The organism is Thermomonospora cellulosilytica (genome assembly GCF_014138835.1).
In the GTDB taxonomy this organism is placed as follows: domain Bacteria; phylum Actinomycetota; class Actinomycetes; order Streptosporangiales; family Streptosporangiaceae; genus Thermomonospora; species Thermomonospora amylolytica.
This window is the reverse complement of record NZ_JACJII010000001.1, coordinates 2,147,715-2,204,538: the sequence shown is the minus strand read 5'-3', so window position 1 is coordinate 2,204,538 and position 56,824 is coordinate 2,147,715. Positions and strand designations below refer to the sequence as shown.

Annotated in this window: 52 protein-coding genes (2 of these 52 only partly in view); 18 read left to right on the top strand and 34 right to left on the bottom strand. The window is 71.6% G+C overall.

The annotated features are described in order from the left end of the window. A protein-coding gene (locus HNR21_RS10555; protein WP_119727000.1) for a cytochrome d ubiquinol oxidase subunit II crosses the window boundary here: on the top strand, positions 1 to 885 show its 3' portion. The gene continues 9 nt to the left of window position 1, outside the view; 885 of the gene's 894 nt are visible here — the last part of the coding sequence; the start codon falls outside the window, past its left edge; its stop codon occupies positions 883 to 885. Positions 886 to 953: 68 nt separating this feature from the next. On the opposite strand, the gene HNR21_RS10550 is transcribed toward HNR21_RS10555, so the two are convergent. Then, positions 954 to 1,811, bottom strand: coding sequence for a class I SAM-dependent methyltransferase (locus HNR21_RS10550; protein WP_182705051.1), 858 nt, complete (start codon positions 1,809 to 1,811; stop codon positions 954 to 956). A 414-nt stretch (positions 1,812 to 2,225) separates the two neighbouring features. Between HNR21_RS10550 and HNR21_RS10545 the strand changes: the two genes are divergently transcribed. The 3 genes from HNR21_RS10545 to HNR21_RS10535 all read left to right on the top strand — a co-directional run bounded on the left by HNR21_RS10545 (position 2,226) and on the right by HNR21_RS10535 (position 4,212). Further along, positions 2,226 to 2,525 (top strand): hypothetical protein, encoded by a 300-nt coding sequence (locus HNR21_RS10545; RefSeq protein ID WP_182705050.1) that lies wholly within the window; start codon positions 2,226 to 2,228, stop codon positions 2,523 to 2,525. A gap of 407 nt (positions 2,526 to 2,932) precedes the next feature. Continuing rightward, on the top strand, positions 2,933 to 3,730 hold the full coding sequence (locus HNR21_RS10540; protein WP_182705049.1) for an ArsR/SmtB family transcription factor: 798 nt from the start codon (positions 2,933 to 2,935) through the stop codon (positions 3,728 to 3,730). Positions 3,731 to 3,783: 53 nt separating this feature from the next. After that, positions 3,784 to 4,212, top strand: coding sequence for a VOC family protein (locus tag HNR21_RS10535; protein ID WP_233358916.1), 429 nt, complete (start codon positions 3,784 to 3,786; stop codon positions 4,210 to 4,212). 52 nt (positions 4,213 to 4,264) lie between these two features. On the opposite strand, the gene HNR21_RS34660 is transcribed toward HNR21_RS10535, so the two are convergent. Next, a complete protein-coding gene (locus HNR21_RS34660) occupies positions 4,265 to 6,637 on the bottom strand; it encodes an MMPL family transporter (RefSeq protein ID WP_220500117.1) in 2,373 nt (790 codons plus the stop codon). Positions 6,638 to 6,710: 73 nt separating this feature from the next. On the opposite strand from HNR21_RS34660, the gene HNR21_RS10525 reads away from it, so the two are divergent. Both HNR21_RS10525 and HNR21_RS10520 read left to right on the top strand, forming a co-directional pair. Continuing rightward, positions 6,711 to 7,340, top strand: a complete 630-nt coding sequence (locus HNR21_RS10525; protein ID WP_182705048.1) for a TetR/AcrR family transcriptional regulator — start codon at positions 6,711 to 6,713, stop codon at positions 7,338 to 7,340. 87 nt (positions 7,341 to 7,427) lie between these two features. Then, entirely contained in the window at positions 7,428 to 8,180 is a 753-nt protein-coding gene (locus HNR21_RS10520) for an SGNH/GDSL hydrolase family protein (protein ID WP_233358915.1), read from the top strand. Here the strand turns inward: HNR21_RS10520 and HNR21_RS10515 are convergent. The 4 genes from HNR21_RS10515 to HNR21_RS10500 form a co-directional block, all read right to left on the bottom strand. Then, entirely contained in the window at positions 8,165 to 8,494 is a 330-nt protein-coding gene (locus HNR21_RS10515; RefSeq protein WP_119726993.1) for a DUF2516 family protein, read from the bottom strand. The two genes, HNR21_RS10520 and HNR21_RS10515, sit on opposite strands and share 16 nt — an antisense overlap. 150 nt (positions 8,495 to 8,644) lie before the next feature. Next, complete coding sequence (locus HNR21_RS10510; protein ID WP_182705047.1) at positions 8,645 to 9,100, bottom strand: hypothetical protein; 456 nt, start codon at positions 9,098 to 9,100, stop codon at positions 8,645 to 8,647. Next, positions 9,075 to 9,536, bottom strand: a complete 462-nt coding sequence (locus HNR21_RS10505; protein ID WP_233358914.1) for a helix-turn-helix domain-containing protein — start codon at positions 9,534 to 9,536, stop codon at positions 9,075 to 9,077. The genes HNR21_RS10510 and HNR21_RS10505 overlap by 26 nt, the downstream gene beginning before the upstream one ends. A gap of 219 nt (positions 9,537 to 9,755) precedes the next feature. Beyond that, complete coding sequence (locus HNR21_RS10500; RefSeq protein WP_246442075.1) at positions 9,756 to 10,709, bottom strand: neutral zinc metallopeptidase; 954 nt, start codon at positions 10,707 to 10,709, stop codon at positions 9,756 to 9,758. Positions 10,710 to 10,834: 125 nt separating this feature from the next. Between HNR21_RS10500 and HNR21_RS10495 the strand changes: the two genes are divergently transcribed. Continuing rightward, a complete protein-coding gene (locus HNR21_RS10495) occupies positions 10,835 to 12,553 on the top strand; it encodes a DUF2207 domain-containing protein (protein WP_182705045.1) in 1,719 nt (572 codons plus the stop codon). 58 nt (positions 12,554 to 12,611) lie between these two features. Next, a complete protein-coding gene (locus tag HNR21_RS10490; protein ID WP_119726989.1) occupies positions 12,612 to 12,875 on the top strand; it encodes a hypothetical protein in 264 nt (87 codons plus the stop codon). A 3-nt stretch (positions 12,876 to 12,878) separates the two neighbouring features. Here the strand turns inward: HNR21_RS10490 and HNR21_RS10485 are convergent, their stop codons facing one another. Next, entirely contained in the window at positions 12,879 to 13,844 is a 966-nt protein-coding gene (locus HNR21_RS10485; protein WP_119726988.1) for an asparaginase, read from the bottom strand. A 57-nt stretch (positions 13,845 to 13,901) separates the two neighbouring features. After that, positions 13,902 to 14,732, bottom strand: a complete 831-nt coding sequence (locus HNR21_RS10480) for a beta-keto acid cleavage family enzyme (RefSeq protein ID WP_182705044.1) — start codon at positions 14,730 to 14,732, stop codon at positions 13,902 to 13,904. 64 nt (positions 14,733 to 14,796) lie between these two features. On the opposite strand from HNR21_RS10480, the gene dtd reads away from it, so the two are divergent. After that, positions 14,797 to 15,222 (top strand): D-aminoacyl-tRNA deacylase, encoded by a 426-nt coding sequence (gene dtd, locus HNR21_RS10475; protein ID WP_119726986.1) that lies wholly within the window; start codon positions 14,797 to 14,799, stop codon positions 15,220 to 15,222. An 8-nt stretch (positions 15,223 to 15,230) separates the two neighbouring features. Here dtd and HNR21_RS10470 read toward each other — a convergent pair whose 3' ends face one another. The 3 genes from HNR21_RS10470 to HNR21_RS10460 all read right to left on the bottom strand — a co-directional run bounded on the left by HNR21_RS10470 (position 15,231) and on the right by HNR21_RS10460 (position 17,528). Continuing rightward, a complete protein-coding gene (locus HNR21_RS10470) occupies positions 15,231 to 15,680 on the bottom strand; it encodes a hypothetical protein (RefSeq protein WP_246442071.1) in 450 nt (149 codons plus the stop codon). 199 nt (positions 15,681 to 15,879) lie between these two features. Next, positions 15,880 to 16,866, bottom strand: coding sequence for a CAF17-like 4Fe-4S cluster assembly/insertion protein YgfZ (gene ygfZ, locus HNR21_RS10465; RefSeq protein ID WP_119726984.1), 987 nt, complete (start codon positions 16,864 to 16,866; stop codon positions 15,880 to 15,882). A 251-nt stretch (positions 16,867 to 17,117) separates the two neighbouring features. Then, entirely contained in the window at positions 17,118 to 17,528 is a 411-nt protein-coding gene (locus tag HNR21_RS10460; protein ID WP_119726983.1) for a Fur family transcriptional regulator, read from the bottom strand. A 410-nt stretch (positions 17,529 to 17,938) separates the two neighbouring features. Here HNR21_RS10460 and HNR21_RS10455 point away from each other — a divergent pair, with 410 nt between their 5' ends. Next, positions 17,939 to 18,586 carry a DedA family protein gene (locus tag HNR21_RS10455; protein ID WP_182705042.1) on the top strand — a complete coding sequence of 216 codons (648 nt, stop codon included), beginning with the start codon at positions 17,939 to 17,941 and terminating at the stop codon, positions 18,584 to 18,586. A 3-nt stretch (positions 18,587 to 18,589) separates the two neighbouring features. On the opposite strand, the gene HNR21_RS10450 is transcribed toward HNR21_RS10455, so the two are convergent. Further along, positions 18,590 to 19,075: a heme-binding beta-barrel domain-containing protein gene (locus HNR21_RS10450; protein WP_182705041.1), complete on the bottom strand. Its 486-nt coding sequence runs from the start codon at positions 19,073 to 19,075 to the stop codon at positions 18,590 to 18,592. Between the two features lie 214 nt (positions 19,076 to 19,289). On the opposite strand from HNR21_RS10450, the gene HNR21_RS10445 reads away from it, so the two are divergent. After that, positions 19,290 to 19,652, top strand: a complete 363-nt coding sequence (locus HNR21_RS10445) for a DsrE family protein (RefSeq protein WP_119726980.1) — start codon at positions 19,290 to 19,292, stop codon at positions 19,650 to 19,652. Positions 19,653 to 19,806: 154 nt separating this feature from the next. Then, a complete protein-coding gene (locus HNR21_RS10440) occupies positions 19,807 to 20,841 on the top strand; it encodes a TerC family protein (protein WP_182705040.1) in 1,035 nt (344 codons plus the stop codon). Between the two features lie 65 nt (positions 20,842 to 20,906). Here HNR21_RS10440 and HNR21_RS10435 read toward each other — a convergent pair whose 3' ends face one another. The 4 genes from HNR21_RS10435 to HNR21_RS10420 all read right to left on the bottom strand — a co-directional run bounded on the left by HNR21_RS10435 (position 20,907) and on the right by HNR21_RS10420 (position 25,290). Continuing rightward, complete coding sequence (locus HNR21_RS10435; protein ID WP_182705039.1) at positions 20,907 to 21,641, bottom strand: APAP(6x)LPVTG-CTERM sorting domain-containing protein; 735 nt, start codon at positions 21,639 to 21,641, stop codon at positions 20,907 to 20,909. A gap of 38 nt (positions 21,642 to 21,679) precedes the next feature. Then, positions 21,680 to 22,516: a protein-sorting L,D-transpeptidase LdtCP gene (locus HNR21_RS10430; protein ID WP_312880970.1), complete on the bottom strand. Its 837-nt coding sequence runs from the start codon at positions 22,514 to 22,516 to the stop codon at positions 21,680 to 21,682. Between the two features lie 832 nt (positions 22,517 to 23,348). Beyond that, positions 23,349 to 24,062 carry a type 1 glutamine amidotransferase gene (locus tag HNR21_RS10425; protein WP_182705038.1) on the bottom strand — a complete coding sequence of 238 codons (714 nt, stop codon included), beginning with the start codon at positions 24,060 to 24,062 and terminating at the stop codon, positions 23,349 to 23,351. Next, on the bottom strand, positions 24,052 to 25,290 hold the full coding sequence (locus HNR21_RS10420; RefSeq protein WP_182705037.1) for a Mur ligase family protein: 1,239 nt from the start codon (positions 25,288 to 25,290) through the stop codon (positions 24,052 to 24,054). The genes HNR21_RS10425 and HNR21_RS10420 overlap by 11 nt, the downstream gene beginning before the upstream one ends. 500 nt (positions 25,291 to 25,790) lie before the next feature. Here HNR21_RS10420 and HNR21_RS10415 point away from each other — a divergent pair, with 500 nt between their 5' ends. The 3 genes from HNR21_RS10415 (at position 25,791) to HNR21_RS10405 (ending at position 29,458) form a co-directional block, all read left to right on the top strand. Then, entirely contained in the window at positions 25,791 to 27,272 is a 1,482-nt protein-coding gene (locus HNR21_RS10415; RefSeq protein ID WP_182705036.1) for a hypothetical protein, read from the top strand. A gap of 109 nt (positions 27,273 to 27,381) precedes the next feature. Then, positions 27,382 to 28,245, top strand: coding sequence for a hypothetical protein (locus HNR21_RS10410; protein ID WP_182705035.1), 864 nt, complete (start codon positions 27,382 to 27,384; stop codon positions 28,243 to 28,245). Between the two features lie 61 nt (positions 28,246 to 28,306). Further along, complete coding sequence (locus tag HNR21_RS10405) at positions 28,307 to 29,458, top strand: RNA-guided endonuclease InsQ/TnpB family protein (RefSeq protein ID WP_182705034.1); 1,152 nt, start codon at positions 28,307 to 28,309, stop codon at positions 29,456 to 29,458. A 255-nt stretch (positions 29,459 to 29,713) separates the two neighbouring features. On the opposite strand, the gene HNR21_RS10400 is transcribed toward HNR21_RS10405, so the two are convergent. The 3 genes from HNR21_RS10400 to HNR21_RS10390 all read right to left on the bottom strand — a co-directional run bounded on the left by HNR21_RS10400 (position 29,714) and on the right by HNR21_RS10390 (position 34,650). Then, the gene (locus HNR21_RS10400; protein ID WP_182705033.1) at positions 29,714 to 30,118 is read right to left on the bottom strand and encodes a hypothetical protein; all 405 of its coding nucleotides are present in this window, start codon (positions 30,116 to 30,118) and stop codon (positions 29,714 to 29,716) included. Positions 30,119 to 30,374: 256 nt separating this feature from the next. Continuing rightward, complete coding sequence (locus HNR21_RS10395) at positions 30,375 to 33,317, bottom strand: ATP-binding protein (RefSeq protein WP_312880969.1); 2,943 nt, start codon at positions 33,315 to 33,317, stop codon at positions 30,375 to 30,377. A gap of 316 nt (positions 33,318 to 33,633) precedes the next feature. Further along, positions 33,634 to 34,650 carry an NAD(P)/FAD-dependent oxidoreductase gene (locus HNR21_RS10390; RefSeq protein ID WP_182705032.1) on the bottom strand — a complete coding sequence of 339 codons (1,017 nt, stop codon included), beginning with the start codon at positions 34,648 to 34,650 and terminating at the stop codon, positions 33,634 to 33,636. 91 nt (positions 34,651 to 34,741) lie between these two features. Here HNR21_RS10390 and HNR21_RS10385 point away from each other — a divergent pair, with 91 nt between their 5' ends. Together HNR21_RS10385 and HNR21_RS35945 are read left to right on the top strand one after the other, a co-directional pair. After that, positions 34,742 to 35,338: a helix-turn-helix domain-containing protein gene (locus tag HNR21_RS10385; RefSeq protein WP_220500116.1), complete on the top strand. Its 597-nt coding sequence runs from the start codon at positions 34,742 to 34,744 to the stop codon at positions 35,336 to 35,338. Positions 35,339 to 35,525: 187 nt separating this feature from the next. Continuing rightward, a complete protein-coding gene (locus HNR21_RS35945) occupies positions 35,526 to 35,651 on the top strand; it encodes a hypothetical protein (protein ID WP_281402038.1) in 126 nt (41 codons plus the stop codon). Positions 35,652 to 35,819: 168 nt separating this feature from the next. On the opposite strand, the gene HNR21_RS10380 is transcribed toward HNR21_RS35945, so the two are convergent. The 15 genes from HNR21_RS10380 to glf form a co-directional block, all read right to left on the bottom strand. Beyond that, positions 35,820 to 36,634, bottom strand: a protein-coding gene (locus HNR21_RS10380; protein ID WP_182705030.1) for an IS5 family transposase whose coding sequence is annotated in 2 segments (ribosomal slippage) — positions 35,820 to 36,292 and positions 36,292 to 36,634 — 816 coding nt in all. Because the reading frame shifts where the segments join, the coding sequence is not laid out codon by codon here. A 595-nt stretch (positions 36,635 to 37,229) separates the two neighbouring features. Next, entirely contained in the window at positions 37,230 to 37,649 is a 420-nt protein-coding gene (locus tag HNR21_RS10375; protein WP_182705029.1) for a hypothetical protein, read from the bottom strand. Between the two features lie 285 nt (positions 37,650 to 37,934). Then, on the bottom strand, positions 37,935 to 38,381 hold the full coding sequence (locus HNR21_RS10370) for a hypothetical protein (RefSeq protein ID WP_182705028.1): 447 nt from the start codon (positions 38,379 to 38,381) through the stop codon (positions 37,935 to 37,937). Positions 38,382 to 38,416: 35 nt separating this feature from the next. Next, positions 38,417 to 38,917 carry a DUF6973 domain-containing protein gene (locus HNR21_RS10365; RefSeq protein ID WP_182705027.1) on the bottom strand — a complete coding sequence of 167 codons (501 nt, stop codon included), beginning with the start codon at positions 38,915 to 38,917 and terminating at the stop codon, positions 38,417 to 38,419. 202 nt (positions 38,918 to 39,119) lie between these two features. Beyond that, positions 39,120 to 41,045 carry a hypothetical protein gene (locus HNR21_RS10360; protein ID WP_312880968.1) on the bottom strand — a complete coding sequence of 642 codons (1,926 nt, stop codon included), beginning with the start codon at positions 41,043 to 41,045 and terminating at the stop codon, positions 39,120 to 39,122. 161 nt (positions 41,046 to 41,206) lie between these two features. After that, entirely contained in the window at positions 41,207 to 42,613 is a 1,407-nt protein-coding gene (locus HNR21_RS10355) for a glycosyltransferase family 39 protein (protein WP_220500115.1), read from the bottom strand. 192 nt (positions 42,614 to 42,805) lie between these two features. Continuing rightward, complete coding sequence (locus tag HNR21_RS10350; protein ID WP_182705025.1) at positions 42,806 to 45,154, bottom strand: hypothetical protein; 2,349 nt, start codon at positions 45,152 to 45,154, stop codon at positions 42,806 to 42,808. 760 nt (positions 45,155 to 45,914) lie between these two features. Continuing rightward, on the bottom strand, positions 45,915 to 47,036 hold the full coding sequence (locus HNR21_RS10345) for an alpha/beta hydrolase (protein ID WP_119726966.1): 1,122 nt from the start codon (positions 47,034 to 47,036) through the stop codon (positions 45,915 to 45,917). Between the two features lie 77 nt (positions 47,037 to 47,113). Next, positions 47,114 to 48,577, bottom strand: a complete 1,464-nt coding sequence (locus HNR21_RS10340; protein WP_220500114.1) for a sulfatase family protein — start codon at positions 48,575 to 48,577, stop codon at positions 47,114 to 47,116. A 95-nt stretch (positions 48,578 to 48,672) separates the two neighbouring features. After that, positions 48,673 to 49,854: an acyltransferase family protein gene (locus tag HNR21_RS10335; protein ID WP_182705023.1), complete on the bottom strand. Its 1,182-nt coding sequence runs from the start codon at positions 49,852 to 49,854 to the stop codon at positions 48,673 to 48,675. Further along, a complete protein-coding gene (locus HNR21_RS10330) occupies positions 49,851 to 51,026 on the bottom strand; it encodes an acyltransferase family protein (RefSeq protein WP_182705022.1) in 1,176 nt (391 codons plus the stop codon). Before HNR21_RS10330 ends, HNR21_RS10335 begins: the two co-directional genes overlap by 4 nt. A 189-nt stretch (positions 51,027 to 51,215) precedes the next feature. Continuing rightward, on the bottom strand, positions 51,216 to 51,971 hold the full coding sequence (locus HNR21_RS10325; RefSeq protein ID WP_119726962.1) for an ABC transporter ATP-binding protein: 756 nt from the start codon (positions 51,969 to 51,971) through the stop codon (positions 51,216 to 51,218). 4 nt (positions 51,972 to 51,975) lie between these two features. Then, complete coding sequence (locus tag HNR21_RS10320) at positions 51,976 to 52,866, bottom strand: ABC transporter permease (RefSeq protein WP_182705021.1); 891 nt, start codon at positions 52,864 to 52,866, stop codon at positions 51,976 to 51,978. After that, positions 52,863 to 54,851 (bottom strand): glycosyltransferase, encoded by a 1,989-nt coding sequence (locus HNR21_RS10315; RefSeq protein WP_182705020.1) that lies wholly within the window; start codon positions 54,849 to 54,851, stop codon positions 52,863 to 52,865. Before HNR21_RS10315 ends, HNR21_RS10320 begins: the two co-directional genes overlap by 4 nt. Next, complete coding sequence (gene glf / locus HNR21_RS10310; RefSeq protein WP_182705019.1) at positions 54,848 to 56,017, bottom strand: UDP-galactopyranose mutase; 1,170 nt, start codon at positions 56,015 to 56,017, stop codon at positions 54,848 to 54,850. The genes HNR21_RS10315 and glf overlap by 4 nt, the downstream gene beginning before the upstream one ends. A 261-nt stretch (positions 56,018 to 56,278) precedes the next feature. On the opposite strand from glf, the gene HNR21_RS10305 reads away from it, so the two are divergent. Continuing rightward, positions 56,279 to 56,824: the 5' portion of a hypothetical protein gene (locus tag HNR21_RS10305; RefSeq protein WP_182705018.1), read on the top strand. The gene runs 780 nt beyond the window's last position; the window shows 546 of its 1,326 coding nt (coding positions 1–546); the start codon lies at positions 56,279 to 56,281; its stop codon lies beyond the right edge, outside the window.

Below are 56,824 nucleotides of genomic sequence, written 5' to 3'. Positions count from 1 at the left end.
CCGGACATCGCGCTCGGCCTGATCCTGCTGGGGCTGTCGGCCTACCTGCTGTTCGGCGGGGCGGACTTCGGGGCGGGGCTGTGGCACCTGCTGTCGCGCCGCCGGGAGGACCGCGAGGTCATCGAACACGCCATGGGGCCGCTCTGGGAGGCCAACCACGTCTGGTTGATCTTCGTCATGGTGATGACGTGGACGGCGTTCCCGCCGGTGTTCGCCGACGTCATGGCCGCGCACTGGGTCCCGCTGTCGCTGGCGGCGCTGGGGATCGTGGCGCGCGGCAGCACGTTCGTGTTCGCCAAGGCCGCGCCCAACCGGGTGTACTCGTGGATCTTCGGGGTGTCCTCGGTGCTCACGCCGTACTGCATGGGCGCGGTCGCCGCCGTGATCGCCACCGGCGGGTCGAGCTGGCAGAGCCTCGCCGGGCTGTACGGCGGGGTGCTGACCACCGGGCTGTGCGCCTACCTGGCCGCCGTCTACCTGATCTGGGACGGCCGCCGCCTGGGCCGTGCGGAGGCCGCCGAACGGTTCCGGACCTGCGCGCTGGCCTCGGGGACGGTCGTGGGGCTGATCGCGCTGCCGGGGGCGCTGACCCTCGGCGTGGAGTCCCCGCTGATCACCGCGTCGGCGCTGGCCGGGGTGGTGTCGCTGGCGCTGCTGCTGCTCCGCCGCTTCCTGGCGGTACGGGTCACCGCCGCCCTGGCGACCGCGACCGTGCTGTGGGGCGCCGCCGGGCTGGCCGACCTGGACCTGCACTCGGTCGCCGCCCACGACGCCGTCCTGCAGGTCGTCCTCATCGCCCTGGGCGTCGGCGCGCTCATCCTGGTCCCGTCCATGGCCTGGCTCTTCGTCCTCTTCCAGCGAGCCCCCAAACAGCCCGCCGCCTGACCCGCCCCGAAACTCCGGGCGCACTCGGTCCGGCGGCCCCGTCCCCCCGGACCGAGTGCGCCCTGCCGTCAGCCGGGAGTGGTGCGGCGGAGGGTCACGAACATGCCCTGCTGGCGGAAGAACTCGCGGGTCCTGGGCGGGCTGACGGCCCAGATGGCCCGCATCAGCGGGGGTTCGCGGCGGAGCCTGCGGCGTTCCACCCAGGAGGAGCGGACGTCGAACGGGTCCCAGCCGAGAGGGCGGAAGAAGTCGGCGCCCTCGGGCGGGACGAAGCGCAGGGCGGCGTCGGCGCGGTCCATGCGGCGACCCGCGATCCTGCGGGCCACCCGGACGAACAGGGGGCCGATCATGTCGAGGGCCCACCAGCGGACCGAGGGGCGGGACCGCAGGTCGTCGGCCAGGCCGGTGACGGCGTCGGTGGTCAGGTAGGGGATCACGCCCTCGGTCACCGCCAGCACGGGGCGGTCGCGGCAGAACTCGGCCAGCAGGCGGCGGCGCGCGCCCGGGTCGGCCAGGTCGACGGGCACCCGGGTCAGCCGGCAGCGCGGGGCGGCCCCGGCCAGCACCCGGTCCTTGTGGTCGCAGATGGCGGGCAGGTCGGCCTCGACCCAGTGCAGGTCCTCGGGCAGGTCGAGCCGGTAGGGGCGGGTGTCCAGCCCGGCGCCCAGGTTGAGCACGCAGCCGATCTTCTCCTCGTGGACCATCCGGGTGATCAGCTCGTCGTACACGGCGGTGCGCGCCACCACCCCGGAGGAGATGATCCGCAACTGGGTCCCGGTGGCCATGTCGCGGCCGCGTTCGCCCGCCAGGGCCTCGGCGTACGGGTCGCGGAACAGCGGGTCGGGGCGCGCGGACTCCCTGGCCCGGACCACCGCCGCCACGAGCGCGGTGTCCGAGACGTCGCGCAGCCCGGCCTCGATGCTCATGCCGCCCCCTTCGCCGCGGTCGGTGCATGCCGAACGGAGTCCGAACATCCTGTCAGCCCCGCCCGCCCGGTCCTTCGTCGCCGGACGCACAATCACGGGGCCGGTTCGCGCGCTTTCTCAGTTGACCTCGCCGGGCCGGGTGTGCGTGGGCGTCAGCGCGTCACCGGCGGTGGCTGCGGGTGAACGGTTGTCCGGGCGAGAGCAATCACTTAACGAAGCTTGACCCCTACGCCCTGTACAGCCTGGAATGCCCGGCTAATCTCGTAATAGTTGTTTTTTCAGCACTCCGCCATGCGAACCCCGCCGCACGGGTCTGGATGCGGTTCGCCCGAGCGTCACATGGCCGGGAGAGTGCATTCTTCGATGCGCCGCCTTAGTCCGGCGCGCCGCATCCCAGATCAGCAGGAGAGCCCCATGAGGAAGCACATGATCACGGTCGGCATCACCTCCGCCGCACTGGGCGGCGGGCTGCTGGCCGCCCCGTCCGCTCTGGCCCAGGAGAGCTCCGGCAGCACCGCCGTCCGCGCGGCCGCCGTGCAGACCCAGCAGAGCGGCACCCAGGCGCAGCGTCCGCGCTGCAAGGTCCGCCACATCCGCGTCTACCGGCACGGCAAGAGGGTGTCCATCAAGATCAAGGTCTGCGTGAAGAAGCGCCACGACCGGAAGGACAGGTACTTCGACCGGGACAGGTACTTCGACCGGGACAGGTACTAGGACGGGACTTCCGGCCGCCCGCATCGCGGGTAATGCGTTCTTCTGACGGCTGAGCCTCTTTTCCAGAATCGCGGACGCCCGGTTCCGGCCGGGTGCGCCGGGACCGGGATCATCCGGTGGTGAAAAAGGTTCGGCCGGCGAGGACGTCCCGATGGCCGGGCGACCCCGGCAGCGAGAGCGAAAGACCGCCGTGAATCGGCGGTCTTTCGCCATGTCGGGGGGAAACGATCGTCCGTCGCCGCCCCCTCCCCGACCGGCTCCGCGACCGGCGCGTCAACGTGTGCGGCGCCCTGTGACGAGCGGGCACGGCCCCGGCACCACCGTGATCGCCACGGGGCGTCGTTGACATGCAACCGTTCAGTTGCCTAACCTGAAAAGGCAACTGAACGGTTGCCTTTGGGAGGGGCATGGACGAGGTGTTCCGGGCGCTGGCCGATCCCAGCCGGCGCCGGCTGCTCGACCTGCTCAACGCCCGCAACGGCCAGACGCTGCGGGAGCTGTGCGGCGAGCTGGACATGAGCCGGCAGGCGGTGACCAAGCACCTGGCGGTGCTGGAGTCGGCCGGGCTGGTGGCCACGGTGCGGCGCGGCCGCAACAAGCTGCACTACCTCAACGCCGCCCCCATCAACGACATCGCCGAACGCTGGATCGGCCGGTACGACCGGGACCGCGTGCGCGCGCTCGGCGACCTCAAGCGAAGCCTGGAGGACGGGCCCATGGACAAGCCGTCGTTCGTCTACACCACCTACATCCGGACGACCCCGGAGAGGCTGTGGCAGGCGCTCATCGACCCCGAGTTCACCCGGCGCTACTGGGGCGGCACGGCCCTGCGGTCGGACTGGCGGGCCGGATCGCCGGTGCTGTGGCAGATGCGTCCCGGCGAGGAGTTCCGCGACCTGGGACAGGTGGTGCTCGAGTCCGACCCGTACCGCCTGCTCTCCTACACCTGGCACCACTTCCAGCCCGAGCACGCCGAGATGTTCGGCTGGACGCGGGAGAAGTTCGCCGAGTACGCCGCAGAGCCCCGGTCGAAGGTGACGTTCGAGCTCGAGCCCGCCGGGGAGGCGGTCAGGCTCACCGTGATCCACGACGGTTTCGAGCCCGGCAGCATGATGCTCCAGGCCGTGAGCCAGGGCTGGCCGGCTCTGCTGAGCAGCCTCAAGACCCTGCTGGAGACCGGCGAGCCGCTCCCCGCGGAGGTCTGAGGCCGGCGCGCCGCGAGCACGTTTCGCGCCCGGCGGTACCGAGCACGATCGGGATGCCGCGCCGCACCGACCGCGGCGCGGCGGACGGACGCCACGATCGCGGGGACGCCATGCCGATCCAGCTCAGCCGCATCATCATCTTCGCCAAGGACAAGCGGGCCTCGGCGCGCTTCCTGACCGACCTGCTCGACCTGGACGACCCCGCCCCCGCCGGGATCTTCGTCGCGGTCCGGCTGGCCGACGGCGTCACCCTGCACTACGCCCAGCCGGCCGCCGACTTCCCCCGGCAGCGTTACACGTTCCTGGTCGGCGAGGACGACTTCGACGCCATCTACGCCCGCGTCCGCGACCAGGGCCTGACCTTCTGGGCCGACCCCTACCGCCGCACCGCGGGCCAGATCGCCGTCCACGACGGCCGCGGCCTGTACGTCGACGACCCCTCCGGCCACATCCTGGAGATCGTCACCAGGACCACCTGGTGACCTGCACCCCGTTCCGCCCCTCCGCCGGGCGACCGCAAGCGGGCCGTGGGGGTCAGCCGACCTGTTCCAGGGGGCGGGGGTCCTTGACCAGGGAGACCTTGCCGGGGCCGGGGTCGTCGGGGGTCCCGGTGCGGCGGCGGGACTGGCCGGGGAACCACCAGTTGGCGTGGCCCAGCAGGCTCATCAGGGCCGGGACCAGGACCAGGCGGACGATGGTGGCGTCGACGGCGACGGCGACCGCCAGGCCCAGCGCCATCATCTTGACGGTGGGGTCGGGCTGGGGCACGAAGCTCAGGAAGACGAAGATCATGATCAGGGCGGCCGAGGTGATCAGGCGGGCGGTGGCGCCGATGCCGGTCACCACGCTCTCGTGCGGGTCGCCGGTGCGGTCGTACTCCTCCTTGATCCGCGACAGCAGGAACACCTCGTAGTCCATGGACAGGCCGAAGATCAGCGCGAACATGAACAGCGGGACGAACGACATGATCGGCACCGCCTGGTCCATGCCGAACAGCCGGATCCCCCAGCCCCACTGGAAGACGGCGGTGACCACCCCGTAGGACGCGCCGATCGACAACAGGTTCATCAGCGCCGCCTTGACCGGGACCAGGATCGCCCGGAACGCGATGATCAGCAGCACCAGCGCGACGACGACCACGGCGACGACCACGACGGGCATGCGATCCCCGACCGTGACGGCCAGGTCGATGATCGCCGGGTTCTCCCCGCCCAGGTGGACCTGCGCGCCGGGGTGGGCGCGCGCGACGGCGGGCAGTTCCTTCGCGCGCAGCCGGTGCACCAGGTCGGTGGCGGCCTGCTCGTGCGGGGCGGCGGCCGCCATCACCCGCACGATCGCGGTGCGGCCGGACACGATGGGTTCGCCGACGTGCGCGATGCCGGGCACGTTCGCGACGGCCTGCTTGAGCTCCTGCCCGATCAGCAGGGCCTCCCGGCTGGGCTTCCTCGTCGCCATGGGCGAGCCGCCGCCCCCGGCGCGCTCCTCCTGCGGAGCCCGCGGGTCGCGTTCGGGCGAAGCGGTGGCCTGCGGGGCGGTCAGCCCGCCGAGTCCCCCCGGCCCCTCCACCACCGGCTCCGCACCGGCCGGACGGTCCCGTTCCGCAGGCTCCGCCTGGGTCTTGCCGGGGACCTTGGCGACCACCACCCAGGGGCTGTAGTGCCCGGGGCCGAAGTTCTCGGCGACGGCGTCGTACGCCTGCCGCGACGACATCGAGGGCGCGGCGGTGCTGTCGGACATCACCCCGAACTTCAGGTCCAGCGTCGGGACGGAGCACACCAGCAGGATGAGCGTCGCGCCGATCGCGTACGGCCAGGCGTGCCGGTCCACGTGCCGGCCCCACCGCGTCCAGCGGTCGCTCGCCCGGTCGGGCCGTACCCGCGGCAGCATGTAGCGGTCGATGCGGTCGCCGATCGCGCCGAGGATCGCCGGCAGCAGGGTGAGCGCCGCCAGCACCATGACCGCCACGGCCAGCGCGGCGGCGATCCCGATCCGCCCGACGAACGTGATCCCCGACAGGAACAGCCCGCAGATCGCGAACACCACCGTTCCGCCCGCGAAGACCACCGCGTGGCCGGAGTGCGCCATCGCCCGGCCCACCGCGGTCTCCACGTCGTCGCCCTCGGCGAGCTGCTGCCGGTAGCGGGTGACGATGAACAGCGCGTAGTCGATGCCCGCGCCGAGCCCCAGCATGGCGGCCACCATCGGCGCGGTCGGATGGATCTCCAGCATCGACGCGCCGTAGTGGATGAACGAGTACGACACCGCCAGCGCGCACAGCGACGCCACGATCGGCACGCAGGCGGCCAGGTAGGAGCCGAACGCCAGGAGCAGCACCAGCAGCGCCAGCACCAGGCCCAGCGCCTCCCCGGCGCCGCCCGTCGGCTGGTTGAGCAGCATCGCGACGATGCCGCCGAACTCCACGTCCAGCCCGGCCATCCGGGCCGGCTCCACGGCCCGGTCGAACTGCTCCAGGTCGGCCCTGCCGACGTCGCCCATGGTGCCCTCGAGGGAGACCCGGACCACCACGGCGTCGTGGCTCTTCAGCCCGCCCATTCCCGGGACGTACGGGTTCTCCACGTAGGCGGTGCGGTCGAGGCGGTCGAGGTTCTCGATGGCCCGGCCGATGGCCAGCGCGACCCGCCAGTCCCCCGGGCTCGCCGCGCCGGGCTCGTCCCGGGCGGTGAACACCACCGTGGTGGTCGGGCCGGTCAGCGCCGGGAAGTCCTCGGCCATCAGGTCGATGGCCCGCTGGGTGCCGGTGCCGGGCAGGCTGGACTGCTGGACGAACACCCCGCCGTGGGCCAGGCCCAGGAACCCGACGCCGAGGATCGCGACGACCCACAGCTCGAACACGGTCCGCCGGTGCCGCGCGCACCAGCGCCCGAGCGCGTCCAGGAATCCCGCCATGGAGGGCATGAAACCCCTCCGCCTGCAAAATTGCAACAGATGCAGATTTGCAGCCCATGTTAATGTCCGTGACATGCCTCACGTGGAGTCCGCAGGGCTGCGCGAGCGCAAGAAGCAGCGCACCCGGCAGGCGATCTTCGCCGCCGCGCTCCGGCTGTTCGCCGAACGCGGCTACGACGAGACGACGATCGCCGACATCGCCGCCGCCGCGGACGTGTCGCCGCGCACCTTCTTCGCCTACTTCCCCAGCAAGGAGGACGTGATCTTCGCCGAGATCGACGACCGGCTGGCCGAGGTCCAGCAGCGGCTGGCCCGCCGCGCGTCCGGCGAGACCCCGCTGGAGACCATCCGGCAGAGCGTGGTCGAGGTGATGCAGGCGCTGGTCACCGAGCAGGGCGAGCACGGCCCGGTGCAGGTCCGGCTGGTGCTGGAGCGTCCCGCGCTGCAGGCCCGGGCGCTGCAGCGGATGCACGAGGCCCAGCAGGAGGTGCAGCAGCGGATCCGCGAGCTGTGCCCCGGCCTGGGCGAGATCGAGGCGGTGGCGATCGCCGGGATGGCGGTCGGCGCCATGCAGTCGGTCGTCACCCACTGCCGGCAGGGCGGCCTGGACCCCGGGACCACCCGGGCCGCCCTGGACCGGGCGCTGGCCATCGTGGAGAGCGGTCTGCGCTCCGTACCCGCCCTGAACGAGCCGATCCCCTAGGATTCGGGCACGGCCGCCGGGGGTGCGGCCATTGACTCGATCTGGAAGGGCTTTTCGGCGTTGCCCCGACCCGTCTGGTGCGCACTGGTGGCGCTGGTGGTCCTGGTCTGCGGATGCAGCAGCGTGCCGGCGACCGGCGCCGCCGCGCGTCCCACGCAGGCCGAACCGGTCCGGCCGGCCCGGCCGCACGTTCCGGTGGTGTTCGTGCTGGGCGACAGCTACACCGCGGGGATCCGCGCCGTCCCGGCGGAGCGGACCTACGCCGCCGAGACCGCGCGGCGGCTCGGCTGGCAGATCGTCATCGGCGGGTACGCCGGGACCGGGTTCGTCAACGACGGCAGGATCGGCAGGAACTTCGCCGAGCTGTACACGGCGCAGCTCGCGTGGCGGCCCGCCCCCGACATGGTGGTGGTGTCCGGCGGGCACAACGACCACCGCGCGCCGGAGCTGGTCGCGCCCGCCGCCGACCGGCTGCTGCGCGACATCAGGGCCCGCTGGCCGCGGGCCCACCTGGTCCTGATGGGCCCGCTGTGGGGCGGGGACCCGACGGAGTCGGCGCGGCGGGTCCGCGACTCCCTGCGCCGGGTCGCCGCCGCGCTCGGGGTGCCGTTCGTCGACCCGCTCACCTGGATCACCGGGAACGTGCGCGCGGGCACCGGCAACGCCGTGACGTACGTCCTCGACGACGGCGTGCACCTGACCCCGGCGGGCAACCGGTACGTCGCCGACCGGCTCGTCGGCGAACTGCGCGCCCTGGGCCTGGACCGGCCCATGCTCGGCGCACCGGCGCGGCGCCCCGCCCGGTCACCCGATCCGGCGGCCGCTCACCAGGGGCCGTAGGGACCGCTGGAGGCGGAGCCGCCGCCGCGCTTGCGGTACGGCGCCACCGCGGGCCGGACGTCGGCCAGGTAGATCGCGGCCACCACGAACGCGGCGATCGGCAGGATCTGGATCAGGGACACCATCCCGGCCGCGCCCGCCAGCCCGACCACGTTGGCCACCACCAGCAGGATCACCCACAGGTTCTTGCTCTGCTTGCTGGCCGCCGCGTACGCCCCGGCCGGCGTCCGCAGCGCGTCGACCAGCGCGAACACCTCGAACAGGAAAGCGACGATCGCCAGGAACCAGAAGAAGTAGACCAGTCCAATCCACACCGAAGATCACTACTTTCGCCGAGCCGGTAGGCGCCGCGCCCCGGCGCCGTGGGATCTCCACCTTATGCAAGGTTCAACGGCCGCCCAGGGATCGGACATGCGACGGCCCGGCCGGATGGTCCGGCCGGGCCGTCATCGGGTGACGGTCGGTCAGGTGCCGACCTTCTTGCTCGCGTCGCCGGCGGCGCGCTGGGCGGCGCGGGTGGTCTTGCCGGCCTCCTCCACCGCGGCGCGGGTCTTGCGCTGGGTGCGCTTGGCGCTCTCGGTCAGCTCCTGGGTGGCGGCCTGGTTCTCCACCCGGGTGACGATCTTCTTGCCGCGCTCGGCCAGCTCGTCGATCATGCCCTGGACCTGGGAGACGTACGCGTTGGCCAGCTCACGCAGGTCCGTGCCCTCGACCCGCTCCTGCAGCCGGGAGACGTTCTCGCGCACCTCCTCCTGGAGCTTGGTCACGTTCTCGCGCACCTCGCCCTGGTAGCGGGTCACGTTCTCGCGCAGCCGGCCCACCTGCTCGGGGACCTCGCGGAGCTTCTCCACCGCCAGGTCGCCGGCGCCGGCGACGGTGTAGACGGCCTTGTTGTCACGGAGTCGTGCGGCGAGCGTCATCCGTGTCCTCCCTCTCTGCGGCTGATGCCTCGTTGTCGTTTCCCGGAACGTCGAGGTCCGGGTCCTCCTCGTCTGCGGCGGCCGCCTCGGCGACGGCCTCGTTCTCCTTGCGGAACGACTCGTAGATGTCCAGCAGGACCTGCTTCTGCCGTTCCGTCAGCAGCAGGTCGGCCCGGATCGCGGCCTGGGCGTCGGTGTCGGCCTCGCGCTCGTCGAGGATCCCCGCCTGCACGTAGAGCGCCTCCGCCGAGATCCGCAGCCCCTTGGCGATCTGCTGCAGGATCTCCGCGCTCGGCTTGCGCAGCCCGCGCTCGATCTGGCTCAGGTACGGGTTGGAGATGCCCGACACCGCCGCGAGCTGGCGCAGCGAGATCTTCGCCCGCTGCCGCTGCTCGCGGATGTACTCCCCGATCGATCCGACCTTCGAACCCGCCATGTCTCCACCCTGCGTCATCGTGCTTGCAATTGCAAGCGCCCTTGCTAGCACTTTACGGTGACCTCGCACACAGCGGAACACCGCCCCCCACCCGCATCGACCAGCGGTGACGCCGATCACCGGGAGGGACGCAACGCCTCCAGGAGCCGTTCGGTCTGCTGCCCGGACCTCAGCGGCGCGCTCCGGAAGAGGCGGGCCGGTCCTGCTGCGGAGACCTCGTCACTCGACTTCGGCGGCCGGAACCGTCCAGGTGTTGCAGACGGCGACGACGGGGTTCTCGTACCCCTTGGCGACCCAGCCGGCGTAGTTGCGGGCGGTGCCGTGGTCGCGTTCCTCGGGCGGACGGCGGTCGTCGCCCCGGCCGCGGACGTCGTGCATCATGGCGTCGTACTGGGCCGGGGTCATCGGAAGGGTCTCCCGTTCGGTCCCCAGGAACAGGCCGGCCAGGCACTGGGCCTGCAGTTCTATCCGGCGGCTGGTCTCGGCCCTGGCGGCCGGGTCGGAGGCGTTCATCTGCTGGTGGCCGTACGGGAGGATGCCGGCGCGCTCCTGGATGTGGTGGCCGTACTCGTGGGCGATGACACGGGCGTAGACGGCGTAGTTGGAGACGGGCTCACCGGCGGCGGTCTCCACGATGTGGCGCAGGCCCACGTACATGGTGTTGTTCTCGGGGCAGTAGAACGCGGCGGCGCCGGGGCTGGGATAGCTGCCGCAGGGGCCGCGGCCGGGGGCGCTCCAGAAGACGCGCTGCGGCGGCTCGAACCGCATGTCGGCCTTGCCGAACTGCTGCGCCCACGAGCGGTCCAGGCACCCGGCGAGGGCCTCCATGAAGCGGCGCATGGACTCGTCCTCGCCCTGCCGGATGCGCGGCAGACGGCATCGCACGGGGGTGAGGCGGCCGGTGGCGTAGAGGCGGTTGCCGGTCGCGACCTGCCGGGAGATCTCCGGGGCCTGCCCCCGGATCAGGGGCACGCCCTCGGTGTCCACGAAGCCGGCCAGAGCCAGCGCCGCGACCACCAGCATCGAGGCCACGACGCCCAGAACGGCGGCCAGCGCGCCGCCCAGGCTGCGGCGCGGACGGGAGCGCCGGGGCGGGAGCGCGTACGGGCGGCCCGTACCGGGAGCCGGGGGGTGGTAGCGGCGCGCCGCCGTGGCGGGGGGTTGGCGTGCCATGGGCGAGATCATCGCACAGGAGCCGAAAGTCCACGTCCGGGGCCGGACCGGCGGCCGGCGCACGGCCGGGACCGGTCATCCGGACGGGCCGTTCCGCTTTGCCGGGGACCGCTACGATTCGCCCCATGGTGGGACGCTCGCGGCCGCTGGTCGCGCCCTTGATCCTGGCGGTCGTCGTGGTGCTCGGCCTGGCGTCGCCGGCCGCCGCGGACGCGCCGCAGTCCCTGGCCGCCGAGATGGTGGTCGGCGACGAGGTCACCCTGACGGTGGGACGCGACGGCGTCGTGCGGGCGCGGGAGACCATCGTCTACGAGTTCGCCGGCGGGCGCGGGTTCGACCGCACGTTCGTCACCCGCACCCGCGACAGCGACACCCGCGACCGGGTGTACGAGATCGGCGACGTGCGGGCGTCCAGCCCCGACGGGGGGCCCACCGGGGTGTCGGTGTCCGTGGACGGCAGCCGGACCCGGGTGACGGTGTCCGGCGACCGGCCGCTGAACGGGCGGCGCACCGTGGTCCTGACCTACCACGTGCGCGGGATCGTCACCCCGCTCGGCATGCGCGACGAACTGCGGTGGGCGGCGGTCGGCGGATGGCGGACCAGGGTGTCCACGGCCCGGGTGACCGTGCGCGGGCCGGTGATGGACGGGTCCATCAACTGCTTCGCCGGGCCGCTGGCCAGCGCGATCGGCTGCGCCCAGTTCAACCCCGACCACACCCGCACCGAGGGCGTGTTCTCGCAGAACAACCTGCTGCCGGGCGAGCACCTGACGGTGGTGGTGGGCTACCGGGCGGGGACCGTGGCCGCCGAGCCGCTCTACGCCAAGCGCCGCACCCTGGCGACCGCGTTCTCGGTCAACGGCATCACCCTCGGGACCCTGGGGGCGCTGCTGGCGCTGCTGCTCGGCGGGTTCGGCGTGCTGTACCTGCTGCACGGCCGGGACAAGCGCGCGGTCGACAAGCACGCCGCCGAGGGCGACCGGCCCGCCGTGCGGGGGGCGGAGTTCGCCCCGCCGGACGGGGTGCGGCCCGGCCAGATCGGCACCCTGATCGACGAGCAGGCCGACGTCATCGACGTCACCGCCACCATCGTCGACCTGGCCGTCCGGGCCTACCTGCTGATCGAGGAGGAGGACCGGGCGGCGACCGGCCGCACCGACTGGACGCTGCGCAGGCTGCAGCGGCCGGTCGACGACCTGCTGCCGTACGAGCGGCTGCTGCTGGACGCGCTGTTCGAGGGCCGGGACTCCATCAAGCTGTCGGAACTGGACGGCGCGTTCGCCCCCCAGCTCGCCCGGGTCCGGTCGGCGATGTACGACGACGTGGTCAAGCAGGGCTGGTTCGCCCGCCGCCCGGACACGGTGCGCAGCCGCTGGTCCACCGCCGGGATCGTGCTGGCGGTCCTCGGCGTCGCCGGGACCGTGGCGCTGGCGGTCTTCACCGATCTGGCGCTGGTCGGGCTGGCGGTCATCATCGGCGGGGCGGCGCTGGCGGTCGGCGGCCAGTACATGCCGGCCAAGACCGCCCGCGGCGCGACCGTGCTGGCCCACACCATCGGCTTCCAGGCCCATCTGGCGCGCGGCGAGGCCCCCGAGGGCATCGAGGGCCCCCAGCGGATCGCCCTGTTCTCCCGCTACCTGCCGTACGCGGTGGTGTTCGACCTGGTCGACAAGTGGGCCAAGACGGTCGAGGACGCCGGGGTGCAGGCCGAGGGCGCCGACAACCTCTACTGGTACGAGGGGCCCGCCGAGTGGGACCTGTCGAAGTTCGCCGAGTCGATGCGCACGTTCACCCTCGCCACCTCCGGCGCCATCTCCCGCACCAGGCAGTTCCGCAGCCTGTGACCCCCGCCTCGCGTTGACCGCTTTTTACCGGGTAGAGGCCGGGGCGGAGGTGGAACACATGCTCACCATGGCCGTCAGGCTGGGCGACAACTACTGGCTGCTCCTCGGGCCGGCTCTGGTCGCGCTGGCGCTGGCCACCTGGCTGGTCCTGACGGTGCGCGCGGCGCGCCGCCGGGTGCCCCATCCGGAACGCATGCACGGCGACTCCCCGCACCGCGGGCCCGTCCAGGGCGGGACCATCCAGGGCGATCCGGGGCAGCGGAACGCCAACGAGAAGGGGTTCGAGCCCAGCGAGGAGACGATCGAGCCCCGCCGGCGTTGAGGGTCAGCGCCGGGGCAGCGCGGCGAGGAAGGCGGCGGCCGGGCGGACCGCGCCGATCGCCTCCTCGCCGCCGAACACCGGCGAGGAGCCCAGGCCGGATCCGACCTCCGCGCCGAGCGCGCGCAGCAGCGCCACGGTGACCGGGGTGCGGGCGCGCATCGCACCGTCGTCGATCTTGACGGCGCCGGCCCGGCCGTCCGGCAGCGCGAACGCGTCCACGCCCTCGGCACCGCACTTGACCAGCAGGCCGGGCACCGCGTCCATCAGCCGCCGTTCCTCGCGGCGGGTCCCGGACGTCCACTCCGGGTGAGCCCGCATCGCGTCGGCCACCCGCCGTTCCGGGGTGCCCGGCCGCGCCAGCAGCATCGCCCGGTACGCCCGCGCCACCCCGAGCAGCGAGATCGCGAACACCGGCGCCCCGCAGCCGTCCACGCCGACCGCGGCGGGCGTCTCGCCGCTGAGCTCGGCGAGGGTGTCGTGCACGGCCTGCTGCAGCGGATGGCCGGGATCCAGGTACTTCTCGGTGGGCCAGCCGTTGTGCGCGCAGGTGGCGAGCATGGCGGCGTGCTTGCCGGAGCAGTTCATCCGCAGCCGTGACGGGCCGCCGCCGGCCTTGGCGAACTGGACGGTGACGGCGTGCTCCATCGGCCACGCCTGCGGGCACCGCAGCGCCGCCGAGGTCAGGCCGGCCCCGGCGAGGATCCGTTCCACGCCCTCGACGTGGAAGTCCTCCCCGCTGTGGCTGGCGGCGGCCAGCGCCAGCAGTTCGCCCTCCAGCGCCAGCCCGCAGCGGAGCATGGCGGCCGCCTGGATCGGCTTGAGGGTCGACCGGGGCAGGATCGGCTCCTCGGCCGCCCCGAACCGCGCCAGCGGGGTCCCGTCGGCGGCGAGCCCCACCGCCGCCCCGCGGTGGCGGGACTCCACGAAGCCCGACCGCTCCACCTCGACCAGCACAGGATTCGCTTCCACCGCACCCCCCTCCGGGGATCTTATCGACGCCTCATGTCCCCGGACGGGGGCGGGTGGTCACCTGTGCGAGGGAACGCCGAGGAACTCGCGGGCCTCGTCCGCCATCATCGGCGGGCGCTGGGCGAACCGGGCCAGCGCGGCGGCCCGTTCCACCAGCACGGCGTTCGAGGTCACCGGGATGCCCTTGGCGTAGGTGAGGGTGTCCTCCATGCCGACCCGCAGATGCCCGCCCGCCGACAGGGCCGCGAACATCACCGGCACGCTGGTGCGGCCGATCCCGGTCGCCGACCAGGTCGCCCCCTCGGGCAGCGCCTCGACGGCGGCGACCAGCGTGCGGGCGTCCCCGGGCATCCCGCCCGGCACCCCCATCACCAGGTCGCAGTGCACGCGGCCGCCGTACGGGGGTCCGTAGGCGTCCAGCAGCCGGTGCAGCGCGCCGATGTGGCCCAGGTCGAACAGCTCGAACTCCGGAACGATGTCCAGTTCCTGGGTGCGCTGGTAGAGCCGGGTCATGAACGGCCACGGGTTCATGAACACCTCGTCGCCGAAGTTGACCGTTCCGCAGGTCAGCGAGCACGCGTCCGGCCCGGCCTCCAGCACCCGCAGCCGGTCCTCGTAGGAGTCGCCGACCGCCCCGCCGGTGGACAGCTGGATGATCAGCCCGGTGGCCTCGCGCAGCGCCTGCACGGTGTCGCGCAGCCGTGCCAGGTCCAGCGTGGGCCGTGCCTCGTCGTCCCGGATGTGCACGTGGATCACCGCCGCCCCGGCGGCCTCGCACTCCTTGGCCGTCTGGACCAGCTCGTCCAGCGTCACCGGCAGCTGGGGCACCTCGGACTTGGCGGACTCGGCGCCCGTGGGCGCCACGGTGATGAGCGTCGTTGCTCCCATGACCGCAGTCTCACCTTGCGGCGGGGCAAGAGACAATAGGTCGCGTTCCTAGGGAAGGCAGGTCATGCGGGCTGTTGTGCAGCGGGTCAGCCGGGCGAGCGTCACCGTCGACGGGTCGGTGGTGGGCGAGATCGCCGAGCCGGGACTGCTGGCGCTGGTGGGGGTGACGCACGACGACACCCCCGAGCAGGCGCGCAGGCTGGCGGGCAAGATGTGGGGGCTGCGGATCCTGGAGGGCGAGAAGTCCTGCTCCGACGTGGGCGCCCCGCTGCTGGTGGTCAGCCAGTTCACGCTGTACGGCGACACCCGCAAGGGACGCCGCCCGAGCTGGACCGGCGCCGCGCCCGGCCCGGTGGCCGAGCCGCTGGTCGACGCGGTGGTGGCGGAGCTGCGGGCGCTGGGCGCGCGGGTGGAGACCGGGGTCTTCGGCGCGGACATGAAGGTGGAGCTGGTCAACGACGGGCCGGTGACCCTGATCCTGGAGGTCTGACGCCGGGTCTAGCCGGCGCCGAGGCCGTACACCATCCCGATCAGGGTGACCACGGTGCCGAGGGCGGCCAGCACCAGCACCGTCTGGTCGGCCTGGGCCAGCCTGGTGCGGCCGCCGGAGGCCACCACCATCCCGGTGTCCCGGTTCGGGTCGGCGACGACCCGCCGGCGACGGCCGGGCAGCCGCACCAGGTGCCGCAGGGCGTCGACCTTCAGCCGCTGGTGGGCCGGGGTGCAGCCGAACAGCCGGCCGCGCACGGGCTCGCGGCAGACGTGGCCGTTGCGGGGCATCACCCGGCAGACCGTGGGCACCAGCGCGAACTCGTACAGGCACCAGACCAGCAGGGTCAGCAGCAGCACCCGCCACGAGGCGGTCGCCCCCGCCAAGGCCAGCATCAGCGCGAACGCCGCCCACCACACCAGCACCGGCTCCCGCCAGCGCCGCCGCCGTCGCCCCATCGTGCCCTTCCGTGCGGGAGGGGGCCCGCCATCGCCCGGATGGCCGCCCGGATTCGCCACCATTACCGTGACAAGCCTCTCAGAACGGGGCCGAGAACGGATCTTGATTCGGGTGACCCGGTCGTGGGGTGGCCACGACAGACGTTTCGTGCCCGCGCGGGCGGGGCTTCACGCCTGTCGCAGGCCGTCTCAGCCCGTCTCAGGCGCGCCTGGTGGGCTGCCTGCGCAGCTTGATCTCGGCGTTGGCGCCGGTGTCCGGGGACACCACGATCTCCTGGGCGGCGGCCACTCCCCCGGCCAGCAGCTCGGCGTCGACCGGGGCGGTCCGCTTGACCATGGCCAGCGCGATCGGCCCCAGTTCGTAGTGCCGGGCGGCCGAGCCGACGAAGCCGATGACGCGCCCGTTCAGCTCCACCGGGTCACCGTGCGCGGGCAGCCGGTCGACGCTGCCGTCCAGGTGCAGCATCACCAGCCGGCGCGGCGGACGGCCCAGGTTGTGGACGCGGGCGACGGTCTCCTGCCCCCGGTAGCAGCCCTTGTCCAGGTGCACGGCGTCCTCGATCCAGCCGGCCTCGTGCGGGATGGTCCGGTGGTCGGTGTCCAGCCCCAGCCGCGGCCGGTGCGCGGCGATCCGGAACGCCTCGTACGCCCAGATCCCCGCCGGACGGGCCCGTTCCGGCATGCCCGCCAGGGCGGACCGCTCGATGATCCGGCTGGGCCCCGCCACGTCCGGGAACTCCAGCGCCCCCGGAATCTCCGGCCCGCCGGTGACCACGGCGTACTCGTCGCTGAGGTCGGCGACCTCGACCCGCAGCATGAACCGCATCCGGTCGAGGAACTCCACCAGCCCCGGCGCGGTCCCGGGCTCCACGTGCGCCCACACCGCCGCACCGTCGTCGACCAGGTGGAGGTGGTGCTCGACATGCCCGTTCGGGCTCAGCAGCAGCGCCTGCGTCGGCTCGTTCGGCGGCAGCTTCTCCAGATGCTGGCTGAACAGGCTGTGCAGCCACCGCAGCCGGTCGGGCCCGGACACCCGGACCACCCCGCGGTTGCTGCGGTCGACGAACGCCGTCCCGGCCTCCAGAGCCCGTTGCTCCTGCGCGGGCTCCCCGTAGTGCGCGGCGACCTCCTCATCAGGCCGATCGGCGGCGACGGCTCCGGACAGCTCCAGCAACGGACTCTTCATAACCCCAGTATTACGTGCCCCCCGGCCCCTACTCCCCGGTTACCGCGACCCCACCCTCCGAGCACCACGACCCCCACCTCCAGCACACCGCGCCCCCCGCGTTCCGGTCACTGAAGGCCACCGCGAGCGGGCCCGCGTGGTCGTGAGGAGGAGCGGTTCAAGATCGCGAGGAACGAGCGATCTTGAACCGCGACGACGAACGGCCGCGCGTCCAAAGGCCCGCGAGCCGCCGCGCCGGAGGCGCGGCAAAACTACCCGCATTTGCGGCAGCGGCCGTAGACGGTGAGGTGGTGCACGTCGGTCTCGAAGCCGTACTCGCGTCGCAGGAGGCCGACCAGGTCGTCGGCGACCTTGGGGGTGACGTCGTCGACGGCACCGCACTCGCGGCACACCAGGTGGACGTGCTCGGCCTCGGCGGCCAGGTGGTAGGTGGGCGGGCCGTGCCCCAGATGGGTGTGCTTGACCAGGCCCAGTTCCTCCAGCAGCTCCAGGGTGCGGTAGACCGTGGAGATGTTGACGCCGCGCGCCGTGCGCTGCACCTCGGTGCAGATCTCCTCCGGAGTGCCGTGCTCGAGCGAGGTGACCGCCTCGAGTACCAGCTGGCGCTGCGGGGTGACCCGGTAGCCGCGCGCCCGCAGCTCCTCCTGCCACGTGTCGGCCATGCACGCAGTGTATGCCGGGCGGTTCACCGGACGCCTCCCCGCGATCCGGCCCGCACGCGCGGGGAACCGGAGAAATCATTTGCCCGCCGCCCGGACGGTCGCATACCGTGCGAGTACGCGTGAAAGGAGGTGGTCCGGAACATGCATGATTCTGGGACTCGCGAGGTGACTGTCCGCTAGTCGCCGTCCCGCCTCGGCTCCGCCGCCTCGCGCGCGGAGGGAAACCAGTCGTGACGCGGCTGGCGAATACCAGGCATTCACCCGATCCCCGGGCCGATGGACCAGTCCCGTCCATCGTCCGCCGTACGGCGGGCAGGCCCGGGGATCGTTCTTTTCACCCCGCTCCGGCCCCGACCTGCCCCGAGCCGTCCCGCCGGAATGAACGGGCGCGGCGCGGGCACCTGTGAGGCATGATCGCGGGCGGTGGACAGGGACAGCAGGAGCTGAACGGCATAGCGGGATGGGCCGCCGACGTCATCGACGCGCTCGGCGCGGTCGGCGTCGGCCTGCTGATCGCGCTGGAGAACATCTTCCCCCCGCTGCCGAGCGAGGTGGTGCTGCCGCTGGCCGGGTTCACCGCCAGCGAGGGGAAGGTCAACGTGGTCGCGGTGATCGTCGGGGCCACCGCGGGATCGCTGCTGGGCGCGCTGGTGCTGTACGGGCTCGGCGCCTGGCTGGGGCACGAGCGGGCCTGCCGGCTCGCCGACCTGCTCCCGTTCGTGGACACCGCCGAACTGGACCGGGCCACCGCCTGGTTCGCCGACCACGGCGGCAAGACCGTGCTGTTCGGCCGGGTGGTGCCGGTGGTACGCAGCCTGGTGTCGGTCCCCGCCGGGATCGAACGGATGCCGCTGACCCGGTTCTGCCTCTACACCGCGATCGGCAGCGGGGTGTGGAACACGCTGTTCGTACTGCTCGGGTACGTGCTGGGCGAGCGGTGGACGCAGGCGGAGAAGTTCGCCAACTGGGCCACCTACGCGGTGCTCGCGCTGGCCGTGCTGTGGACGGTCAAGTTCGTGGTCGGCCGGATGCGCGCCCGCGCCCGCAGCTCGGCCTGACCCCTACCGGACCCGCTTGAGCTGCGCCGACACGTGCGACTGCAGCGGCTGCCCCATGGCGGCCATGTCGTAGGCCCAGCCCAGGTCCTCGCCGATCAGCCCGTACAGCCGGTGCCCAGCGGTGACCTCCTTGGCGGTGGCGGTGCGGGCGACCACGTCGGTGCGCAGCTCCACCCGGCTGAACGCCACGTTCCCGAGGTAGATCTCCACGATGCCGGTGGGGTGCGCCAGGGTGACCTCAACCTCGTTGTCGGGCAGCGGCCGCCAGTAGCCCGTCTCGGTGGCCAGCGGCCGGGCCAGGCCGCCCTCGTCGTCCAGCAGCCAGGTCCGGCTGGTGTAGATCAGGAACGGCTTGCCGGTGTGGGTGAACGAGATCTCCTGGCCGAACCGGAAGCTCTCGATGGTGGGGTAGCCGCCGACTCCGGCGCCCTCCCACTCGCCGACCAGGAATTCCAGCGGCTTGAGATCGGGGTGCAGCTCGGGCTCCATGACCCGTCAGCGTAGTGCCCGCCGCACGGCGCTCGGGACGCCGCGACGGGCGCTCAGCGCAACCGGAACAACGCCAGCACCAGCAGCAGCATCGTCACCGCGATCACTGCCAGGACCGCCACCAGCGCCCCGGCGTTCACCATGCCCATGGGCCGGAGCGTAACGCGCCCGCCCGCCCGGCGGGACGGGGACGGGCGCGCGCTACTGTGCCCCCATGGCGAGAACATTGGTGATCAAGGCCACGTCCGGGGCGGACGGGATGGAGCGTTGCAACCAGGCGTTCACGGTCGCGGCGGCGGCGGTGGCGGCCGGCGCGAAGGTCTCGCTGTGGCTGACCGGGGAGTCCGCCTGGTACGCGCTGCCGGGCCGGGCCGCGGAGTTCGAGCTGCCGCACGCCACCCCGCTGCAGGACCTGCTGGAGGTGGTGCTGGCCGGGGGCACGGTGACGGTCTGCACGCAGTGCGCCGCCCGCCGCGACATCACCGCCGACGATGTCGTTCCCGGAATACGGATCGCGGGCGCGCCCACGTTCGTTGAAGAGGTGACCGCCGAGGGCGCCCAGGCGCTGGTCTACTGACGACATCCCGGCGCCGTCACGTGGGGGCGAGTGCGGCGACGGGGATCACCACCGGGGCTCGGGTGAGGCCCGTGCGCCCTCCGGCGGCCCGTTACCGGATTGATCCGCTGGAGAAAGGACACAACAGGGCCATGCGGCGTACGGAGGACACGACGTGATCCACATCCCTGGCTGGTTCTGGGCCGCGACGATCGCCTTCATCGTCGCGCTCTTCGTGTTCGACCTCGTCGTGGCGGTGCGCCGTCCGCATGCGGTGCACCTGCGGGAGGCGACGTTCTGGTCGGTGTTCTACGTCGCGATCGCGCTCGCGTTCGGCGGGGTGCTGTGGGCGGTGTCCGGACCCACCGCCGGCGCGGAGTACTTCGCCGGGTGGGTGGTCGAGAAGAGCCTGTCGGTCGACAACCTGTTCGTCTTCGTGATCATCTTCGCCCGGTTCGCGGTGCCGGAGGAGTTCCAGCAGAAGGTGCTGCTGTTCGGGATCGCGGCGGCGCTGGTGCTGCGCTGCATCTTCATCGCGGCCGGCGCGGCGGCGATCGAGCTGTTCTCCTGGACGTTCCTGTTCTTCGGGCTGGTGCTGCTGTGGACGGCGCTGCAGCTGGTCCGGCACCGCAACGACGAGCCGGACGTCGACGACAACGTGCTGGTCCGGCACGCCCGCAAGGTGCTGCCGGTGACCGACGACTTCCACGGCGGGCGGCTGATCACCCATGAGGCCGGCCGCCGGGTGGTGACCCCGCTGCTGCTGGTGTTCCTGGCGATCGGCAGCACCGACCTGATGTTCGCGCTGGACTCCATCCCCGCGGTGTTCGGGGTGACCAGCGAGCCGTTCATCGTCTTCACCGCCAACGCGTTCGCCCTGCTCGGCCTGCGCGCCCTGTTCTTCCTGGTGGAGGGGCTGCTGGAACGGCTGGTTTACCTGTCCATCGGGCTGTCGGCGATCCTGGCGTTCATCGGCGTCAAGCTGCTGCTGCACTTCGCCCACGAGGACGTCTCCTCCGCCGTCCCCGAGATCCCCACCCCGCTGTCCCTGTCGGTCATCCTCGGCATCCTGATCATCACCTCGGTCGCCAGCCTGATCCGCGTCCGCAGCCACCCCGAGGAGAGGGCCCACGCCACCGCCGTCACCATCCGCCGCCGCGACCGCGAACGCACCGAGGCGGCCCACGGCGAGACGTCCTCCAGTCACTGACGCCCCCATGCCGAAGGCCCCGGCACGTCGATGCCGGGGCCTTGCGGTGTGCGGATCCGTCGCGGTCAGCCGGTCACCGGGAGGTCACCGGGGACGGGCTTGGGGGACGGGGCCTGCACGACGGGGACGCTCGGGGACGGCTTCGCGGTGGGCGTGCCCTTCACCGGCGGGGTGCGGTCCGGTCCGGTCGGGGTCGGGGCCGGCGACTTCCCGCCTCCCGGGGCGCAGGTGGCCGAGGCGATGCTGATCGTCTGGGTCTTGCCGGCCACCGGCGGCAGGGTGACCTCGATCGCGGTGACGGTCAGGCCGCCGCCGGGCCTGCGGACCTGCTTGTTCAGCACGACCGAGGCCGTGCCGACCCCGTCGAGCCCGACCGTGAGGCCGGTGTTGGGCGCGGCGGCGGCCCGGAGGCGCTCGCCCCGCAGGACGACCTTGGCCAGGTTCGAGACGCCCCTGCCGTTCACGCACTTGGCGGTGACCGCCTCGGCGGTCAGCCCGAGCCTGGCGATGGCCAGGTCGGCGACACCGGCCCGGGCCTGCCCGGCCCCGGCGGCCGCCGACAGGACCGACGCCCGCACCAGCGGATTGGCCGGGAGCTCGGCCACGCTCTTGCTCACCGGCCGCCGCGCGGACGAGGCCACCGCCGGGGTGGCGGGGATGTTGACCAGGCCGGTGGCGGTGACGGCGTGGGCCGAGCCCTTCCCGCCGGGGGCGGCGTACGCGGGCGTCGCCGCGACGACCAGGGGGGCGGCGACCAGGCCGGCCAGTGCGGCGCCGGTGGTCAGTTTCCTGAACTGCATCTCTTTTCCTCCTGTGTTGTTCTTGGGGGGTTGCTCGGTCACGCCGTCACGTGCACGGGCGTGCCGAGCGGGATCTCCGACAGCCGTTCCAGGGCGTCCGCCGGGACGCGGATGCAGCCGTGGGTGACGGCCTTGCCGAAGACGGATTCGTCCTTCCAGCCGTGGAAGGCGACCGTGCCGGGCCCGCCGCCGAACGTGTCGAGCGTCTCGGAGTGGGCGCCGACCGGCACCACCAGCGGGCTGAAGGTGGGCTTGGTCGGCTTGAGCAGCGCCAGCACGAACGTCCGCCCGACCGGGGTGGGCGTCTTCTCCGCGCCCACCGCCACCGTCCACGCGCCGACCTTGCGGCCGTCCCGCACGATGGTGAGCCGGCGCGCCCCGACCTCCACCTTGACCTGGTACGGAGTGCGGGCGGTGGTCAGCCTGCCGCCGTCCTGCGGGATCCAGCCCGTCGTCTGGTTCGGCTTGCTGGGCAGCATCACCCGGTGCCAGCCCTGCCTGGTCTCCAGAACGGGCACCCAGGTGGGGCCGTCCAGCTGCTTGTCGGGCAGCGCCGCCACCGGCCGGCCGCCCGGCTCGGCCGCCACCGGCAGCGCGGTGGTGGGATGCACCACCGTGCCGTCCACCGGCGCGGCCGGAGCGGGATCCCTGGGCAGCCCGCGCAGCGTGGTGAACGTGGTCGCCTGCGGCAGCCCGGCCAGGTCCACCGCGGCGGCGGGACGGGTCCGCTCCTGCTGTCCGCCGCCGCAGCCGGACACCAGCGCCGCGTACACGACCGCCACGCCGAAGCCGGCCACCAGGCCACGGCTCCGGCGTCCGGCGGCCCGGGACGCCGCCGGCGCACGGCGGATCACTCGTTGAGAACGATGGGTCACGACAACTCCAAGGGAGTGCGACTTCCCGACCAAGGGATGATTACTCTCCGCAAGCTTTCATCTTGCGAGAGTCACATCCTTACCATGAGCAACCCATCGACTACCCAATTAACAGGACTACAGGACGGTAAATCCTGCGAGCCGCCTTTAACCCCACCCCCACCGACCTGCACCGTTACCAATTGCCCCGGATGCCCGCATATCCCCGCCCACTCCTTTTGAGCAGATCACCCCTTTTTCGAGTCACCCCGCACGCCTCACTTTCGGTAGCCGGACCACCACCCGATCCCCGGTGCCGGCACTCCGCGGCACCACCTCCCGCGACCGCCACCGCGACCACGATGACCAAGACGATCACGGCCCCGGGCACGGCCGGCCGATTCGCCGAGGCGATGGACGAAGCCGATGCCTGGGCCCTCGGTGCGCACGTCACGGAAGAGGGCAATGAGCCGGCCGGCGCGCTCTCCCTCGGCCGACGGCGGCACATGGTTTCTGAACAGGGACGCCGACGGGTGACGAGCGCCGCCCCGCCCGCCGTGCCGCCAGTGCCCAGGTCGAACACCGCTCAGCCTCCGCCCCTAACAGCACCGCCGCCGTTCCGGCGCTGCCGATCCCGAACAAGCCGAAGGCCCCGGCACTGACGTACCGGGGCCTTGCAGCCGAAGGTTCTGAAGACCACCGCGAGCGGGCCCGCGTGGTCGTGAGGAGGAGCGTTTCAAGATCGCGAGGAACGAGCGATCTTGAAACGCGACGACGAACGGCCGCGCGCCAAAAGGCCCGTGAGCCGCGTGAGCGAAGCGAGCGCAATCAAACCGCGCGAGCGAAGCGAGCGCTAAGAAAGCACAGCGTTCAGGCGTTCCTCGCGGAGGCGGTCGGACCAGGACTCGGGGAGCGGGGGGAGGTCGTCGCGCTTGAGGGCCCAGCGGAGCAGGAGGTCGGCCAGGCCGGGGTTGCGGACCAGGGCGGGGCCGTGCATGTAGGTGCCGATGACGTGGTCGGCGTAGGCGCCCTCGAAGCCGTCGCCGTTGCCGACGCCGTGCGCGACCTTGGCCAGCGGCTTGACGCCGGGGCCGAGGTGGGTGACGCCCTGGTGGTTCTCGAAGCCGGTGATCCGGGGGACGGCCAGGGCGGGGTCCACGTCGCCGACGATCTCGCCGACGGCGCGCTTCTCGCCGCGGCCGGAGCGGATGTCCAGCAGGCCGAGGCCCTGGACGGGCTGGCCCTCCTCGCCGCCGAACTCGGTGCCCAGCAACTGGTAGCCGGCGCACACCGCGAAGATCACGGCGCCGAAGTCGCGGGCCCGGTGCAGGCCGCCGTCGTTGCGCAGCCGGCGGGCGGCCAGGATCTGCGGCCGGTCCTCGCCACCGCCGAGCAGGTAGATGTCGCCGTCCACCGGCACGTTCTCGTCGGAGCGGACGTGCACGGTGCGGGTGCTGATGCCGCGCAGCATCGCCCGGCGCTCCAGGACGATGCAGTTGCCCTGGTCTCCGTAGGTGCTCAGCAGGTCGGGGTAGACCCAGACGATCTTGATGCTGTCAGACGACACGGCCGTACCTCGTTCGGATGTGCTGGAAGGCGGTGTAGTTGGCGATCACGTCCAGATGGCCCGGCGGCACCGCCATCACCGCCTGGTCGATGTCGTCCACCAGGGTGAAGTCCACGTCGGCGGCCTCCAGCCGGGCGGCCAGGTCCAGCCGGCGCTCGCCGGTCGCCCACACCGGGCGGCCGCGCAGGATGCGGTAGTCCACGTCCCACAGCCAGGAGGTGTCGCGGCCGTCCGGCCCCTGCGCGTTGATCGACAGCGCCACCGGGCCGGGCGCGGGCTGCAGCACGTCGAACGCCTCCAGCCAGCCCGCCGGGTTCTTCGACAGCAGCAGCCGGATGGTGCGGCCCTCGTGCTCGACCGTGGTGTACCGGCCGGCCACCGACTTGACCTGGGCCAGCAGCGGCAGCGCCGTCTCCGGTTCCACCCCGAACTGGGAGACCACCGCCAGCGCGATCACGGCGTTGGAACGGTTGGCCCGCCCCGGCAGCTGCAGCCCGGTCAGCTCGTAGGTGCGCCCGCCCGGCGCGGTGACCCGTTCGCCGTGCAGGATCCAGTCGGGCTTGGGCCGGGAGAACGAGCACTCGCGGCAGCCCCAGTCGACGCCCTCGCGGTCCAGCGGCCCGCCGCACTCGGGGCAGGACCAGGAGTCCTCCCGCCAGTGCTGCCCGGCCGCCACCCAGGTGACGCTCTTGGCGGTGGACGCCCCCCAGGTGACCAGCGGGTCGTCGCAGTTGGCGATCACGTGGCTGTGCGGCGCGGCCTCCAGCGCCTTGCGCCACTTGCCGGCCAGCAGCCAGATCTCCGCGGCCCGGTCCATCTGGTCGCGGCTGAGGTTCATCAGCGCCACGACGTTCGCGCCGGTCTCCCTGAGCACCAGCGGCACGTACTTCTCGTCGCACTCCAGCACGCCGTACTTGGCGTCCGGCGCGGCGGCCAGCGCCGACACGTGCCCGGTCGGCATGTTGGCGCCGAACGCGTTGGTGGCGATCTGGCCGAGCGGGGTCATCGCCGAGGTGATCAGCCGCGTGGTGGTGGTCTTGCCGTTGGTGGCGCTGACCAGGACGAGCTTGCGATCCCGGGCCAGCCGGGTCAGCAGCTCGGGGTCGAGTTTGAGCCCGATCCGGCCACCGATCACCGAACCGTCGCCGCGACCGGCCAGCCGGGACATCTTCGCGGCGGTACGGCCCAGCGCTACGGCCATCTGCGCGCGCAGCGGAAGATCGCTCATGGACTCCTGCTCTTCCGGTGAGGCCTGGAAAGACAGACGCGACCAGCCGACGCGGACGTCGGAGCTGACAAGGCGTCACCAGGAGCCTAGCGCGAGCTTATGGCGCTCGCTCCGCTCGCGGGTGGCCCTGGGTGACGGGAGGTGCAGGGCCGGGCGGATCTTGAGCGTGGGGGGCGGAAGGGCCTTGACCAGCCCGTCCAGCGGGACCTGGCCGATGACGCGGGGGCCGCAAGGGCGGTGGGGGCTTGGGTGGGCGGGTCGGGGTGCGGGCGCGGTGGGGGTTGTTCTCGTGGGTTCGGGGCGTGGAGGGGTGGACGGGACAGAACGTTCATGCTGGTCAAAGACACATATATGGAGTGGGGGGGAGCAAGCGGCCCGGACGTGGGATCCTGGTGCGGCCCGTGTCCGGGGTCGGGGCCGTCCGTGCCGAACCGGCCCACGAGAGGGCGTCAAACCAGTACTTTGACGGAAAACTCCGACAAGGCGAGGTCCGAGTAGCGATGCAGTGCCCACGGTGCGGCGAGAACACGCCCGGGACGCTGAGCGGATGCGCGCGCTGCGGCGCGCCGGTCGACCGGCGGACGGATCCGCAGGCCGCGCAGCCCGGCGGGACGGGGTCGGCGGCGCCTTCGCTCGACGTCACGATGCTGGACCCGCAGCAGCCGGCGCCGCAGGCCCCGGCGACGCCGGAGGCCGGGTTGCCGCCGCTGGACGCGCCGCCGCCGGCGCCCTGGGCGGCGAACATGACGATGGTGGACCCGCTGGGCGGGCTGCCGGGCGTTCCGGACGGCGGCCGGGACGCGGCGGGACAGGCCCCGGCCCCGACCGAGTCCGCGCAGGAGGAGGAGCCGGGCGAGGACACCCAGGCCTGGACGATGCCGCCGGACGACGAGGACGAGGACGACGCGCCGCAGGCCGGTCTTCCCGCTCTGCCCGCACCGCCGCCGCCCGCACCGGCATGGGCCGCCGGACCGGCGGGCCAGGCGGGCGGGGAGGCGCTCGTTCCGGACTCGTGGTTCGCCGAGCCGCGCCCGCCCGCGCCGGAGGGCGCCGTGGAGCAGCCCGGCGGGCTCCCGGACGCGGGGATGCCGCAGCCGTGGGCGCAGAGCCCCGCACCGGCCGCCCTCCCCGCGCCGGTGGGGATGCCCGGCGGGTACGACGCGCCGGGGGCGGACCAGGGCTGGAGCCCGCAGGGAGTGGAGCAGGGCTGGCAGACGGCGCCCGGCATGCAGCCCGGCGGTGATCCCTACCAGGACCCCTACCAGCAGCCGGCCGCCGGGTACGGGAACGCGACGGCCGTGTACGAGGGCGGCTATCCCCCGCCGGGCGAGTACCCCGCCGTGCAGGGCGGCGGCGGGCGTTCCAACAAGCCGCTGGCCATCGGGGTCGCGGTGCTGGTGATGGTCGCCCTGGTGGCGGTCGGGCTGGTGCTGTGGCCGGACGGCGGCGGCACCGCCGCGGCGACGGGACCGTCCGCGTCGGCCACCCCGCGCAGCGCCTCGGAGCCCAAGCCCACCAAGGCCCGGCCGAGCGCGGCCACGGTGGCGCAGGCCAGGCAGGTGCACGCGCTGCTGAACGCCAGCGCCGACACCCGCAACGCCCTCGGCCGGGCGCTGAGCGCCGCCGCCAGGTGCAAGACCCTGCCCGCCGCGATCCAGGGCTTCCAGCAGGTCGCGGTGCGCCGCAACAACCAGATCCAGCGGACCAGGGCGCTGAAGGTCGACCAGCTCAAGGAGGGCGAGAAGCTGCGGGCCTCGCTGCTGCGGTCGTTCCAGCTCTCCCTGGAGGTCGACCAGGCGTTCCTGGCGTGGGCGCAGAAGGCGCGCAGCGGCTGCAAGGGCAGGCCGAAGCGGGACGCCGACTACCGGCGCGGCAACACCCTGTCGGCGCAGGCCACGGTCGCCAAGAAGCGGTTCACCCTGCTGTGGAACCCGATCGCCCGCGACGTGGGGCTGCCCACCCGCACCGACCGGCAGTTCTGACCGGACGGGCGCGAACGCGTTCATCCGGCACAATTCTCCTCGCCCGGATCGTGGCAGCCTGGAATCATTCGGAGGAACGGCAGGCTTCCGCGGTTGGGGTGGCGTTCTGATGCAGTGTCCGGTGTGCGGCAGCGACACCGCCTCGGCATCGCCCCGTTGCATCCGCTGCAACGCCCCGCTCGGCGACGCCACCGCCCGGGACGACGCGACGGTGCGGGACGGCGCCGGCCCGGTCCCGCCGCCGGAGGGCGACGACCGCACCACCAGGCTGTCGCCCGAGCCCTGGGACACCCCGCACACCGAGGACGAGCAGACGACCCGGCTGTCCCCGGAGCCCTGGGAGCAGCCGGGCGACCCGTGGGGGCCGCCGCAGATCTGGCAGCCCCCGCCGCCGCGCCGCCGGCGCCGGGCGACGCCGTGGGTGGCGATCGCGGTGGGCGGCTGGATCCTGGCGGTCGCGGCGCTGGCCATCGTGTTCTGGCCGGGCGACGAGGAGCCCGCCCCCGAGCCGACCGCGGGCGTCGCCCAGAACACGACGGCCGTTCCCACCCCCGGACCCACCACCGCCGAGACCACCGGATCGGCGCAGCAGCAGGCCGCCCAGATCGACGCGGTGCTCGGCGACATGACCGCGACCCGCGGCGAACTGGGCGGGATCGTCGCGGCGGGCTGCGACCGCGACGCGTTGCAGCGGATCCGCGACAGCCGCCAGGAGCAGCTCGACCGCGCCGAGGCGCTGGAGGTCGACGCCCTGCCCGACGGCGAGGCCCTCAAGAACGCCCTGACCAGCGCCCTGCGGATCTCGCTGGAGTCCAACGACCTGTACCTGAGCCACGCCCCCGGCTGCCCCAGCGAGTCCGCCGCCGAGGACGTCAACAGCCGCGCCACCCGGGCCAAGACCGAGCTGGTCGGCTACTGGAATCGGATCGCCGCCCAGTACGGCCTGTCCCCCCGCGACCCGTCCACCATCTGAGGCCCCCGGCCGCGAGTGAGTTCTTGGGGATTCTGTCGGAGGGTGGCGTTATGGTCGCGGTGTGCAGTTGCGGTACAACTTCCGTCTCTACCCGACCCCCGGTCAGCGCGCGGCGCTGGCCAGGGCGTTCGGGTGTGCGCGGGTGGTGTACAACGACGGGCTGCGCTTGAGGGCCGAGGCCCATGAGCGGGGATTGCCGTACATCCCGGACGGCGAATTGTCCCGGCGGGTCATCACGGAGGCGAAGAAGACCCCGCAGCGCGCGTGGCTGGGTGAGGTGTCGGCGGTGGTGCTGCAGCAGGCGCTGGCCGACCTGAACACCGCCTACCGCAACTTCTTCGCCTCGCTCACCGGCAGGCGCACGGGGCCGAAGATCGCCGAGCCCCGCTTTAAGTCCCGCAAGGACGCCCGGCAGTCGATCCGGTTCACCCGCAACGCCCGGTTCACGGTCACGGCGGGTGGGCGGTTGCGGCTGCCGAAGATCGGGGATGTGCCGGTGCGCTGGTCGCGGTCCCTGCCGTCGGAGCCGTCCAGCGTGACGGTGGTCAAGGACGCGGCCGGGCGGTACTTCGCCTCGTTCGTGGTCGAGGTCGACACTGAGCCGTTGCCGAAGGCGGCCGGTGAGGTGGGCATCGATCTGGGGTTGACGCATTTCGCGGTGCTGTCGGACGGACGGAAGATCACCAATCCGCGGTGGCTGCGCCGGGCCGAGCGGCGGCTGCGCAAGGCCCAGCGGGCCCTGTGCCGCACGGCGAAGGGATCGGCCAACCGCGCCAAGGCCCAGGTGAGGGTCGCCCGGGCGCACGCCCGGGTGGCCGACGCGCGCCGGGACTGGGCGCACAAGCTCTCCACACAGATCATTCGCGACAACCAAGCGGTGTACGTGGAGAACCTGTGCGTGAAGGGCCTGGCGCGGACCCGGCTGGCCAAGAGCGTGCACGACGCCGGCTGGGCGCAGTTCACCGCGATGCTGGCCTACAAGGCGGCCCGGCACGGGCGCACTTTCGCCAAGGTGGACCGCTGGTTCCCCAGCTCGAAACTGTGCTCATCGTGCGGGGCACTTGCCGACTCCATGCCGCTGAACATCCGAACGTGGGCCTGCTCATGCGGCACCGTCCACGACCGCGATGTCAACGCGGCGATCAACATCCTGGCCGCCGGGCGGGCGGACAGGCTAAACGCCTGCGGAGGGGCCGTAAGACCCGTCGCCTGACGGCGATGGGCAGGACCCGGTGAAACAGGAAGCCACCAGAGGTGCCGCACCCACGGCACGGACTGAACCCGGCCCTCATGCCGGGGAGCGCGTCAATGGAACCCGATCGCCGCCCAGTACGGCCTGTCCCTCGCGATCCACCACAGGGTGGTGCGTGCCCGGTCGCCGACCGGTTCGGGCGCGACCTCGGCGGAGCCCGGACCAGTTTCCGGAGCGTCTGATACACCATGCGCCGGTAACCGAAAGGCGCCGTGATCATCGCGGCCAGCACCAGCAGACCGGCCAGCACCGCCGTTCCGTCGCCGTCCGGCTCCGGGAACTCGCACCGTCCAGGCCGCCGTAATAGTCCCCGGAACCACCGGTGGACCCGCCGGTGCACGCTGCCAGCAGGAACGGGAACACCACCAGGCCCACCATGAAGGCGATCAGGACTGGCCGCGCCGCCACCGGCCCGTCGGCGCGGGCCATCGCCCCGTTCACCGCCAAGACCAGGCTCACCACCAGGAAGACCGCCAACACCACGAGGGTCGCCTGGAAGTTCAGCAGCAGGTACAGCAGGACCCTCGCTGTGAGGACGGCGTCGCGCACCAGCCGCATCCACCACGCCCGCAGGGCGTGCTCGACCACCGGCACCAGGTCGAATCCGAAGGAGGGCAACACACCGCGGTGGTCCTCCGCCACGAATTCCCTGGTCAGTTTCCGGGCGAACGTCTCGTCGAGACAGGCCGCCGCGCACAGACACCGGGTCGGATGCTGTAGCACGTCACCGTCCGACGACGTCACGGGCATGTGCGAGAAGTAGGGCTCGGACGTCGCCACCCCACGCACCCTGCCGCCCGGAAGGTCAGTAGATTTCCCATCCTTCATCGGCAGCCGGCGCAGCCGGATTTCACCCCTTGGCCGGATCCGGCAGGGGTCAGTCCTCCTTGAGGAACGGAATGGCGGACTCGGAATCCTCGAACGGGGCGATGAAGCGCTCCGGCCAGGTCAGCACCGGCTCCAGCCAGGAGGCCACGCGCATGGCCCTGGCGACCTCCACCAGGGCCTCCTCGGTGTCCAGCCCGATCGCGACCGCGGCCAGGTCCTCGAAGAACCCGGCGTGGTCGTCGTCGCCGCCGAGGGCCGCCAGCGCGATCGGCCGGTTGGCGGGGACCTCCATGGACAGCGGGTGGCGGCGCAGCGCCCGCAGCCGGTGTCCCACCCGGGCGTCCGGGGCCTGCCGCAGGCCCGGGAGCGGGTAGTCCAGCGGCGGGGCCGGGGCGTGCTTGTCGGGCCTGCCCTCGTACGGGAAGATCCGGTCCATCTCGTGCAGCCAGCGGACCTGGCCGATCACCCAGTCCGGGCCGGGACGGCGGCCGGCCTCGGCGTGGGCGCCGTCCAGCAGGCGCCGTGCCGCGTCCGCCGCCTCGGCGGTCAGGGCGTCGGGCGCGTACGCCCGCCGCAGCGCCCAGGCCCGGCGGGACACGCAGCGTTCCACCACGGTCGCCAGCATGCACTCGCGCAGCCGGGGGGCCAGCCGGGACCAGGCGCGGCCCAGCTCGGGCGGCACCGCCGGCACCGGCCGGTTGACCACGTGGGCGAGCACCAGGGTGTCGGCCCACACCCGCAGCCAGGCCCAGTCGGCGTCCCCGGCCAGCAGGTCGGCCTCCCGCAGCTCGTACAGGGTGCAGGCGCGCCCGGACCGGCACTCGCAGCCGCAGGCGGCCGAGCGGCGGCCGTGGATCGGCGGCGGCGGGCTGGAGCGCACCCTCTCCTGCTCCTCGCCATGGGGGATGCGGACCCGCAGCGGCCGGTCCATCCCGTCGGCGAACACCGCCGCCACCCCGGGCTGCAGCGACACCACCTCGCGGGACTGCTCCTCGTCGAGGTTCATCGCCGCGCCGACCTGGTGGCGGTCGTCGAACGCGGGGAGCCGGTGCACGACCTTGAGGGCGGTGTTCTTGATGACGTCGGGGACGAGCTTGGTGGGGATCTGCTCGGCCACGATGATCCCGGTGCCGTAGGCGCGGATCTCCGCCAGCATCCCGGCGAACAGCTCCACCGCGTGCGAGCTGGTGCGCTCCGGGCCGCGGTTGCGCAGCAGCCGGTGCGCCTCCTCGATCACGATGACGTGCCGCAGCCCGCTCGGCCCGCCGGAGCCGGCCGAGCGCGCCCGCATCCGCAGGTGCTCCACGATCCGGATGATCAGCGTCCCCATCAGGAACGCCTTGTCCTCGTCGTTGGCGACGTCCTCGATGGCCAGCACGATGTTCTCGCGCAGCATCCCGCCGATGTCGGCCGGATGCCCGCCCTCGAAGAACCGGCCCGCCGAGCCGATCCGCAGCGACCGCAGCCGCACGTCCACGAACCCCTTGACGTCGGCCATCAGCTCCGGGCCGTACCCGACCTCGCCGATCACCTGCAGCGCCGCCTTCTGCAGCTGCTCCAGCGTCGGCACGGCGGGGTCCACCCGCGAGCCCGGCACGCCCGCCCCGGTCACCACGTCCCAGCCGTTGGCCTCGTACACCCGCTGCAGCGCCTGCGACATGATCTGCGGGAACGGCTCCTCGGCGTCGAACGCGGCCTGGAACAGCGCCCGCACCATGTCGATGTGCGCCTGCACCGGATAGCCGGGCTCGGGGGCCAGCGGGTTCACCGACAGCGGCACCGAACGGGGGTCGGCCGGGTTGATCACGGTGACGTGGGCGCCGAGGTCCTCGATCCGCCCGGCCATCGCGGCGTACTCGGACTTGGCGGGCTCGATCGCCAGCCACGGCACGCCCGCCCGGGTGAGCCGCTCCAGCAGGTGCCGCACGGTCTGCGACTTGCCGGCGCCGGTCGCGCCGGTCACGAACACGTGCCGGTTGACGGTGGAGCGCGGCACCGTGAACGTCCCGACCCGCCGGTCCTGGCCGTCCAGGATGGCGCCCAGCTCGATCGGCGGGCCGTCCGGGTCGGCGGCGGTCTCGGAGGTGACGTCGAAGTAGCCGGGCTCCAGCACCCGCAGCCCCGGCACCTCCCGTCTGGGCAGTCCCGCCAGCGCCGCCAGGGTGCCGGCCGTGGCGGTGAACGGGTAGCGCAGCTCGGCGTCCGAGACGTTCCGGTGGTGCGACGCCGGGGGCGGGGTGGTCGGCCGCAGCATGTCGTGGAACGCCCCGGACCCGTACCAGGCCCGCAGCCGGTACGGGTGGTGGATCAGCTCCATCGACCCGACCAGCACCGGCGCGATCCGGGCCAGCTCCTCCTGCGAGGCCGCCCCCGCCAGCACCCGCACGTGCCACAGCCCGGCCTGGTGGAACGCGTCCAGCTCGGCCAGCCGCTGGTCGGCGCGTTCCACCGCCAGCCGGGCCTGCTCGTCCTCGCCGCGGCGCAGGATCCGCAGCTCGTGGTGCAGCTCCCGCATCTCCTGGTCGATCAGCCGTTCGTCGGCGGGCTCGGCCACCATGACCCACCCGAACGGCCGGTCCATCAACGTCACCAGCGTCGACTCGAACAGGGTCGGCCCCTGCCGGTCCGCGCCGCGGTGCACCGGCGGCGCGGACCGTCCCGGGCACCGCGTCCACACCATCCGCTCGGCCTGCCGCAGCCACTCGTCCCCGACCCGGACGCCCCGCGCCCCGTTGGGGAACAGCAGTCCCTCATGCCCCTCGCTGACCGGCCCCGCGTTGGTGATCAGCTCCAGCGGCGCCCCGTTCCCCCGTGACAGCCACCCCACGACGAACGCCCGCCCCTGTTGCCTGGCCGACAGCACCGCCGGGAGCACCGTCACGAAGTCCCACTCCGCCGATGCCGCCCGCTCCGCCGCGGGCACCGCCGTGATCCGATACCAGGGCCCGGTCAGCGCACCGCCGACGGGCGTCACAGGGGGGAAGTCGTTCACCCGCACATCCCTATCAATCCCGCCTTCTCCCCCGCCACAGGACCGGGCCCTCTGCCCCTGGGCGCACACACTGTGGCGAAGGCCACGCATCCCCGTGAACCCGCCGAACGGGGCGAACACCCGGCATCCCGCCGTCACCGAGCTGACCTTCTTGACCGTCATCTGGTTCCAGGGCCGAGCGACCAGGTCGTCCACCCGGACGCCGTGGCACGGATGTACGACATGCCATGGGACGACCTGGCCCGCGACCTGACGTTCGACGACATGTGACCCGGCCGGGCCGCCCTGCGGGGGGCGGCCCCGGCGCGTCCTCAGGTCACAGGCCGTGGCGGCGGTCGCCGAGGGTGCGGTCGGCCGCGTCGCGTTCGTTCCGGGCGTCGAACGGGCTGCGGCGGCGCTCCTCGACGGCGCGGCGGGTCTGCTCGGTCACCAGATCGAAGTTGATCATGGTGGCGGCCCGCACTCCCGCGGCGGCGGCGCCGATGACCTGCTCGTTCAGGGTGGTGACGTTGCCGGCGACCCAGACGCCCGGGACCTCGGTGGCGCCGTTCGGGTCGGCGGGGATGCGGGTGCCGATGACGTGGCCGTTCATCTCCATGTCGGCGGGGCTCAGGCCGAGGTCCTCCAGCACGCCGGACCTCGCGGTGAGGCGGGTGGCGACGGCCAGGGCCCGGCAGGGGATGGTCTTGCCGGTCGCCAGCCGTACGCCGGTGAGGCGGTCGCCGGTCACCTCCAGGCCGGTGACCTCGCCGTCGACGACGGCGATGCCGCGGGCGGCGAACTGCTCGTACTGCTCGTCGGTGAAGTCGGGGGCGGTGTGCCGGAACAGGGTGACGTCCTCGGTCCACTGCCGCCACAGCAGGGCCTGGTGAACGGCGAGCGGGCCGGTGGCCAGGACGCCGATCGGCTGGTCGCGCACCTCCCAGCCGTGGCAGTAGGGGCAGTGCAGGACGTCCTTGCCCCAGCGGTCGGCCAGACCCTCGACCGGGGGCAGCTCGTCGACCAGCCCGGTGGTCACCAGGAGCCTTTGTGCCGTAACGACGGTCCCGTCATCGACGGTGAGGCGGAAGCCGCCCTGCTCGAGCCGTTCGGCGCGGATGACCGTGCCCTCCCTGATCTCGCCGCCGTACCCGGTCACCTCGTCCCGACCGATCGCCAGGAGCCGTGCCGGCGGGGTGCCCTCGCGTCCCAGGTACGTGTGGACGCCGCCGGCGGGGGCGTTCCGGGGGTCGCCCGCGTCGATCACCAGCACCCGGCGGCGCGCCCGCGCCAGCGTCAGCGCCCCGCTCAGCCCCGCGGCCCCGCCGCCGATCACCACGACCTCGTAGTCCATGTCCGTGTCCCTTCGTCCGGTCGTCGGGGACGAGGGTCGGCCGGGGCGGCACGATTTGACAAATCCATTTGCCGGATCGGCAAATAGAGGGATGGACGACCTGGACGACGTGCTCACCTCGGTGGGTCCCCGGCTGCGGGCCCTGCGCCGCGACCGGGGCATCACCCTGGCCGACCTGAGCGAGACCACCGGCATCTCCGTCAGCACCCTGTCCCGCCTGGAGTCGGGCGGCCGCAGACCCACCCTGGAACTCCTCCTCCCCCTGGCCAGGGCCTACGGCGTTCCCCTGGACGAACTGGTGGGCGCACCCCCGATCGGCGACCCCCGCGTCCACCTGCGCCCGTTCACCCGGCACGGCTGGACCTACATTCCCCTCGCCCGCAACCTGGGGGGCCTGCGCGCCTACAAGCTGATCATCCCGCCCGCCAAGGACCCGGTCGTGCGCCCCGAACTCAAGACCCATGAGGGCTACGACTGGATGTACGTCCTGTCCGGCCGCCTCCGCCTCCTGCTGGGCGACCACGACCTCATCCTGGGCTCGGGCGAGGCCGCCGAGTTCGACACCCACGTCCCCCACGCCTTCACCAACCCCGGTCCCCACCCGGTGGAGGTCCTCAGCATCTTCGGCCCCCAGGGCGAACGCATGCACGTCCGCGCCCGCCCCGCCCGGTCCACCGAAGACCGCTGAGAGCCTGTTCCAGGCGATGACCGCCGATCACACCTCGTCACCAAAGTGCGACCGTCCTCGCCCATGGACCGCACCTGGCAGGAAAACTGCGGAGATCGACAGTCCTTACTCTCCGGTCAGGCGCTCGGAAGGGCACCCTGTCAATATCTCGATGCCATACGAGGCATCACAGGACCAGAGGAGATCCATGCGCCGCATTGTCATGGCACTGGTAACGGCAGGGATCATCATCGGCGGATCCGCCAGTCTCACCGCCTCTTCGGCGGCGGCCGACGAGACCGGCAGCGTCCGGATCACGAACCGCGCCATGTGACACTCCCTCGGACCGCCACAACGCCCGCCCCACCGCCCGGGGCGGACGTCCCCCTACCCAAAGGACTCGCCACACCACTACCGGACATGCCGCCGAGACATGCCCCCACTCGAACCGTGAGACGGAATCGACCGCGCCACCCGCTCCATGACGGCCTTAGAGCGTGTCCTACGTGGTGAGCTTGATGAGTCGCTTGTAGCAGGTGAGGGCGGCGGCCAAGCCGAGGAAGGCCAGGTAGTTGCGGGGATGGCGTTCGTAGCGGAGGGTCAGGCGGCGGTAACCGAGCAGCCAGGCGATCGTCCGCTCGACGACCCAGCGGTGCCGTCCCAAGCGGTCATCGGGTTCGATGCCCTTGCGGGCGATGCGGGGTTTGATCCGCTGTCTTGCCAGCCATCGCCGCAGGTCAGTCTGGTCATAAGCCTTGTCGGCATGGAGCTTGCCGATTCGTCGGCTCGGCCCTTTCTCCGATGCCTGTCTCATATGGCCGGCGACCATCGGCCTCAGGCCGTGGCCGTCGTGGACGTCGCCGGCCGAGAGGCCGACCATGAGGGGCAGCCCCCGCCGGTCGGACAGAACGTGCAGCTTGGAACCCGGCTTACCTCGGTCCACGGGGCTCGGACCTGTGTGTTCGCCCCCTTTTTGGCCCGTACGTGGGCCGAGTCCAGCACCGTGCGAGACAGATCGAGCAGATCCCGGTCGGCGAGCCGGTCCAGCAGCGCCTGGTGCAGCCGACCCCATACCCCGGCCCGCGACCAGATCAGGAATCTGCGGTGCACGGTGGACTTCGATGCCGGAAAGCATGGCGGTAGATGCCGCCATGCACATCCGCTGACCAGGACATACACGATCGCTGCGAACACCGCTTCATCATCGATGTTCGCCGTCCCGCCACCCTGCGGACGCTTGTTCGGCCGCGGCAGCAAGGGCCGTACGACCTCCCACAGCCCGGCGGGGACGATCCAGCTCCACTGTTCATCTGGCACGCCAAGATCAACGAGCGGTCACCACGTAGGACACGCTCTTATTCAGGGCGGGCGTTGCAGGAGCCGCCCGGCGTTCTGCCTGGTCCGCTGGCCGACTCCGAGAGAGGTGACGGCCACGCGCAACGCGTCTCGGTAGGCGGGCCGAGGTCGTCGAGCTGAATCCATTCCAGTGCGGAGGCCGCCCACTCGTTCCAGCCGGGCAAAAGCCCCGAGGTGACGATCTCCCGTACCGGAACGTCCGCAAAGGAAATCGGGAGCGTCAGCTCGCGCACACGCTCCATGAGCCGTTCCCGGAATACGGGTTTGGAGTTCCCCAGAAGGTGGCCCATACCGGATGCTCAAACTCGTCCGCCAGGCACAAACCTTGCCCCGTCCGGCCGACCACCCATCGGCCGGCCTCGTCCAGGCCCATCCACAGATGTGTGTGCGTCACTTCTATCAGAGGCAGCCATCTCACAGGCACGCCGTCCAGGAAGACTTCACGCCAGACGTCGGCCGGCAGCGATCGAAGCACCGAGCCGAGAGTCCATCAGCGGAGCCTTCTCCTGTGACGGAATAACTCAATCCGATTCCACCTCTGCTCGCCGGGCGGCCGTCAGTGAAGGTGGGAGATGGCCTGATGGAGTTCTCGGGGAGGGTGGTCGGCCAGTCCGCAGAGGCGATCGACCAGCCCCCAGGACGGCGCACGGCGCTCCGTCAGGGTTTTCTCGGCGGAAGTCGAGGCGTTCGGGGGTGGGCCGAGGTTGGGGGCGGCTGGTTGGCGGGGGTGTCGAGGGGGCGGAGTCCCCAGATTGCTCTGCCAGGTCTTGATCAGGCCGGCCTGCGCCTCCTGCTCCTTGTACTGCTGCAACCAGTTCGGATCGTGCCCGATACGGGCGCAGTGCGGCAGGATCGAGAACAGCCGACCGGTGTTCCAGGCCCGGTCCAGGGCTTCGCACTCGGCCTCCCCCAGCTGGTATTCGCCAGTCTCGAAGCGTGAGACCGAGCTTTTGGACCGCCGGATGATCCTGCCCACCGCCTCGCCGGAGCCACCCGGATACTCGTACTGGCCGGCCCGGACGCGCTCCCGGCGTCATCTAGGTGGGCGTCTGGGACGACGCTCTCGGCATCCCGCGCCAACACAAGCCGGGCTTCTGGGCCGAACGAGGGCGCGGCCTGCTCATGATCTAAGGAGGTCGTAGGTTCATCCACTTTGACATCAACGTCTTCGCAGGCCACAGAGTCGTCGCAGTCCGAAAACCCGTGTTCTCCTTAGATCAACGATCGAGCTGCCGACCATCAGCAACCATGCACGAGCTCGTTAGTCACTGCGCAGTTCGAAGTAGACCTTAATCTGTATGAAATTTTCGGCAGGATGCAGTACTCTGCCATCGATAATACTGACCGCCAGATCACCGTCACGGTATGCACGGTAAAATTGATGGTCCGGGCGCTGGTCTCGCACAGACTCCCAGGGAGATTTCTCAAACCTGTCAACGACACGCTCCAGTCCCGCTGAAGGGTCGATCAATACCGATGCGTACCCATCCCCTCCAGAATCACACTCGGACACGCCACCGAACTCGACGACGGGGAGGCCCTGCACCTCAGGGAGGACGGCCTGCCTGGCCATCTCGACCTCCTCGACCTCCTCTTCGCGCACACAGGCCAACACGTAGGTCTGCACGATGTACTTGGCGACCATCCCCACCGGCAGAGCGATGATCAGCGCCACCAAGAACGCGATCACCAAATGCTTCCGGCCCATACCGCAACTCTCTCAGTAGCTTGTAGGCGAGATGCTCATCTCAGTTGGCCACGCCGGTAGAGCATCAGACCCACGTCTCGCAGGTGCAGGTACATCGGTACGCTCCGACCCGGACCGGGATAGGTCAACCCTGGAGCCAGATTACCGCTTTTCAGGGCCAACTCTCCCCTGTGATGCAACGCATAGCGTCGCGCAACGATATTGTTAGACAAGTCCGTACGCGAATCGATTCGATCATTCCTGCTAGGGCTCAGATCGACACCCAATTCATGAACGTCACCGACGAGCTTTGCTGCAGCAGCCCCCAATTCAACAGTGATCGCGGCCTGCCAGATGAAATGGCGGACCGCGTTCCTCACATTCCCCTTGTCCTTAGCCGGAACGACACCCGTCAGGTTCATACGCCCTGCCAGCTCTGATGCCGCGATCGATATTTCGGCAATCTTGTAGCACTCTCTCACTCCAAGAGTGGCACAGACACCAGCTTCCATGAGATGGCGAACGAACTCGGACTTCCTCAACGGCAGCCGCTCCATGGCCTCAAAAGTAATCCGGGCTCCGAGTTCACGCAGATTCGTCGGGAGTCCCCTTCTGCCAGTTGGCACAGCCAGTTGCACTTCGGCCGCTTCGCTACAGGCTTTGGCGCGCTCTCACGGCCGAGCCCAGTGGACGCGACGATTCTCCCTGACTTGTCTCGGACATCATAACCACCTATAAAGCACTGCGGACGCCGATCGTTCAGGTCGGCTGTGGCGGTGTGCCGTTCGCATCGGCGGACGGCAGCGCGGCCTCCTCGGTGGACTGCTGGCGGAGGTACTCCTCGTACTCGAGGGAGTGGGCGGTGGGGAGGGTGATGATGCCGGGGTTGGCGTCGACCAGGAGGATGCGGCGGCCGTCGGGGGCGGCGTGGGTGAAGATCATCGCCGTGGGGGGCAGCTCCTGGAGTTCGTGCGGTTCGACCAGGAGTTCGCGGGAGGTCTGGCGGCGCTCGGTGACGGGGATGGTGCTGGGCCAGGCGGTGACCTGGGAGATGCCGGCGACCAGGGCGGAGTCGTCGGTGGCGGGGGCGGGCAGCGGAGCCCAGACCGGGTCGGTGAGGGCGTCGCCGCGCACGCGGGCGTAGGCGATGGTGCTGGCGTAGCCGGACTCGGTGGGGTCGGGCGGGGCGGCGGCGCCGGCGGCGTCGGTGAGCTCGGCGACCAGGAGGCGGCGGCCGGTGCCGATGTGCTCGGCGGCCACGCGGGCGTCCTCGGCGTTCCCCAGGCGCATGAAGCCGACGGCGGCGTGGCCGCGGCGGCCGAGGCGTTCGCGGACGTGCGGGGGGATCGAGCGGTAGAGCAGGACCAGGCCGGTGCCGGTGGCCTCGCAGGCGTCGATCAGGCGGTCCAGCACGTCGCCGCGCAGCTTCTCGGCCCCGCACAGGAACATGGTGTGCTCCCAGCGGCGCACCGGCGGGGAGTTGCGGATCCGGTGGGTGAGGGCGGTGGCGACGTACGTGCCCAGGATCCGGTTGGTGAGCACCCCGGCACGGCGGTCCATCGACACCACGTGCAGCCGGGACGGCGGCAGCCGGACCGGGTCGGCGCCCAGGCCCTCCAGCTTGCGGAGCTGGGCCTCCAGCGCCCAGGCCCGGCGGATCACGATCCGGTCGGTGGCGTCCCGGCCGTACATGGTGGTGACGCGGTTCAGCTGCTCGTCGGTGAGCAGGCCCTGCCGCAGGTCGTCGCGCGGGTCGCCGACCTGGGCCAGGGCGCGCAGCGCGGCGGTGATCTGCGGGATGGTGGCGCGCCCGCCGAACACCCCGGAGACGATCCGCTCCAGGATCGCGTTGTCGAACGACAGGTCGCGGGTGGCGCCCTCGTCCTCGCCCGCGCCGACCACCAGGGACAGCACGTCGGCGAGCGCGTCGGCGGGCAGCCCGCTGGTCAGGTCCAGCCTGGGCAGGTCCTCGGGCAGCACCCACACCAGCGGGTCGTCGCCGCGGTCGGCGGCCAGCCGGACCAGGTCGTGCGCGACGGCGCCCTCCGACAGGTCCAGCACGGTCAGCCTGGCCCCGGCCGCCAGCCGGCCCGCGCCCATCGTGGTGACCGCGGCGGCCCAGCCCGCCAGGGTGCCGCCCACGATGTCCACCCGGTCCACCCCGGGCGGGACCGCGACCGGGTACCACTCGCGCTGGCTCTCGTACGCCCGGCGGCGGCGCTCCCACTCCAGGTACTCGGCGCGGTGCCGCTCCTGGGCCTCGCGCATCCGCCGTTCCCGCTCGCGCCGCTCGCGTTCGCTGCGCTCCTGCTCGGCCCGCATCTGGTCGCGCACGGCCCGCCGGCGCTGCCAGATCGGGTAGCCGGTGATCAGGCCGATGATCCCGCAGGCCAGCATCGCCGCCGCGGCGAACCGCCAGGGCATCAGCCCGGCCGTCGCCAGCAGCAGGCACACCCCCGCGCCCGCGACCGCTCCCGCGGCGGTGACCCGGACCGGCCGTTCCAGCAGGTGGTCGCGGTCGGAGGGGTACACCGGACGCGGCTGCGGCGGGACCGGCTCGGGCGGCTGCGGGCGGCGCGGCGGCGGCCCCGGATCGGGGTGCACCTGCGCATAGCGCCAGCCCACATGAACGCGGTCGGGGCGCACCAGACGCGTCGGCGCCGGCCCGCTCGTCACGTCCGTCACGTCAGCGCCCCAGGGGGTCGATCCGGGTGTTGCTTCGGCGGGGTGGCATGGGCACTCGCTGGTCGGGGTCCGTACCCGTACAGACTAAGGACCATTGGACGAATCCGCGCCCTCTTCAACAGAACACGGAACCCGATCCACAACAAACATCGACATTCCGGTCACCCGCCACGCCCGGGACGAGACCGGGCATCCCCGGGGTCCGCAGGCGCCTCACGCCTCAGCAGCGAGATGTGACCGCCCTTGTACGCCCACGCGCCGAGCACCCGGTACGGGCCGGTGTCCTCGAGCACCCTCGTCCAGCGCCGCAAAGGCGGCATCCCCTTGGGGGGACAGATCACCCAAACCCTGTGATGACGCATCAGCCTCTGGCGGACCCGCGACGGCTGGACCATCTCCTCCCCCACGATGTTGCCGACCCTGACCGGCCCACGACGCAACGTCAGGTCCGGCAGCCCCCAGTAGGCCGCCGGGTACGCGGCGGCCTCCCAGCGCATGTTCGGATGGAGGAACACCAGCCCGTCGCCCGGCCGCGCATGCGCCGCCAGCACCGCTGCCGCCGCCCGCGCGTCGGACGGCCGGCTGTCCTGCCGCCGGATCTCCACATGCGGACCGATGGACAGCATCACGAGCGCGGCCACCGCGATCGCCGCCACGGCACGTCGAGCGACCAGCCGGACCAGCCCGGCTCCCATCAGCAGCGCCACCGCCGGCAGGCAGTACAGCACGTACCGCGGCGAGAAGACGGGCTCCGCCAAGGACACCAGCAAGAGGATCACCGGAGCGGCCAGGAGCCACGGAACCGCAAGCGGAACCAGTGGCAGGGCCCGAGGCCCCGCCGGCGCCGCCCACAGGCCCGCCCCCGCGAGCACCAGCACCACGACGACGAGCGGTCCCGAGCCGGCCAGCCACACCCCCAGATCACCCAGGGTTTCGGCATTCGGTCTGGGCAGCCAGGCGACCTGCCACTGCTGCCGCCGCGTGGCCAGCGCCCAGGGGACGACGGCCACCGCGGACACCGCCACCGCGATCGCCCAACGCGTCAGCAGGCGGCCGGTCCGTCCCCGCCACCACAGCAGCGTCGCGCCGTGCGCCGCGATCAGCAGCACCCCGAACAGGTTCAACAGGGCCAGCAGCACCAGAGCCGACGCATAACCCGCGAGCCACCTGCGATCGCCCGAGTCGACGGCTCGCACGAGCAGGTACGTGGCGAGCACGGCGACCGCGGTCACCATGGCGTACGACCGTGCCTCCTGTGCATACCGGACCGCCGTCGGATGCCCCGCGTACAGCAGACCCGCCGTCATCCCGGTCGGAGCGGAGGCCAGGCGGCGCCCGATGACGGCGACCCCCGCCGCCGCGGCGGCGGTGGCGAGCACCGACGGCAGCCGCATGGCGAACTCGCCGTCGCCGAAGAGCAGCAGCCATGCCCGCATCATCAGGTAGTACGGGCCGTGCACCAGGTCGATGTGCCCCATCATCCGCAGAATGTCGGGGAGCGCACGGCGGGCCGCGCTCAGGGTGGCCGCCTCGTCCAGCCAGAACGACGGCCCGGAAATGCCCGCCATGCCCAACGCCAACGCCGTCAGTGCCGGTGCCGCCGGCACGGCGGCGCTCCATCGGCCGTGTCCGGGGGCCGACGGCCGGGACGGCCGAAGGCCGCACAGACCGACACCGATCACGATGACACCTCCCGGTCCGGTGCACCCAGCCCGAGGTCGAGGTCCGCGCTCCTCGGCGCCGGGATCACGTCGCCGCGGCTACCCCCTGCCGCGCCACAGGACGGGCTCCTCCGACGTGGGCCGCGCGCTGCGTCCCACGCCCAGCACCTGTCCCGCGCCCGATTCGGTCAGGCCGGTCAACTCTTGCACGCCGGGTCCGGACAGGCCCTCGCCGGTCGGGTTCTCCGACGTCCAGTTCCGGCCGTCCGCAGAGCGCCACACCATCAGGTCGCCGTCACCGTACGGTCCCGTCCAGCCGGCCACCACGAAGCCCTGCGAGGTGGCGGTCATCGCGGTGATGCCGTGCTCGGGGCCCTTGCCCGCAGGCAGCCGGGTCTCCCGCCAGCTCTTGCCGCCGTCGGCGGACACGTAACCGAACGGCGTGGTGCCCCGCTCGCCGGTCGCGATCCCGGTCGCCACCAGTGTGGTGCCCTTGACCGCGATCTGGGTGAACGACGCCTTCCGAGCACCCGCCGGCAGCGGCAGGTTCTTGCGCGTCCACATGGTCCCGTCGTCGGAGGACCACACCGCGGGACGGTCGGCGCCGCCCTCGACGGCACCGCCCACCCCGACGAAGCCGAAGTCCCCGCCGACCACGCCGCGCAACCAGCGCGGGGCCCTGGCGTCCCCGGTCAGGTCGTCCTTCTTGGCGCCGGTGCCCCGCCGCCAGGTCTTCAGATCGGTGGAGAACCAGGTGGCCGCGGACAGCCCGTCCTCACCGACGATCACGTATCCCTTGGGGCCGGCCGCGGCGGTCACCGGGATGAGAGGGTCGTCGCTGCGCGGGGTGAACGCCTTGTCGTACTCGACGGACTGCCAGGTGCCGCCGTCCGGCGAGGTGTACGCCAGCGGCGTGACCTTGCCTCCGGCGGCGGTCACCCCGACCGCCAGCCAGCCGGCGCCGCCGACGGTCACCCCGGTCAGCCGCTGACTGCCGACCCGGGTGGTCACGCCCTGCGCGCGGCGCCAGTCGTCGCCCTTCGAGGACGTCCACAGCGACGCGTCACCGCCGGAGCTGCCGACCGCCACCAGCGTTCCCGAACGGGCCGCCACGGAGCGCACCGTACGGTCCGCGGTGATCACACCGGGCAGCTTGCCCGGCGGCGGGGAGACCGCCCGCCCCTGGGCGTCACGGATCTCCAGCACCGGGTTCAGGTCGCCGCCGATCTCGCTGCCCACCAGCACGGTGTGCTGGTCGACGGCCGTGTAGTCGATGTACTGACGGCTCGGGGGCTTGGGCGCCGTACCGGCCTGCTGCCAACTCGCTCCGTCGGCGCTGCGCATCAGGGTGAAGGCGTCGGCGGTCGCGATGACCGCGGTCATCCCGCCGGGCGAGGCCGTCAGGCCCACCAGCCGCTGGAAGCCCGGCACCTCGATCCGCCCGGTGGCGGTCCACTCCTTGCCGTCGGTGGAGGTGAACACCTCGGCATGCGGTCCTGCGTCGGCGTTGACCTGCCGGGCGGCGACGAAGCCGCCGCTCCCGCCGGTCACCGCCAGACCGGCGGACCGGTCCGGTGCCGGAATGGCGGTCTCCTCCCAGGAACGGCCGTTCTCGGAGTACCAGGCGAGCTGGCGCACCACCCCCTGGCGCGGCGAGCGCGCGCCCTGGACCAGGTAGCCCCGGCCGAAGACGGCGGCGTGGACGAGGGACAGCGTGCCGCTCCCCTTGAGCATCTTCAGGTCACCGTTGTCCAGCCGTCGCCAGCTCGTGCCGTCGGAGGAGATGAACGCGACCGGCTCGGCGTCGGAGCCGTCCCCCTTCTCGGAGGTGTGACCGACGGCCAGGAAGCCGGACTGGCCGGCCACCACGTAGTTGACGCGATCGCCGATCTCGAACGCCGCGCCGGCCGAGTCCGGCCGCCGTTCCCAGGTCCTGCCGTCGCGGCTGGTCCACACCGCCGTGCCACCGCCCGGCCGGTCACCGAGCGCGACCCATCCGGCCTGCGAACCGGCGACACGCCGGGGCACTCCGGTGGCGGTGGACGCGGGTCCCCCGGCGATGCGCACGGTGGCCTGGTCGAAGGTCCGCCCGGCATCGGTGGAGACCAGGAACTGCGTCCGGAACGGGGTCGTGGGGAAGTTCTCGAACTCCCCGCCGACCACCACGACCGTCGAACCCACCGCGGCGACCCCGTTGAACCCCTGCTCGCGCCCGTCCGCCCGGTTGGCGGGGTCGGCCGGGAACAGGTCGCCCGCCATGGTCGTGGGCTTGTCCGGCTCGCCGCCACCGGGCCAGAGCACCACGGCTCCGCCGACGCCCAAGGCAACCGCCAGCACGGCGGCCCCGATGATCAGCCCGCGCTTCAGCCCGCGCCGCTGCCGCTGCGGGGTTTCCAGTCGCCACGGCTCGTAGGGCGTCCCGGGAGGCGTGCTTCGCTGCTGTCCCATTCCGACGGGCGCCGGCAGCGCGCCTGGCCGCCCGTCGTCGGTGCGCGTCTCCTGCGCGGGAGGCGGTGCCGACGGAGCGTGCGGCGCTCCGTAAAACGGCGCGCTTCCCTGCCCGTAAACCCCTTGGACGGGCGGCTGCTCCGCGACCGGCGCTCCCTCGGCGGCCGGGGCCCCTCCCCAAGCAGGTGGCGTGACCGGAGGAGGAGACATGACGCCTTCGGCAGGCTGCGCCGTCCCCCAGACCGGCGAGCCGCCCTGGGCCGGCGGCATGTGCGGCGGAGCATTCTCAGCGGGCGGTGCACCGTCCGAAACGTTCTCGGGAGCCGGCTGGGATGCTCCCTGCACCGGCGGAACGCCCTGCACGGGCGGTGTGGCCGGCGGTGCCGGGGGCTGCTGCGGGGCCGTGAAGTCCAACGGGGGCGGTGGCGCCGCAGGATCCGGGGCCGCACCGAAGTTCGGAGGCAGTGGCACGTCGACCATGGTGGCGTCCGGGAACTGAACGTCCGGCGGGAGTGCCGGAACGGACGGCGGGCCGGCGCCCCAGTCCGGTGCCGGAGGCGGAGGCAGGCCGGGATCTTCCCTGTCCTCCCATGCCGGCGGAGGCGGCGGGGGGACCTGGAAGTCGTCGTCGGGCCGCGCGTTCCCACCGCCGTCCGTCGGCTGCGCGCCCTCGGCCCTGTCGTCCATTCCGTCCGCCATACCTATGCCTCGTCACTTTCACAGCCGAAAAGTCCCGGTCGGATCCTATCGAGCGGCAGGTTCATTGGCCCTGCGAAGTCAGACGCCCGCTCATCCACCGCAGCACCGGCGGCAGCACCCGATTCCAGGTGTCGAAGTTGTGGCCGCCGCTGTCCAGCACGATCGATGACGCTCGCATCGGCGGCCGGACCAGCTTCAGGAAGCGTTCGGTGTCCGCCCGGTTCCGTTCCCCCACCCTGCTGGTGGTGAGCAGCACCGACACGGGCGGAGCGGGGCGGTTGCGCAGCCGCCACAGCAGGTCGTTCTCGTTGCGTACCTGCCGGCTGCCACCGTAGAGGTCCCCGGTGGTCACGTCCTGGATGGCGTGGTAGTACCCGGATATGGCGGCGGCGGCCGAGTAGGCGTCGGGGTCGAGCATCGCCAGCTTGAGGGCGCAGTGACCGCCGGTGGACAGGCCGAACACGCCCCAGCCGCCGCGCTCCGCGGCCACCCGGTAGCCGGCCTTGATCACTTCGGGCACGTCCTGGGCGTAGTAGGCGCGGCTCTGCGGGCCGCCCGGCACGTCGACGCACTCGGTGTCCCGCGGCGGAGCCGGCGTCGGGCGCATCATCACGTATACCGCCGGCCGGATCCGGCCCGCTCGGATCTCCTCCAGCGCCTTCTGCGGGACCTGGAGCCGTTTGACCAGATTCCGCAGCGCGCCGGGATATCCGCTGAGCACCAGCACCACGGGGAACCGGTGGCTCCGTTCCTCCTGCCGGAAGTACTGCGGCGGCAGGTAGACGTAAGCGTCGGCGGCCAGCCCGGACACCGGTCCCCTGATGCGCACGTTCTCGATCACGCCGTGCTCGGCCGGGTCGTCCCCGAGGCTGAACTCCGGCTTCAGCTTGACCAGGCCGTGCGCGGCACCGTCACCGGCACCGCCCTCATCCGCGACCGCCACCTCCCCGCCTCCGAGCCCGGCCAGTTCCCGCCAGGTGGCGTAGAAGGCGAAATGCCGGTTGATCGCGACCATGACCGTGGTGATCAGCAGCAACTGGCAGGCGCCCAGCACGCCGATGCGGGCCAGCACCATCCGCGGGCCTCGCCCGGCGAGCCTGGGCCACGTCCAGACGCCACCGGCCAGCGCGGCCACCGTGACCAGGACCAGGGTGACGAGCAGCGGCAGCCCGAGGAGCCCCACGTTCCTCCCAAACCGTCGGCGCGATTGATCGCAATCTACGGCAGTACACCAGAACGGGTCTCACCGGTCACGCCGGGTCACCGTTCCCGACAGGTCGCCCCGGCGCACCGGCGGTACTCCTCCAGCAGAGCGGCCAGCTCCGCCTGCCGGGCCGGTTCCAGCACGGCGATGTGGTTGTGCAACTGGTGCGGATCGGCTGCGATGTCGTAGTACTCGCGGTCACCGTTCTCGTATTCGACGTACAGCTCGGTCTGCGTGCGGATCGCCTGGTAGGTCGGCGGGTTGCCGCCGTAGGCCACCGGCCTGTCCGGATCGTCGGGGCTGAACTTGGGGCCGACGTGCTCGATGAGGGCGGCGGTCCGCCAAGAGCCCACCGGCCGGCCGCGCAGGAACGGGACCAGCGACCGGCCGTCCACCCAATCCGGCGGCGTGAGCCCGGCCAGTTCCTCGAACGTGGGGCGCAGGTCGGTGTTCTGCGCCAGCCGGTCGACGTTGGCGCCGGCGGGCACCCCGGGACCGGTGACGATCAGCGGGACCTTCACGTCGGTGTCATAGGCGGTCATCTTGCCCTCGACCAGCCGGTGCTCGCCCAGGTGGTAACCGTTGTCGGAGCTGAAGACCACGTAGGTGTCGTCGGCCAGCCCCCGCTGTCGCAGCGTCTGCCGCAGCCGTCCGATCAGCTCGTCGATGGCCTGCACCGACCGTACCCGTGCGCGGTAGGTCCGGTCGATGAGCCGCATGTCCCTCTGGTCCAGTTTCGGGTAGCCGTTCAGCCAGGACGGCTTGTCGCCGACGTCGTGCTCGTTGAACGCCGGCCGCCTGGGCGCGGTGAGCCCGGGGAACATCTTCTCGTGCCGGGGCGCCGCCACCGCCGGGCCGTGCGGGGTGAACGTGGAGATCTCCAGCATGAACGGCTGTCCGGCGGCGGCGGACCGGTTGATGAAGTCGACGCTCTTGTTGCCGAGCACGTCGACCATGTAGTCGCCGGCCCGACGGCCGTACTGCACGAGGTTGCCGTTCTCGTTGAGGGTGTAGCCGTACTGGCTGTAGCCGAGCCCGGTCGCGTACCACTCGGTCCAGCCCGGCGGGACGTGCGCACGGGTGGAACCGGGCCGTTTCTCGGCCTCGTAGCCGTTGAGGTACTTGCCCATCAGGGCGGTGCGGTAGCCGGCCTGCTGCAGGGTCACCGCGAAGGTCTGCCGTTCACCGCCGGTGTCGCGGAAGACGGTGAACCCGCCCAGCGGCGGGTCGTTGGTGACCACCTTGGTGTTGTGCGGGTAGCGGCCGGTGAGGATGGTGGCCCGTGACGGGCAGCACAGCGTGTCGGCCACCAGGAAGTTGGTGAACGTGGTGCCCTGCGCCTGCATGGCCCGCACGTTCGGCATGTAGGCGACCAGGTCCCAGGACAGGTCGTCGGTCAGCACGAACACGATGTTGGGCCGCTTGACCGGGGCCTTCCCGGTGGGGGTCGCGGTCGGCGGCGACGCCGAGCCCACCGCCGCGTCGCACCCGGACACCAGCAGGGCCAAGGCGACGATCACGCCCACCATCCGACTCGGCTTCCGGCGGGACATCGGCACCTCTCTGCGTTCGTCGTCGGCGTGGCCGACGGGGCACGGCGGCCCCGGTGGCGCGCCTAGGCGGGCAGCAGCGGATCGGTGGACCGGGACGTCGTCAGCCTGGCCGGCTGGGACTCCGCGGATCCGGTCGGCGGCGGAACGCGTGCCCCGCCGGCGCCGATCTGCGCGGCCGCGGCCTTGAGCCTGGGCTTCATCCAGCGCTGAGCGGGGGTTTCCACCAGCCGATACACCAGATACGAGACCGTCAGCGAGACAACGATACAGAGGCCCAGGAGTTCCCAGTTGTCCATGTGCGGTCGCAGCTTTTCGACCAGCACCCGGCCCAGGGTCTCGTGCAGCAGGTAAAGGGGGTAGGTCAGCGCCCCGAGCACGGTGAATCCTCGCCACCGCAGCCACGACAGCCGGCGCGTGGCCACCAGCGCCATGATGATGAAGATCACGGTGACCACGGCGATGGTGACGTGGGCCCACACCCCCGGCCAGACCAGTTCCTCGTTGACGATGGTCGAGCGGTAGTACGCCGCCAGCGCCCAGCAGCACGTGATGATGAGGCCGAGCACGAGGTTGGGGCCGAATCGGTAGACGAGGTAGAAGGCCATGCCGGCGATGAAGTACGGCGCCCAGGTGGGAAAGAGCAGCTTTTCCAGCAGACCGAATTCGGCCTCGTGCGCGAACACCCCGAGCAGCAGCCAGCCCACCAGGAAACCGACGCACCGCGAGTAGGTGATGCCACGCCAGATCAGCAGCGCCACCAGCACGTAGAAGTGCAGCTCGACCCACAGCGTCCAGTAGACGGTCTCCATTTTCTGGGCGCCCGCCCCGACCTCCATCATGGTCATGTTGGGCAGGTAGACCAGCAGCGGAGTGTCGCCGTCGGGCGTCCGGGTGAAACCGGCGATCCCGGTGAGCAGGTACAGCACCACGACGAGGGTGACACCGAACCAGTACGCCGGGAAGAGCCGCACCACCCGGGAGACGGCGAAGTCCCCGACCCCACGCCCCCATCCGCTCATCAGGATGACGAAGCCGCTGATGAGAAAGAACAGGTCGACCCCGAGGTTGCCGAAATGCGAGACCACGGAGACGTACGGCAGGTTGTCGTGGTTGTGCACGCCCCAGCCGGCGATCCGGCCGACCTCGTGGTGCAGGACGACCGCCAGCGCGGCGACGAACCGCAGCAGGTCCAGCTCGCGCAGCCGTGCGTCCGGCGCCGGCATCACGGCGTTCGAGGGGGTCATCGGTCGCTCCCGGCCATGAGGGGGCCGGCCGGGCCGCCGGGGGCGGGCCGCCGCGGTGCGGGAACGTGCGGGAGAAGCGTGGGCGGCGCGGCGTCCGCCGCCGGTTCGGCACGGCGGATCTGCTCCAGGGCGGCCTTGAGCCGGGGGCGCAGCAGGCGCTGCACGGGCTTCTCGACGAGGCGGTAGATCAGGATCGAGACCGTGAGCGTGACGGCGACGCTGACGCCGAGCTGCTGCCAGTGTCCCAGGTCGTCGCGGTACTCCTCCCACAGCACCCGGCCGATGGTGTCGTGCACCAGGTAGACGGGGTAGGTGAGGGCGCCGACCGGCACCCAGTGCCGCCACGCCAGCCAGCGCAGCCTCCGGGTGGCGACCAGCCACATGACCAGGAACGCCAGCGTCACGCCGGCGGCGATGACCGCCTGGTGGTACGGCGGCAGCTTGAGGTCGGGGTTGACGGTCGTGGAGCGGTGGTACACCGCCAGCGCCCAGCCGGCCAGGGCGATGAGGGTGAGCACCAGGTTGGGCCCGAACCGGTACATCAGGTAGAAGGCCATCCCGGCGATGAAGTACGGCGCCCACTCGGGGATCAGCAGCACCTTCAGGAAGGTGAATTCGGTCTCCTGGACGAACTGACCGCCGATCAGCCAGGCGACCATGAACGCGACGCACCGGGCGTAGGTCACGCCCCGCCAGACCAGCAGCGCGATCAGCGCGTAGAAGTGCAGCTCCACCCAGAGGGTCCAGTAGACCGGATCCAGGTCCTGGACGCCCACACCCTCCTGGAGCATCGTCATGTTCGGCAGGTACACCAGCAGCGACAGGTCCGGATCGTCGCCGGGGCGGATCCAGACGTGCCCGGTGGTCATGTACAGGCCCAGGGCGAGCGTCACCGCGAACCAGTAGGCGGGCAGGATCCGGACCACCCGGGAGACGGCGTAGTCGCCGACGGGCCGGCCCCAGGAGCTCATCAGGATGACGAAGCCGCTGATGACGAAGAACAGGTCCACCCCGAGGAAGCCGTACTGGGTGACATGCGGCAGGACGCCGCCCAGGTCGGGGTAGCCCTCCGGTCCCCAGCCCGCGATCCGGCCGACGAAGTGGTGGAGCAGCACCAGCACCGCGGCGACGAAGCGCAGCAGGTCGATCTCGTACAAACGCTCGTCGGGCACAGTGGAGCGTGGAGCGGCGGCATTGGACAAAAGATCAGCCCTCTTGCGGACAGGCGGGGCGCCGGACTTCCTGACATGGCCGGGCGATCCGGCCGGGAGCGGAGCGGCGAAGTGTTCGCTGGCCGGGGATCGTACCGGAACGACCGGTTTGCGTACTACCGAAAGACGATCATCGGCCGACTGTGGCCGTCACGCCGGCAGCCCCATCGCCTGCCGGCGTTCCCGTCGTTTCTCCACCAGCAGGTCGGCCGCCCGGTCGATGCCGCCGTCCCACAGCACCTTGCCGCGCTCCAGGAACACTCCTCGGGTGCACAGCCTGCGCAGCAGGCCCACGTCGTGGGCGACGATCACCATGGTGCGGCCGCTGTCGCGGTACTCGTGCAGCCGTGCGATGCACTTGTCGCGGAACAGCGGGTCGCCGACCGCCAGCACCTCGTCGATCAGGAACACGTCCGGCTCGGTGTGCACCGCGATGGAGAACGCCAGCCGCATGAACATGCCCGAGGAGTAGAACCGCACCGGCTGGTCCAGGAACCGTCCGATGTCGGCGAACTCCACGATCGCGTCGAACTTGCGTCGGGTCTCCGCCTCGGACATGCCGAGGATCGCCCCGTTGAGGAACACGTTCTCCCGGCCGGTCAGGTCCGGATGCAGACCCGCGCCGACCTCGATCAGCCCGGCGATCCGGCCGCGCACCCGGACCCGGCCCTCGTCCGGCGGCAGCACCCCGGAGATGATCTTCAGCAGGGTGCTCTTGCCCGATCCGTTCACCCCGAGCAGCGCGGTGGTCTCCCCCGCCTCGATGGTCATCGACACGTCGTCCAGCGCCAGGAACGTGTCGCGCAGCCGCTCGCGGCGCAGCGCCCGGATCGTCATGTTCTTGATCGACCGGGCGTGCCGGAGCGTGAACCGCTTCGTCACCCCGTCGACGACGACGGCTTCCATCTGCTCAGAGCTCCTCGGCGAAGCGCCGCTGCAACCGGGCGAACACCAGCTGGCCGACCACCAGCACGACGACCGCGACCGCCAGCGAGACCAACCCGTCGCGGGTGAGATGGTCGGGGAAGGCGAACGAGCGGTCGGTGGTCGGCCACCAGAAGGCGCGTTCGAACAGCAGCACGGCGTCGGCCAGCGGATTGGCCAGGTACAGGTCCAGGGCCCAGGGCGGGGCGGTGTCGCGGACCACCGTCCACGGATAGATCATCGGCACCGACCAGGTGACGAACAGCGTGCTGATGTCCACCACCTTGTCGGTGTCGCGGTAGAACACGTGCAGCGCCGAGCACATCAGTCCCAGCCCCATGCCGAGCACCGCCACCAGCGCGAACCCGAGCAGCATCGAACCGAGGGCGGCGGGCGTGGGCCGCCACCCGTTCCAGGCCGCCGCGACCGTCACGATCGCCAGCCCCGGCAGCAGGTGCACTCCCGACACCAGCAGCGAGGCCGCCGGGAACAGCTCGCGCGGCAGGTAGACCTTGCGGACCAGCGGCGCATTGCCCAGCACCGCGTGGGTGGCGTTGATCAGGGTCTCGTTGAAGAACGACACCAGGACCAACCCGGAGAACATGTAGATCGGGAAGTGCTCGATCTGCCTGTTCATCCCGAGGAAGACGCCCACCACGAAGTAGAACACCGCGAAGTGGGCGGCCGGCCGCACGTACGACCAGCCGAGACCGAGCAACGAGCCCTGGTAGCGGGCTCGCAGCTCGCGTCGCACGATCAGCCTGAGCAGGTAGCGGTGGCGGAACAGGTCCACCGGGCCGCCGCCCCGGCCCGGCTCCACCAGCTCGGCCACCGGAGCCGCGGCCCGCCCCGGGGCCGCCCCCGGCGCACCGGTCATTCCGGCCGTGCCTTCGTGAACGTCTCCTGCCACTCCTCGGGCGAGGTCAGCGAGGGCAGGGCCGCCTTGTAGCGGCGGCTCAGCGACGCCCAGTCCTTGGCGAGCTGGGCGTGCAGCGCCGTGGCCCGGCGGATCAGCGACCAGAACTCGTGCCGATCGCGCTGGTACCAGGCGGCCTTGGTGCCGTCGGCCGAGGAGACCAGGGCGCTGTCCAGCTTGGTCAGCAGCCACCAGGTCTGGTCCACGTGCGGGACCACCGTCTGCGGGTAGGTGAGCTGGAACGAGTCCACCGGGCGGAGCTGGCGGGCTGCCCCCAGCAGGGCGGTGCGGATCATGTCGCGGCGGTTCCTGGGCGGCACGATGTCCCGTCCCTTGCGGGGCGGCTTGCGCCGCCGCACCGGCGGGAAGGCGTCCAGGTCCGGCTTGGCGCGCGCGTCGGTGAACTCGGCGCGGATCCGCTGCAGCTCGCCCATCTTGGTGACGATGGAGGTGTGCAGGTCCTCCGGGCCCTTCAAGGCGTCCTCGATGGCCAGCAGCATCAGCTCGGCGGTGGAGTACTGCATCGCCAGCGCGTGCTTGATGGTGATGAACAGGCTCTCCTTGAGCATGTTGCCGCCGCGGTCGTACGGCGAGTACATCAACGCCGTGATGATGCGGTTCCGCTCGGTGAAGTAGGCCTGCCAGTCGGTCATGACGTCCTTGGAGTGCCACGGCACGTGCCACACCGCCGCCCCCGGCAGGGTGACCGTGGGCACGCCGGCCTCCTTGGCGCGCAGTCCGTACTCGATGTCGTCCCACTTGATGAAGAACGGCAGCGACAGCCCGATCTTGCGGATCACCTCGACCGGGATCAGGCACATCCACCAGGCGTTGTACTCCACGTCGGCGCGCCGGTGCAGCCACGGCGTCTCGCGCAGCGGGTGGACGGCCAGATCGTGGCTCATGTGGGTGTGCGCCACCGGCGTCATCCACCAGCGGTACCGGGCGATCTGCTCGCCGAACACGTGCAGCACCGACCGGTTGTACAGGTCGAGCATGTGCCCGCCGACGATGATCTGGGACTTGGCCAGATCCGCGAACGTCACCGTGCGGAGGATTCCCTCCGGTTCCAGGATGACGTCGTCGTCCAGCAGCAGCGCGTACTTGCTGCGGTCGGACTGCACCGCCTCGTGCATGGCCCGTGCGAAGCCGCCCGAGCCGCCCAGGTTGGCCTGGTCGATGACGCGCAGTCGGGAGCCCAGCGCCTCGGCCGCGGCGGGGAAGTCGGGGTGGTCCTCGATCCGGTCGGTGCCCTGATCGACCACCACGATCTCGTCGACGACGTCCAGCACTTCGCCGGCCTGGCCGAGCGCCAGCAACTGCTCCACGCAGAACTTCGGCCGGTTGAAGGTGGTGATGCCGATGGTGGCGGTGCCGGTCTCGGTCTGGTCGGTGACCGCGCACCAGTCGGCCTGCTCCAGCACCGCGGTGCGGCCGTCGGCGATCATGTCGAACCAGTACCAGCCGCCGTCGATGAACGGGGTGAGCGGCAGTGTCAGCGTCTCCTCCACCGACTCCTCCGAGTCGATGTGGAACGACTTGACCCGTTCGACATGCCCCTTGCCGGTGGACCGGTAGACCAGGACGGTGGCCTCACCGCGGGCCCGCACCCGCAGCGTCACCTCCTCCACGGTGCTCCACCGCCGCCAGTAGCTGGCCGGGAAGGCGTTGAAGTAACTGCAGAACGAGATGCGCGTGCCCGAAGGGATGACCAGGCTGCGCCGGCCGATGATCTCGGCGCTGTCCTCGGCGGTCGCCGGCCGGTAGGCCGCACCCCGGCCGGGCGCCGCCTGGTCCTGCTCGGCCAGCACCTGCTCGGCGGCCGACGCCACGTCCGCGGTCCGGCGTCCGAACACCGCGTTGCCGTCGACGTACAGCTTGAGCACGTCGACGTCCCGCTCCGCGGGCATGATCACGCGGTGCAGGACCCGCAACTGCTCGGTCATTCGTCCACTCCTCCGCTGATGAGCCGCGCGCCCTCGGTGAAGTGGGGCCGCAGCCGGTTGTCGACCATGCTCAGCGCGCTCGCGATGGCCATGTGCATGTCCAGGTACTTGTAGGTGCCGAGCCGGCCGCCGAACAGCACGCCGTCCTCGCGCCGGGCCATCTCGCGGTAGCGCAGCAGCCGGGCCCGGTCCGCCGGCGTGTTGATCGGGTAGTACGGCTCGTCGCCGCGGGCGGCGAACCGGGAGTACTCCCGCATGATCACGGTCTTGTCCGCGGGGTAGTGCGTGCGCTCGGGATGGAAGTGCCGGAACTCGTGGATCCGGGTGTAGGGCACGTCCTCGTCGGCGTAGTTCATCACCGGGGTGCCCTGGAAGTCGCCGGTCGGCTTGACCTCCAGCTCGAAGTCCAGGGTGCGCCACCCCAGCTCGCCCTCGGCGTACTCGAAATAGCGGTCCAGCGGGCCGGTGTAGACCACCGGGACGTTGCCGACCAGATCGCCGCGCAGGTCGAAGAAGTCGGTGTCCAGCCGCACCTCGATGTTCGGATGGTCGGCCATCCGCTCCAGCCAGGCGGTGTAGCCGTCGACCGGCAGTCCCTCGTAGGTGTCGTTGAAGTAGCGGTTGTCGAACGTGTAGCGGACCGGGAGCCGGGTGATGATCTCGGCGGGCAGTTCCCTGGGATCGGTCTGCCACTGCTTGGCGGTGTAGCCCCGGATGAACGCCTCGTACAGGGGCCGTCCGATCAGGGAGATCGCCTTCTCCTCCAGGTTGCGCGGCTCGGCTATCTCCCCCGCCTGCTCGGCCACCAGCGCGCGGGCCTCGTCGGGAGTGAACGCCCGGCCGAAGTACTCGCAGATGGTGCCCAGGTTGATGGGCATCGGGTAGACGCGGCCCTTGAAGATCGAGTAGACCCGGTGCCGGTAGTCGGTGAACCGGGTGAACCGGTTGACGTACTCCCAGACCCGCTCGTTGGAGGTGTGGAACAGGTGCGCCCCGTAGCGGTGCACCTCGATGCCGGTCTCCGGCTCCGCCTCGCTGTAGGCGTTGCCGCCGATGTGGTCGCGGCGTTCCAGCACCAGGACCCGCAGGCCGAGTTCGGTCGCGCAGCGCTCGGCCACCGTCAGGCCGAAGAATCCGGAACCGACGACGACGAGGTCAATGTTCACTGCTGTCCTTCTGTTCCACGGGGGCGGGGGCTTGCGAAGGTCGAGGTGCGGAGTTCACTCGCCCGCCGTCAAGCCGACGTCCACGCACCGAAGGTCACCCTTGTCGACCCTGGGGCACCTTATTGCTCTGCGCGGCTAAGATACCGGCATCGACCGCCGGGCATGACCGGTTTGTGACGGTCGTCGCGCGCTCCCCGGGGAGGGTGACGCGCGACACAGGCGGCGGTTCCGCCACCGCGCCGCGCAAGGAGAGCCATCACGATGCCCGCCGATTCCCCCCCGGCCGCATCATCCCGACCGCCCGTCGTCTACCTGCACATCGGGGCCCCCAAGAGCGGTACGACATTCGTCCAGGACGTGTTGTGGACCAACGCCGCCCTGCTTCGCGACCACGGCGTGCTGCTGCCCGGCGGCTCGTTCGCCGCGCACGTTGCCGGCACCAAGGACCTGCGCGAACTCGAGCCCGAGCCGAGCGAGCCCGCACGCTGGGACGGCGCCTGGGACGCACTGGCCGCCGAGATCAAGGCGGCCGAGGGCGCGCGCACCGCGGTGATCTCCAACGAGGTGCTCTGCGCCACCGAACAACACCAGGTGGACCGGGCGATGAAGTCCCTCGCACCGGCCGAGGTCCACATCGTCTATTCGGCGCGCGACATGGCGGGACTGCTGCCCTCGGAATGGCAGGAGTACGTCAAGCACCGCTACCACTATTCCTTCGGCCACTGGCTCACCGAGGTCATCGACAAAGGGCCCGGGCATGGCGCCGGAGACTGGTTCTGGAGGGTCCACGACATCCCCCAGGTCCTC

Coding starts and splice junctions, on each gene's coding strand:
- HNR21_RS10365 (WP_182705027.1), bottom strand. CDS start 38,917: ATGGAGCGGCTGCCGTTGAGGAAGTCCGAGTTCGTTCGCCATCTCATG.
- ygfZ (WP_119726984.1), bottom strand. CDS start 16,866: ATGAAGAGTCCGTTGCTGGAGCTGTCCGGAGCCGTCGCCGCCGATCGG.
- dtd (WP_119726986.1), top strand. CDS start 14,797: ATGCGGGCTGTTGTGCAGCGGGTCAGCCGGGCGAGCGTCACCGTCGAC.
- HNR21_RS34660 (WP_220500117.1), bottom strand. CDS start 6,637: ATGGCGGGATTCCTGGACGCGCTCGGGCGCTGGTGCGCGCGGCACCGG.
- HNR21_RS10420 (WP_182705037.1), bottom strand. CDS start 25,290: ATGAGCGATCTTCCGCTGCGCGCGCAGATGGCCGTAGCGCTGGGCCGT.
- HNR21_RS10500 (WP_246442075.1), bottom strand. CDS start 10,709: ATGGCACGCCAACCCCCCGCCACGGCGGCGCGCCGCTACCACCCCCCG.
- HNR21_RS10435 (WP_182705039.1), bottom strand. CDS start 21,641: ATGCAGTTCAGGAAACTGACCACCGGCGCCGCACTGGCCGGCCTGGTC.
- HNR21_RS10525 (WP_182705048.1), top strand. CDS start 6,711: ATGCCTCACGTGGAGTCCGCAGGGCTGCGCGAGCGCAAGAAGCAGCGC.
- HNR21_RS10505 (WP_233358914.1), bottom strand. CDS start 9,536: ATGGCGGGTTCGAAGGTCGGATCGATCGGGGAGTACATCCGCGAGCAG.
- HNR21_RS10410 (WP_182705035.1), top strand. CDS start 27,382: ATGCAGTGTCCGGTGTGCGGCAGCGACACCGCCTCGGCATCGCCCCGT.
- HNR21_RS10385 (WP_220500116.1), top strand. CDS start 34,742: ATGGACGACCTGGACGACGTGCTCACCTCGGTGGGTCCCCGGCTGCGG.
- HNR21_RS10540 (WP_182705049.1), top strand. CDS start 2,933: ATGGACGAGGTGTTCCGGGCGCTGGCCGATCCCAGCCGGCGCCGGCTG.
- HNR21_RS10480 (WP_182705044.1), bottom strand. CDS start 14,732: ATGGGAGCAACGACGCTCATCACCGTGGCGCCCACGGGCGCCGAGTCC.
- HNR21_RS10450 (WP_182705041.1), bottom strand. CDS start 19,075: ATGGAGCCCGAGCTGCACCCCGATCTCAAGCCGCTGGAATTCCTGGTC.
- HNR21_RS10320 (WP_182705021.1), bottom strand. CDS start 52,866: ATGACCGGTGCGCCGGGGGCGGCCCCGGGGCGGGCCGCGGCTCCGGTG.
- HNR21_RS10370 (WP_182705028.1), bottom strand. CDS start 38,381: ATGGGCCGGAAGCATTTGGTGATCGCGTTCTTGGTGGCGCTGATCATC.
- HNR21_RS10550 (WP_182705051.1), bottom strand. CDS start 1,811: ATGAGCATCGAGGCCGGGCTGCGCGACGTCTCGGACACCGCGCTCGTG.
- HNR21_RS10315 (WP_182705020.1), bottom strand. CDS start 54,851: ATGACCGAGCAGTTGCGGGTCCTGCACCGCGTGATCATGCCCGCGGAG.
- HNR21_RS35945 (WP_281402038.1), top strand. CDS start 35,526: ATGCGCCGCATTGTCATGGCACTGGTAACGGCAGGGATCATCATCGGC.
- HNR21_RS10455 (WP_182705042.1), top strand. CDS start 17,939: ATGATCGCGGGCGGTGGACAGGGACAGCAGGAGCTGAACGGCATAGCG.
- HNR21_RS10390 (WP_182705032.1), bottom strand. CDS start 34,650: ATGGACTACGAGGTCGTGGTGATCGGCGGCGGGGCCGCGGGGCTGAGC.
- HNR21_RS10510 (WP_182705047.1), bottom strand. CDS start 9,100: ATGACGCTCGCCGCACGACTCCGTGACAACAAGGCCGTCTACACCGTC.
- HNR21_RS10470 (WP_246442071.1), bottom strand. CDS start 15,680: ATGGGGCGACGGCGGCGGCGCTGGCGGGAGCCGGTGCTGGTGTGGTGG.
- HNR21_RS10490 (WP_119726989.1), top strand. CDS start 12,612: ATGCTCACCATGGCCGTCAGGCTGGGCGACAACTACTGGCTGCTCCTC.
- HNR21_RS10350 (WP_182705025.1), bottom strand. CDS start 45,154: ATGGGACAGCAGCGAAGCACGCCTCCCGGGACGCCCTACGAGCCGTGG.
- HNR21_RS10445 (WP_119726980.1), top strand. CDS start 19,290: ATGGCGAGAACATTGGTGATCAAGGCCACGTCCGGGGCGGACGGGATG.
- HNR21_RS10335 (WP_182705023.1), bottom strand. CDS start 49,854: ATGACCCCCTCGAACGCCGTGATGCCGGCGCCGGACGCACGGCTGCGC.
- HNR21_RS10495 (WP_182705045.1), top strand. CDS start 10,835: ATGGTGGGACGCTCGCGGCCGCTGGTCGCGCCCTTGATCCTGGCGGTC.
- HNR21_RS10460 (WP_119726983.1), bottom strand. CDS start 17,528: ATGGCCGACACGTGGCAGGAGGAGCTGCGGGCGCGCGGCTACCGGGTC.
- HNR21_RS10355 (WP_220500115.1), bottom strand. CDS start 42,613: ATGGCGGGCATTTCCGGGCCGTCGTTCTGGCTGGACGAGGCGGCCACC.
- HNR21_RS10415 (WP_182705036.1), top strand. CDS start 25,791: ATGCAGTGCCCACGGTGCGGCGAGAACACGCCCGGGACGCTGAGCGGA.
- HNR21_RS10325 (WP_119726962.1), bottom strand. CDS start 51,971: ATGGAAGCCGTCGTCGTCGACGGGGTGACGAAGCGGTTCACGCTCCGG.
- HNR21_RS10545 (WP_182705050.1), top strand. CDS start 2,226: ATGAGGAAGCACATGATCACGGTCGGCATCACCTCCGCCGCACTGGGC.
- HNR21_RS10535 (WP_233358916.1), top strand. CDS start 3,784: ATGCCGCGCCGCACCGACCGCGGCGCGGCGGACGGACGCCACGATCGC.